The organism is Moritella sp. PE36, from assembly GCF_000170855.1.
Classification (GTDB): Bacteria; Pseudomonadota; Gammaproteobacteria; order Enterobacterales; family Moritellaceae; genus Moritella.
Window position 1 is genome coordinate 57672 of sequence record NZ_ABCQ01000012.1, and the last position, 55807, is coordinate 113478.

50 protein-coding genes and 8 tRNA genes are annotated in these 55807 nt (G+C 41.9%); 29 read left to right on the forward strand and 29 right to left on the reverse strand.

The window, feature by feature from the left end; genetic code table 11:
- Positions 1-32: 32 nt before the first annotated feature.
- From ftsE to PE36_RS09355, 3 genes are all read left to right on the forward strand, one after another.
- On the forward strand, positions 33-704 hold the full coding sequence (ftsE, locus tag PE36_RS09345) for a cell division ATP-binding protein FtsE (RefSeq protein WP_006031763.1): 672 nt from the start codon (positions 33-35) through the stop codon (positions 702-704).
- Between the two features lies 1 nt (position 705).
- The gene (ftsX, locus tag PE36_RS09350; protein ID WP_006031764.1) at positions 706-1665 is read left to right on the forward strand and encodes a permease-like cell division protein FtsX; all 960 of its coding nucleotides are present in this window, start codon (positions 706-708) and stop codon (positions 1663-1665) included.
- A gap of 174 nt (positions 1666-1839) precedes the next feature.
- A complete protein-coding gene (locus PE36_RS09355) occupies positions 1840-3036 on the forward strand; it encodes a GGDEF domain-containing protein (protein WP_232286557.1) in 1197 nt (398 codons plus the stop codon).
- A gap of 31 nt (positions 3037-3067) precedes the next feature.
- On the opposite strand, the gene PE36_RS09360 is transcribed toward PE36_RS09355, so the two are convergent.
- A complete protein-coding gene (locus PE36_RS09360; RefSeq protein ID WP_232286558.1) occupies positions 3068-3574 on the reverse strand; it encodes a LysM-like peptidoglycan-binding domain-containing protein in 507 nt (168 codons plus the stop codon).
- 334 nt (positions 3575-3908) lie between these two features.
- On the opposite strand from PE36_RS09360, the gene parC reads away from it, so the two are divergent.
- Together parC and PE36_RS09370 are read left to right on the forward strand one after the other, a co-directional pair.
- Positions 3909-6164, forward strand: coding sequence for a DNA topoisomerase IV subunit A (gene parC / locus PE36_RS09365; RefSeq protein ID WP_006031767.1), 2256 nt, complete (start codon positions 3909-3911; stop codon positions 6162-6164).
- Positions 6165-6231: 67 nt separating this feature from the next.
- On the forward strand, positions 6232-6951 hold the full coding sequence (locus PE36_RS09370; RefSeq protein WP_006031768.1) for a 1-acylglycerol-3-phosphate O-acyltransferase: 720 nt from the start codon (positions 6232-6234) through the stop codon (positions 6949-6951).
- A 173-nt stretch (positions 6952-7124) separates the two neighbouring features.
- Here the strand turns inward: PE36_RS09370 and rsmC are convergent, their stop codons facing one another.
- Positions 7125-8159, reverse strand: coding sequence for a 16S rRNA (guanine(1207)-N(2))-methyltransferase RsmC (rsmC, locus tag PE36_RS09375; RefSeq protein ID WP_006031769.1), 1035 nt, complete (start codon positions 8157-8159; stop codon positions 7125-7127).
- Positions 8160-8555: 396 nt separating this feature from the next.
- Here rsmC and dapA point away from each other — a divergent pair, with 396 nt between their 5' ends.
- The gene (gene dapA / locus PE36_RS09380; protein ID WP_006031771.1) at positions 8556-9473 is read left to right on the forward strand and encodes a 4-hydroxy-tetrahydrodipicolinate synthase; all 918 of its coding nucleotides are present in this window, start codon (positions 8556-8558) and stop codon (positions 9471-9473) included.
- An 82-nt stretch (positions 9474-9555) separates the two neighbouring features.
- On the opposite strand, the gene PE36_RS09385 is transcribed toward dapA, so the two are convergent.
- Both PE36_RS09385 and PE36_RS09390 read right to left on the reverse strand, forming a co-directional pair.
- Positions 9556-10140 carry a DUF1566 domain-containing protein gene (locus PE36_RS09385; protein WP_006031772.1) on the reverse strand — a complete coding sequence of 195 codons (585 nt, stop codon included), beginning with the start codon at positions 10138-10140 and terminating at the stop codon, positions 9556-9558.
- Positions 10141-10154: 14 nt separating this feature from the next.
- Positions 10155-11657 carry a DUF1566 domain-containing protein gene (locus tag PE36_RS09390; RefSeq protein ID WP_006031773.1) on the reverse strand — a complete coding sequence of 501 codons (1503 nt, stop codon included), beginning with the start codon at positions 11655-11657 and terminating at the stop codon, positions 10155-10157.
- Between the two features lie 303 nt (positions 11658-11960).
- Here PE36_RS09390 and oxyR point away from each other — a divergent pair, with 303 nt between their 5' ends.
- Complete coding sequence (oxyR, locus tag PE36_RS09395) at positions 11961-12857, forward strand: DNA-binding transcriptional regulator OxyR (protein ID WP_006031774.1); 897 nt, start codon at positions 11961-11963, stop codon at positions 12855-12857.
- A 133-nt stretch (positions 12858-12990) separates the two neighbouring features.
- Here oxyR and PE36_RS09400 read toward each other — a convergent pair whose 3' ends face one another.
- Entirely contained in the window at positions 12991-15564 is a 2574-nt protein-coding gene (locus tag PE36_RS09400; protein WP_006031775.1) for a penicillin-binding protein 1A, read from the reverse strand.
- A 203-nt stretch (positions 15565-15767) separates the two neighbouring features.
- Between PE36_RS09400 and pilM the strand changes: the two genes are divergently transcribed.
- The 12 genes from pilM (at position 15768) to trpS (ending at position 27540) form a co-directional block, all read left to right on the forward strand.
- Positions 15768-16799, forward strand: coding sequence for a type IV pilus assembly protein PilM (gene pilM / locus PE36_RS09405; RefSeq protein ID WP_232286560.1), 1032 nt, complete (start codon positions 15768-15770; stop codon positions 16797-16799).
- Positions 16799-17353 (forward strand): PilN domain-containing protein, encoded by a 555-nt coding sequence (locus PE36_RS09410; RefSeq protein ID WP_006031777.1) that lies wholly within the window; start codon positions 16799-16801, stop codon positions 17351-17353. The genes pilM and PE36_RS09410 overlap by 1 nt, the downstream gene beginning before the upstream one ends.
- A 1-nt stretch (position 17354) precedes the next feature.
- Complete coding sequence (locus PE36_RS09415) at positions 17355-17933, forward strand: type 4a pilus biogenesis protein PilO (protein ID WP_006031778.1); 579 nt, start codon at positions 17355-17357, stop codon at positions 17931-17933.
- Positions 17930-18457, forward strand: a complete 528-nt coding sequence (locus PE36_RS09420; protein WP_006031779.1) for a pilus assembly protein PilP — start codon at positions 17930-17932, stop codon at positions 18455-18457. The genes PE36_RS09415 and PE36_RS09420 overlap by 4 nt, the downstream gene beginning before the upstream one ends.
- 65 nt (positions 18458-18522) lie before the next feature.
- Positions 18523-20799, forward strand: coding sequence for a type IV pilus secretin PilQ (locus PE36_RS09425; protein ID WP_043994387.1), 2277 nt, complete (start codon positions 18523-18525; stop codon positions 20797-20799).
- Positions 20800-21012: 213 nt separating this feature from the next.
- A complete protein-coding gene (gene aroK, locus PE36_RS09430; RefSeq protein ID WP_006031781.1) occupies positions 21013-21528 on the forward strand; it encodes a shikimate kinase AroK in 516 nt (171 codons plus the stop codon).
- A 10-nt stretch (positions 21529-21538) separates the two neighbouring features.
- On the forward strand, positions 21539-22648 hold the full coding sequence (aroB, locus tag PE36_RS09435; protein WP_006031782.1) for a 3-dehydroquinate synthase: 1110 nt from the start codon (positions 21539-21541) through the stop codon (positions 22646-22648).
- Positions 22626-24062, forward strand: a complete 1437-nt coding sequence (locus PE36_RS09440; protein ID WP_043994388.1) for an SPOR domain-containing protein — start codon at positions 22626-22628, stop codon at positions 24060-24062. Before aroB ends, PE36_RS09440 begins: the two co-directional genes overlap by 23 nt.
- 70 nt (positions 24063-24132) lie before the next feature.
- Entirely contained in the window at positions 24133-24945 is an 813-nt protein-coding gene (locus PE36_RS09445) for a Dam family site-specific DNA-(adenine-N6)-methyltransferase (RefSeq protein ID WP_006031784.1), read from the forward strand.
- Positions 24946-25094: 149 nt separating this feature from the next.
- Positions 25095-25769 carry a ribulose-phosphate 3-epimerase gene (gene rpe, locus PE36_RS09450; protein ID WP_006031785.1) on the forward strand — a complete coding sequence of 225 codons (675 nt, stop codon included), beginning with the start codon at positions 25095-25097 and terminating at the stop codon, positions 25767-25769.
- The gene (locus tag PE36_RS09455) at positions 25762-26433 is read left to right on the forward strand and encodes a phosphoglycolate phosphatase (protein ID WP_006031786.1); all 672 of its coding nucleotides are present in this window, start codon (positions 25762-25764) and stop codon (positions 26431-26433) included. The genes rpe and PE36_RS09455 overlap by 8 nt, the downstream gene beginning before the upstream one ends.
- 105 nt (positions 26434-26538) lie before the next feature.
- The gene (gene trpS, locus PE36_RS09460) at positions 26539-27540 is read left to right on the forward strand and encodes a tryptophan--tRNA ligase (RefSeq protein ID WP_006031787.1); all 1002 of its coding nucleotides are present in this window, start codon (positions 26539-26541) and stop codon (positions 27538-27540) included.
- Positions 27541-27648: 108 nt separating this feature from the next.
- Here trpS and PE36_RS09465 read toward each other — a convergent pair whose 3' ends face one another.
- The 6 genes from PE36_RS09465 to cobA form a co-directional block, all read right to left on the reverse strand.
- Positions 27649-28284 (reverse strand): bifunctional 4-hydroxy-2-oxoglutarate aldolase/2-dehydro-3-deoxy-phosphogluconate aldolase, encoded by a 636-nt coding sequence (locus PE36_RS09465; RefSeq protein ID WP_006031788.1) that lies wholly within the window; start codon positions 28282-28284, stop codon positions 27649-27651.
- A gap of 88 nt (positions 28285-28372) precedes the next feature.
- A complete protein-coding gene (locus PE36_RS09470) occupies positions 28373-28981 on the reverse strand; it encodes a MarC family protein (protein WP_006031789.1) in 609 nt (202 codons plus the stop codon).
- 278 nt (positions 28982-29259) lie between these two features.
- Positions 29260-30999 (reverse strand): bifunctional protein-serine/threonine kinase/phosphatase, encoded by a 1740-nt coding sequence (locus tag PE36_RS09475; RefSeq protein WP_006031791.1) that lies wholly within the window; start codon positions 30997-30999, stop codon positions 29260-29262.
- Positions 31000-31042: 43 nt separating this feature from the next.
- Entirely contained in the window at positions 31043-31369 is a 327-nt protein-coding gene (nirD, locus tag PE36_RS09480; protein ID WP_006031792.1) for a nitrite reductase small subunit NirD, read from the reverse strand.
- A gap of 101 nt (positions 31370-31470) precedes the next feature.
- Positions 31471-34005 carry a nitrite reductase large subunit NirB gene (gene nirB / locus PE36_RS09485; RefSeq protein WP_006031793.1) on the reverse strand — a complete coding sequence of 845 codons (2535 nt, stop codon included), beginning with the start codon at positions 34003-34005 and terminating at the stop codon, positions 31471-31473.
- An 11-nt stretch (positions 34006-34016) separates the two neighbouring features.
- A complete protein-coding gene (cobA, locus tag PE36_RS09490) occupies positions 34017-34835 on the reverse strand; it encodes a uroporphyrinogen-III C-methyltransferase (protein ID WP_006031794.1) in 819 nt (272 codons plus the stop codon).
- A 407-nt stretch (positions 34836-35242) separates the two neighbouring features.
- Here cobA and PE36_RS09495 point away from each other — a divergent pair, with 407 nt between their 5' ends.
- From PE36_RS09495 to PE36_RS09510, 4 genes are all read left to right on the forward strand, one after another.
- Positions 35243-37432, forward strand: a complete 2190-nt coding sequence (locus PE36_RS09495; RefSeq protein ID WP_006031795.1) for a molybdopterin oxidoreductase family protein — start codon at positions 35243-35245, stop codon at positions 37430-37432.
- A 48-nt stretch (positions 37433-37480) separates the two neighbouring features.
- Complete coding sequence (locus PE36_RS09500) at positions 37481-39382, forward strand: DmsC/YnfH family molybdoenzyme membrane anchor subunit (RefSeq protein ID WP_006031796.1); 1902 nt, start codon at positions 37481-37483, stop codon at positions 39380-39382.
- 430 nt (positions 39383-39812) lie between these two features.
- Positions 39813-40676 (forward strand): RNA polymerase sigma factor RpoH, encoded by an 864-nt coding sequence (rpoH, locus tag PE36_RS09505; RefSeq protein ID WP_006031797.1) that lies wholly within the window; start codon positions 39813-39815, stop codon positions 40674-40676.
- Between the two features lie 106 nt (positions 40677-40782).
- Positions 40783-41121 (forward strand): hypothetical protein, encoded by a 339-nt coding sequence (locus tag PE36_RS09510; RefSeq protein ID WP_006031798.1) that lies wholly within the window; start codon positions 40783-40785, stop codon positions 41119-41121.
- A gap of 176 nt (positions 41122-41297) precedes the next feature.
- Here the strand turns inward: PE36_RS09510 and PE36_RS09515 are convergent, their stop codons facing one another.
- Positions 41298-42089, reverse strand: coding sequence for a RelA/SpoT domain-containing protein (locus PE36_RS09515; protein WP_043994389.1), 792 nt, complete (start codon positions 42087-42089; stop codon positions 41298-41300).
- A 266-nt stretch (positions 42090-42355) separates the two neighbouring features.
- On the opposite strand from PE36_RS09515, the gene PE36_RS09520 reads away from it, so the two are divergent.
- Positions 42356-43000 (forward strand): OmpA family protein, encoded by a 645-nt coding sequence (locus PE36_RS09520; protein WP_006031800.1) that lies wholly within the window; start codon positions 42356-42358, stop codon positions 42998-43000.
- Between the two features lie 231 nt (positions 43001-43231).
- On the opposite strand, the gene PE36_RS09525 is transcribed toward PE36_RS09520, so the two are convergent.
- The 11 genes from PE36_RS09525 to mutY all read right to left on the reverse strand — a co-directional run bounded on the left by PE36_RS09525 (position 43232) and on the right by mutY (position 46730).
- Positions 43232-43307: transfer RNA gene (locus tag PE36_RS09525), tRNA-Asn, on the reverse strand.
- Between the two features lie 6 nt (positions 43308-43313).
- Positions 43314-43389: transfer RNA gene (locus PE36_RS09530), tRNA-Phe, on the reverse strand.
- Between the two features lie 3 nt (positions 43390-43392).
- A tRNA-Thr gene (locus tag PE36_RS09535) sits at positions 43393-43468 on the reverse strand.
- Positions 43469-43518: 50 nt separating this feature from the next.
- A tRNA-Phe gene (locus PE36_RS09540) sits at positions 43519-43594 on the reverse strand.
- 3 nt (positions 43595-43597) lie between these two features.
- A tRNA-Thr gene (locus tag PE36_RS09545) sits at positions 43598-43673 on the reverse strand.
- A gap of 57 nt (positions 43674-43730) precedes the next feature.
- A tRNA-Phe gene (locus PE36_RS09550) sits at positions 43731-43806 on the reverse strand.
- A 3-nt stretch (positions 43807-43809) separates the two neighbouring features.
- Positions 43810-43885, reverse strand: a tRNA-Thr gene (locus PE36_RS09555).
- Positions 43886-43963: 78 nt separating this feature from the next.
- Positions 43964-44039: transfer RNA gene (locus tag PE36_RS09560), tRNA-Phe, on the reverse strand.
- A gap of 125 nt (positions 44040-44164) precedes the next feature.
- Positions 44165-45262 carry a murein transglycosylase domain-containing protein gene (locus PE36_RS09565; RefSeq protein WP_006031802.1) on the reverse strand — a complete coding sequence of 366 codons (1098 nt, stop codon included), beginning with the start codon at positions 45260-45262 and terminating at the stop codon, positions 44165-44167.
- A 123-nt stretch (positions 45263-45385) separates the two neighbouring features.
- A complete protein-coding gene (locus PE36_RS09570; RefSeq protein WP_043994391.1) occupies positions 45386-45655 on the reverse strand; it encodes an oxidative damage protection protein in 270 nt (89 codons plus the stop codon).
- A gap of 1 nt (position 45656) precedes the next feature.
- On the reverse strand, positions 45657-46730 hold the full coding sequence (mutY, locus tag PE36_RS09575; protein ID WP_006031804.1) for an A/G-specific adenine glycosylase: 1074 nt from the start codon (positions 46728-46730) through the stop codon (positions 45657-45659).
- A gap of 151 nt (positions 46731-46881) precedes the next feature.
- Between mutY and trmB the strand changes: the two genes are divergently transcribed.
- The 3 genes from trmB to glsB all read left to right on the forward strand — a co-directional run bounded on the left by trmB (position 46882) and on the right by glsB (position 49035).
- Positions 46882-47607, forward strand: coding sequence for a tRNA (guanosine(46)-N7)-methyltransferase TrmB (gene trmB / locus PE36_RS09580; RefSeq protein WP_006031805.1), 726 nt, complete (start codon positions 46882-46884; stop codon positions 47605-47607).
- A 12-nt stretch (positions 47608-47619) separates the two neighbouring features.
- The gene (locus tag PE36_RS09585; RefSeq protein ID WP_006031806.1) at positions 47620-47958 is read left to right on the forward strand and encodes a YggL family protein; all 339 of its coding nucleotides are present in this window, start codon (positions 47620-47622) and stop codon (positions 47956-47958) included.
- Between the two features lie 159 nt (positions 47959-48117).
- A complete protein-coding gene (glsB, locus tag PE36_RS09590; protein WP_006031807.1) occupies positions 48118-49035 on the forward strand; it encodes a glutaminase B in 918 nt (305 codons plus the stop codon).
- A 160-nt stretch (positions 49036-49195) separates the two neighbouring features.
- Here the strand turns inward: glsB and hemW are convergent, their stop codons facing one another.
- From hemW to PE36_RS09620, 6 genes are all read right to left on the reverse strand, one after another.
- Entirely contained in the window at positions 49196-50383 is a 1188-nt protein-coding gene (hemW, locus tag PE36_RS09595) for a radical SAM family heme chaperone HemW (RefSeq protein ID WP_006031808.1), read from the reverse strand.
- Positions 50383-50997 carry an XTP/dITP diphosphatase gene (locus tag PE36_RS09600; RefSeq protein ID WP_006031809.1) on the reverse strand — a complete coding sequence of 205 codons (615 nt, stop codon included), beginning with the start codon at positions 50995-50997 and terminating at the stop codon, positions 50383-50385. Before PE36_RS09600 ends, hemW begins: the two co-directional genes overlap by 1 nt.
- Positions 50998-51096: 99 nt before the next feature.
- Positions 51097-51525, reverse strand: coding sequence for a DUF4426 domain-containing protein (locus tag PE36_RS09605; RefSeq protein WP_006031810.1), 429 nt, complete (start codon positions 51523-51525; stop codon positions 51097-51099).
- Between the two features lie 267 nt (positions 51526-51792).
- Positions 51793-52338 carry a YggT family protein gene (locus PE36_RS09610; protein ID WP_006031811.1) on the reverse strand — a complete coding sequence of 182 codons (546 nt, stop codon included), beginning with the start codon at positions 52336-52338 and terminating at the stop codon, positions 51793-51795.
- A gap of 52 nt (positions 52339-52390) precedes the next feature.
- Complete coding sequence (gene proC / locus PE36_RS09615; RefSeq protein WP_006031812.1) at positions 52391-53218, reverse strand: pyrroline-5-carboxylate reductase; 828 nt, start codon at positions 53216-53218, stop codon at positions 52391-52393.
- A gap of 56 nt (positions 53219-53274) precedes the next feature.
- A complete protein-coding gene (locus PE36_RS09620) occupies positions 53275-53970 on the reverse strand; it encodes a YggS family pyridoxal phosphate-dependent enzyme (RefSeq protein WP_006031813.1) in 696 nt (231 codons plus the stop codon).
- A 31-nt stretch (positions 53971-54001) separates the two neighbouring features.
- Between PE36_RS09620 and PE36_RS09625 the strand changes: the two genes are divergently transcribed.
- Together PE36_RS09625 and PE36_RS09630 are read left to right on the forward strand one after the other, a co-directional pair.
- Positions 54002-55036, forward strand: a complete 1035-nt coding sequence (locus PE36_RS09625) for a type IV pilus twitching motility protein PilT (protein ID WP_006031814.1) — start codon at positions 54002-54004, stop codon at positions 55034-55036.
- A gap of 11 nt (positions 55037-55047) precedes the next feature.
- A partial coding sequence (locus tag PE36_RS09630) for a PilT/PilU family type 4a pilus ATPase (RefSeq protein WP_043994393.1) occupies positions 55048-55807 on the forward strand: 760 nt, incomplete at its 3' end.

Genomic DNA, 55807 nt, shown 5'->3' on the forward strand with positions numbered 1-55807 from the left:
CTATACGAGCACACACCAAGGACGCGGTCATCATGATTCGGTTTGATAATGTATCTAAAGTTTACCCTGGCAGTCTCTGCGCATTACAGAAAGTTAATTTTCATCTTGAGAAAGGTGAAATGGCCTTTTTAACAGGACCTTCTGGCGCCGGTAAAAGTACCTTATTAAAACTAATTAGCATGTTAGAACGACCAAGCGCAGGCGATGTTATCCTTAATGGTCGCAATGTCAGTAAGATCAATAAAGCTGACATTCCCTTTCTACGCCGTGATATTGGTATCATTTTTCAAGATCACCGACTACTCGTCGACCGTACCATTTTTGATAATGTTGCATTGCCTTTGATTATCAAGGGTTATACCGCGAAACAAGTTAAAAATAGGGTGTTGGCGGCATTAGATAAAGTGGGTTTATACAATAAAGCCAAGTGCTATCCACCGATGCTTTCTGGTGGTGAGCAACAACGGGTGGGTATTGCCAGGGCGATTATTTCTCGCCCCAAATTGTTGCTTGCGGATGAACCCACGGGTAATTTAGACCCGCAGTTATCAATGGAAATCATCAAGTTATTTGAAGAATTTAACCGTACTGGTACCTCAGTATTGATTGCTACTCATGATTTGGGCTTGATTGCTAAAATGCGTTATCGCACCTTACGTATTAAGGCTGGTGAGATGTGTAATGACGAGTTACAAGGGATTTAATATGAACAAGCAACCCAACAAACCTGATGCTACCTTAATTAAACGTATTCAAATTCGTTGCCAGCAGCATATTCATCAAGCTATATCGAGCTTGGCAGATGTGTGGCGTACGCCGATTGCATCATTGATGACCATGTTGGTACTCGGGGTTAGTTTAGCCTTACCCAGCACCTTGTACGTGGTATTAAAAAATAGCCAAGCAGTAAGCCAGGAATGGAGCAGTCCGACAGACATTAATTTATTCTTAAAAAAAGATTTACCTGAGTCTCGTTATAAAAATTTACTGCATCGCTTAAAGACCTACAAAGAGGTTGATAGCTTTGAGTACATTTCCAAAGAACAGGGCATGGAAGAATTTAAGCGTACTTCTGGGTTAGTATCGGCATTAACCCTGTTAGACCATAACCCATTACCGGCCGTCGTCGTGGTCACTCCTAAGCCTTATTACCGCAGTTCCATTGCCGCACAAGAGTTACTGGCTAAGCTAGAGCGTGAGCCTGAGGTGCAACAGGGTAAGCTGGATATTATGTGGTTAGCACGGTTAGAAGGGATTATTTCTATTTTTAGTGATGCCGTGTTAGTTGTTTCAGTTCTATTATTAAGTTCAGTATTATTAATTACTGGCAATACCATCCGCTTAAATATTTTATCTAACCGTGCTGAAATTGAAGTATTAAAATTAATTGGCGCGACCAATGCATTTGTGCAACGACCATTTTTATATACCGGATTTTGGTATGGCGCTATCGGTGGTATTTTAGCTTGGTTAGTGACTATATTTATGGTGTATTGGATGGAAGATACCGTGCTCAACCTTGCTCAGTTATATAATACCGAGTTTAGTATTGAGGGGTTAGTATTTAACGAGGTCATGTTGTTGTTTATTACCGCGATTGGTATGGGATTGAGCTCAGCCGCTATTTCTGTTAATTACTATATTGCTAAAATTGAACCTAGCTAATAGATCGCTAAACTTGAAGCAAGTTAGTAGATCACTAAAGTTGAATCGAGTGAATAGAAAATTGTACTGGTACCAGAGCAAATTGGATCTGGTTAATATAAATTACAGCGCTGATTTGCGCTATTGCAGTAAGTGACGTCAATGTATTTAAGGTTATTACTTACATTTGTAATTATGTTTGCAGGACTTTTACTCCCGCCGTTTTTTGCTGTGCTTTCAACTGCGCAGCAAGGCATGTTGGTTGAATTACCGAATATATTATTTATGCTTGTGATCATACTAAGTCACTTCTTTAAGCAAGGTCGTAGTGGTTTTGCTGCGCTGCTGATGCTGGTGGCTTACAACGTTATCCAACAACGTTTACAAACCCCGCTGGCGGTTGGCAGTACGTTATTTGAATATTATTTTCTGGTGTTGTTATTACCGGCAAATTTAGTGTTGTTATTATTCTTACCCGAACGCTCACTGTTCTCCTTTAAAGCACTTTCATATCACGCTATCTTTATCTTACAAGCTGCCGTTTTCTATTGGTTTATTCAGCCCGAACAATTACCTTTGGTGACCAGCTTGTTGACTGCAATAGAACCTTGGATCTTGGTATTCGGTGATGTGTCGGTATTACCCAACATATTACTGGGTTTATTGATCTGTGCGGTGCTGATTGCGGCGATACTCATGCTGTTTAGAGATGTGTCTTCCGATCAAGCATTTCTGAGTGCGCTACTGGCGTGTACATTGACTGTGGTTGAGTTTGAGCAGCAGTGGATATCGGCCAGCATGTTTACCATCAGTGCGATTGTACTGCTGTTAAGTATATTAAAACGTAGCCATGAACAAGCTTTTATTGATGATCTTACCCGTATTCCGGGTCGTCGTGCGCTCAATATTGAACTGGCTCAGTTGAGTGGTAAGTACAGTATTGCCATGTTGGATATTGATCGCTTTAAAAAATTCAATGATGCCTATGGCCATGATATTGGTGATTCGGTATTAAAAATGGTGGCGTCGCAATTGGCGACAGTGAAAGGACGAGGTAGAGTATTTCGTTACGGTGGAGAAGAATTTACTATCTTATTTAAAGGTAAATCGGCACTCGATTGTGTCGGTTACTTAAACGAAATTAGAGTATTAATTGCTGATTATCCTTTTCAAATTCGCCAACCCGTCGAGCGTAGAGAACCACAGGAAGAAGGCGCTAACAATACGGACAGTTGTCGAGAGGAGTTTATTGACAAAACTGTTAAGGTTACAATCAGTATCGGTGTTGCCCAGGAGCGAAGTTCAACAACAAGCCCTGACGAAGTGATTATAGCGGCAGACAAACTACTGTATAAAGCCAAAGAATCAGGGCGAAATCAAGTGTGTGCTTAACTTCTCCCGACTAGGTTAATTGAGAGCTATGTTAGTGATAAATGTAACTGCCATCTTCACGTAACGAAAATAGCACGGGTTCATTATCTACATCAGTAATTCTCAGTTGGATTAACTCACCTGTTGTCGCAATATAAAATGACATGATTTGTCCAGGTCTGACCTGGGTAATGTATTGTGGCCGTAATGCAATTAAATCATGCAGTATTGCTGACGGAATATCGTATTGACGGAAAATACGGTAAACAGAATCGCCCTTGCGGATCACATGGGCACGCCATTCTCCGTCGATATATTCAGGGTCGAGTAGTTTAATTTTAACTGGCGGCGAGGTATTGTTGGTTTGATTATGTTCTAGGCCCGCTTTATTTGCTACATTTTGAGTTGGTGCGACCGTCAGCGTAATGGATTTTCGTGCGCTGGTTCCGGCTTGGCTGTTGGCTGTATCATTGGTTGCTGGCAGCATAAGTAATACCACGACAGCGAGTAATACCGGAGGCAGTAATTTACGGTGAATACTTGGTAGTGATTTATACACGCTACGTAACACCTTGACGCGTATTGTTAATGATGGAAATAATAATTTAGTTTTTTCGATAAGAGAATATAATGCACTGCTCCTCATGATTAATTTCCTGTCATTTTTGTTTTGATCGGATTTTGAGCTAACCAAAATCACCTTAGATAATTACAATATTGGCGGGTTATAGTTGAAATAACTATCTATAACTTACTTAAATTACACAATTTGTTGTGATTATCTAAGATGATTTTATTGCGCGTTTCATCATAATATAAATGCTTAAAAATAGCATATGTTGTTTCGCTTTTGATTGTGAAATTTTTATTTATTCTAAATAACAGGAATCTTGATGACTGACGTTATTGATATGAGCTTAGAAGGTGTCGAAGAACAACCGCTAAGGGAATTTACCGAGCAAGCATATTTGAACTATTCCATGTATGTGATCATGGATCGTGCCTTGCCTCATATTGGTGATGGATTAAAGCCAGTTCAACGCCGCATTACCTATGCTATGTCTGAGCTTGGCTTGCATGCGGGGGCTAAATATAAGAAGTCAGCGCGTACTGTTGGTGACGTATTGGGTAAATATCATCCCCATGGTGATAGTGCTTGTTATGAAGCTATGGTACTCATGGCACAACCTTTCTCTTATCGTTATCCATTAGTCGATGGTCAGGGTAACTGGGGTGCGCCGGATGATCCGAAATCATTTGCGGCAATGCGTTATACCGAAGCTAAATTATCCAAGTTTGCGGAAGTATTATTAGGTGAAGTTGGTTTGGGTACGGTTGACTGGTCACCTAACTTCGATGGCACCATGAAGGAGCCACAATTATTACCTGCACGGTTACCACACATCCTGTTAAATGGTGTGACCGGTATTGCGGTTGGTATGGCGACGGATATTCCACCGCATAATGTACGCGAAGTGACGAATGCGTGCTTACATCTGATTGATAATCCAAAAGCAGAATTGTCAGAACTGATGGCTTATGTGAAAGGTCCTGATTACCCGACTGAAGCGGAAATTATCACCCCAGAAAAAGACATCGCCAAGATCTACGAAACCGGTAAAGGCAGCATTAAAATGCGCGCGGTATTTACCATTGAAAGTGGTGATATTGTGATCAGCGCGCTGCCACATCAGGTTTCTGGTGGTAAGATTTTAGAGCAAATTGCGGCGCAAATGCAGGCCAAGAAATTGCCGATGGTGGCAGACTTACGTGATGAATCGGATCACGAAAATCCAACCCGACTCGTCATTATCCCTCGTTCTAACCGTATTGATATCGAGCAGTTAATGGCGCATTTATTTGCCAGTACTGATCTTGAAAAAAACTTCCGCGTTAACTTGAATATGATCGGTTTGAATGAGAAACCACAAGTTAAAGGCTTAAAGAAAATATTATCTGAATGGTTGGTATTCCGCCACAGCACGGTGCGTCGCCGTCTGCAATTCCGCTTGGATAAAGTACTTTCACGTCTGCATATGCTTGATGGTTTATTGATCGCATTCTTAAATATTGATGAAGTGATTGATATTATTCGTAATTATGATGATCCAAAAGCGGAATTAATAAGTCGCTTTGATTTGTCGGTTAAACAAGCAGAAGCGGTATTAGAACTAAAATTACGTCATTTAGCGAAACTAGAAGAAATGCGTATTCGTGGCGAGCAAGGTGAGTTAAATACCGAGCGTCACAAACTTGAGCAACTGTTAAGTTCAGATCGCCGCCTAGCAACCTTGGTTAAAAAAGAATTAATTGCGGATGCCGAGAAATTTGGTGATGAACGTCGTTCACCGATCATCGAGCGTAAAGAAGCGAAAGCCTTAACCGAAAAAGAATTAATGCCAAATGAAGCCGTGACCGTGGTGTTATCGCAACAAGGCTGGGCACGTTGTGCTAAAGGCCATGATGTTGATGCCAAAGGACTCAGTTATAAAGCCAGCGATGGTTATAAAGATGCCGCAGAAGGACGCAGTAATTGTCCTGCGGTATTTATTGATTCGAGTGGTCGTTCGTTTGCACTTGATGCACACACATTGCCTTCTGCACGTAGCCAGGGTGAGCCATTAACGACCCGATTTACCTTAGCGGCTGGGAAAACCTTTGTGCATGCGCTGATGGCGGATGATAGTCAGCAATACTTACTCAGTTCTGATGCGGGTTATGGTTTCATTGGCAAGTTCAGTGACATGATCAGTCGTAATAAAAATGGTAAAGCATTATTAACCTTACCTGCTGCTGGTTTAGTGATTGAGCCACAAGCCGTGACAGATATAGCCACAGACCATTGTTTAATTATCTCTAACGAAGGCCGGATGTTGATTTTCCCGCTATCGTCATTACCATTATTATCGAAAGGTAAAGGTAATAAATTAATGAATATTCCATCCGCACGGGTTAAAAGCCGTGAAGAATTTGTGCAAATGCTGACAATTGTGCCGGAAGGACAGTCGGTGACACTTTATGCGGGTAAACGTAAATTAACCTTAAAACCTGCTGATTTAGAACATTATAAAGGTGAACGTGGACGTCGTGGCTTCAAATTACCACGCGGATTACAGCGAGTTGATACGTTAGAAGTCGTGGATGAATAACTCAGCTAACGCTTGTACACTGAGTATCGGCTAGGTATACTGCAGCCATGTTAAAAGAGGGTTACAAATGTTATTAATTAGTCGTTTAATCTTGGTTTTACTATTTATGATCTATTTACTGATCATGAGTATATTACGCTTTAGTTTACAGCCTCGTCATCCAAAACACGTGGCATGTGTGGCGCGAAACTTCTCTCGTTTGGCGCGTATTTTTGGGGTGAAGCTAATAGTCCGTAAACCCGCTGGTTTGAATGATGCTGGCCCGTATGTATTTGTTGGTAATCATCAAAACAACTATGATTTGGTCACGATGACAGCTGCGGTACAACCGGGTACTGTATCAGTTGGCAAAAAAAGCTTAGTTTGGGTACCTATTTTTGGTTTTGTTTATTGGCTGTCAGGTAATATCCTGATCGACCGTAATAACAAAAGCAAAGCGTTCGGTACTATTTCTGCAGTGGCAGATCGTATCCGTAAAGGTCACTTGAGTATTTGGATGTTTGCCGAAGGTACGCGTAGCCGTGGCCGTGGTTTATTACCGTTTAAAACTGGCGCATTCCATACTGCAATTCAAGCGGAAGTACCGATTGTGCCAGTGTGTTGTTCAAATACGCATAACAAGATTAAATTAAACCGCTGGGATAATGGCGAAGTGATTATTGAGATCATGGCACCGATTCCAACGGTGGGATTAGAGCGTAGTTCGGTAAGAAAGTTATCAACTGACGTACATGCCATCATGAAAAAACGTATTGACGAGCTATCTGCAGAAGCAAGAGACGCTTAATTAAATGTAACTATTAACCTTAATAATACCGAGCTGAATTTAAGGTGAATTATTTAAGGTAAATAATTTTTGATTAATAGTAAAACGCCCATCACAATTGAATTGTGATGGGCGTTTTTATTTATGCTATTTATTAACGCAATGCGTTATGTGCATAACTATTTATTGGCGACTTATTTATTCGCGTAATAGACAGCAAATTTAGATGATTTTATTTGTAATAAACAATGTCCAAAACTTGCTTCGATGATTTCTGGATATTTAAGGAAGCTATTTGCCACTAAAACTAAATGACCGCGTGGATTAATGTAACCATTGGCTTCTTTTAAGAATGTCTCAGTACTTGCATAGTGGGTTTTTAAACCAGCATGGAAAGGTGGGTTAGAAATAATATAATCAAATTTACCGCTAATATCAGAATACACATCAGAAAGGTAAGCTTGACCGGCTAATTCATTCGCCGCTAAGGTCAATTGACTCGATTTAACCGCAAGCGCGCTCACATCTGTCATTTCCACTTTACTTGCAGGGAAACGTTTAGCGATATAACTACCGATAATACCGGCACCACAACCCAGATCAAGCACACGACCGGATGGTTTCTTGTGTAAGTTATTAAGTAGAATTTTACTGCCCGTATCCAGCTTACCGTGGCTAAATACGCCAGGTAATGTACATACTGTTAACTCAATGCTATTCACTGTGATAGGGAATGTTGTAACCCAATCATCTTGAACAAATTTAGCAACTGGCTTATTTAGTTCCGTTACAAACAGCGAGCTACGACGTGCTGCATCTAGTTTGTTACAAATATCGCCATACGGGGCAAAGAATTTATTGGCACTGCGAATACCGGCATTGTTTTCACCCACCATGAAGATCATCGCGCCATCTTCAAGATGTTCGGTGATGTTGGCTAATAGATATGTTACTTCTGCTTTTGATTTTGACATGTAAATCAACGCAACTTGGTGTTTCTTAACGGCTTGATATTCAGTCGAGCAATGATTATCAATATTACTGACGTTATCATAATGTAGTTTAGCGGAATAATCGTAGCTGAATAACGTCACTTTTTTTGCTATTTTAGCTAATTCTGTCGGGTATGTATCTTCGATGTAACCCGCAATCAACAGGTCTTTGTCTTCAAAATATGCAGTATTACGTTCGAGTAATTGACTGGCTAGGGTATAACTATTGCTGATCATGGGTCTGGGCTCTTTACTTAATTTGGTCGAAGATTTGGTCGGAGAGTATATACCCAAACTACTTCAATATCTTCCCCTTTCGGTTTGTAAATTGCACATGCCATCAGTCGTTTGGCTATGGCTTTGCCTCGTGGGATTGGCGGTTTGATGTTGCTTATACATGATCCCGCTTGACATTTTGCGGTGAATAACGAATTATTAAACGATAAATAATAAACGCTTAAATGTTTTTTCATCAAAATGAGAACGTCACATGCTTACTTTAAAACGAAAACAAGATAAACAAGGCAAATTAAAGCCAACGTAGCATGTGATTCGAGAACATATAAATCCCTATAGAAACCTCGACCGCAATTTATGTATTCGAGGTTTTTTTATAACTGAAATGGAGCTTCTATGAGTGTTAACTCACCGGTCACCGATAAAGCAGCAATGAAAGCATTACTTAAAGGCTCAATTGTTGCTTTGGTTACCCCGTTTAAAAATAATAAAATTGATGAACCAGCATTACGTAATCTCGTTGACTGGCATGTAGAACAGGGTACGCATGGTATTGTTGCTGTGGGTACCACTGGTGAATGTCCAACATTATCATTAGAAGAGCATTGCCAAATTCTTGATATCGTTGTCAGCCAAGCTGCAGGCCGTTTACCGGTTATTGCAGGCGCGGGTTCAAATAATCCAACCGACGCGATCATGTTATCTAATCATGCTCAAGCTGCCGGTGCTATCGCGACGTTACATGTGGCTGGTTATTACAACCGTCCTTGTCAGGAAGGTTTATTCCAACATTTTAAAGCGATTAACGATAATAATGATCTGCCTATCATAGTTTACAATATCCCTGGTCGTGCGATTGTCGATATTCAACCTGAAACGTTAGCGCGTATGGCTGAATTGAAAAATGTGGTCGGTATTAAAGATGCAACAGGTGATCTGTCGCGTCCTTGGTTAGAACGTCAATTAATTAAAGGTGATTTCTCTTTCCTTTCTGGAGATGATTGCACCACGGTTGCTTATAATGTCTCGGGTGGTAACGGTTTGATCTCGGTGTCTGCAAACGTAGCGCCAAAACTGTATGCACAAGTACAAGAATTAACGTTTGCGGGTAAATATAATGAAGCGAGAGAATTACAAGATCGCTTGATCACGCTTCATAGCTTAATGTTTAAAGAAACAAGTCCAGCAGGTGTGAAGTACGCTGTGTCGTTGTTAGGCTTGTGTGAACCTGAGTGCCGTTTACCTGTTATTGAACTGACCCAAGGTACAAAAGATGAAATTCGCGCTGCTATGGTTGAATTAGAGTTGATTTAAGCTTGATGGTGTAAGGTTTTATAACTAATGAAAACGGCGAGCTTAGCTCGCCGTTTTTGATCTTAATCGATAAACATATCGATTAGCGATAGCCACCTTTTACTGCGCGCACCGCATAAGTCGTTAACGAACTATCATGTTGAGAAAAAGGCACTTCAGTACCGTTGGAAAAATCAATCACTCGAGAGACTAAATGTGTAATCGAATAGGGTAATGTAAGATCTGCAGACCCCTTGTAAGGTGTACTGCTATAATAAATACTCGATATAGCATTTGGGAATAAAGTAAGATTAATCGCGGGCTCTGCACAACTGCGATCAATGAGTGAACCAAGCTCTTTAATGTTTGGTAATCGCCAATCGCTAATATTATTGACACTATGTGCTTCAGCGCCAAGTAAGGCTTCCTCCCAGGTCGCAAAACTTATTGCTCCACTACCAGAGCAAGTATTTGAGGTTCGGTTATAACTTTGTCCTATTGTACACTTTGCCCATACTAGACTAGTACGCAGATCAACGACGGTACCATCATGATTATCAATAAAATCAGATGGTGTATAATCTTGTTGTAATGTTGCATCACAGTTTAAATTGACTGGATCTGATGCCGCAAAGACATGTGAGCTAAATAGTCCAGCGCAAATAAGTAACAAGGGTATTTTTTTCATTGTAATATCGCCTCTTATTCTGCGTCATCAGTTGTTGGATTTAAGAATTCACTAGGGATATTACTGCTGACCACTAGTACTTTATGGTATTCTTGTTTATTACATGTCTGAACATTACCTGTTTCTAAATTCACACACCAAGCAAGGCCAGCTGCCCCTTTCACTGATGAACTCGTCCAATAAATCGAACCATTTACGCCGTTATTATTAATCACACAATCTTCTGTTGCACAATCAAAGAAGGTTTTATCAAGAGCATGTTTGTCGGTAGCAATGGTGCTGTAATCATTCACTTGTTCATAGTTCATAATACTGCGCAGCTGTTCTACCGTTGGTACTACCCAGTTACTTTCTCCGCATATTTTTAAGAAATTAGTTTCGTTAGCATAACTACCAGAGGCACAATATAAGGCAAGTTCACGATCACCGTAACCACTATTGTAACCGCAGAGACTATTGGCAAATCCAGCTGGATCCGTACTCATGGTAAAGCTGTCGTTGTTATTGTTTGGTGAACCATGATGCCAGCCAGGTCCAACGCCAGATAACGCAGATGCTTCCCATGGATAGCTAAAGTTGGCAGCATTGTAACGAGGTTCTTCTGCCATTTGATATTTTGCTGGGAGAGCAGGGTCAACTTCGCTGTTCGTGAGTGTATTTGTCTGGGATTTTACTTGCCATGTTAATCCGGTGATCTCATCTTTTACACAGCTATAACTGCTATTGTTTGCAGTCACTGGCATGCCATTATTGGCTATTTTTACAAATCGAAATCCAGCCTTACCTTTATATTCTGGATCTAAGCTATCCACATCGCGACTGTTTTTGTAAAAAACACTGCTCGTATCTTGGCTATCGCCGCCATTATTTACTGTTGCGTCTGAATTGATAATGACATCGAGTCCATAAGCGGCATCTTGTAAGGCGTAATTTCCACTTGCTTGCGTGGTAAGAGTGAAATCACTGGTGTCAGAATAGGTTGTCATGCCTGTATCGTTTAAATTGACATTACCTGATATTAATAAAGATAAAGTCGCAGGATCACCTGTTGAGCCGGTAAAGGTAAGTAACAATGTACGAGCATCGTAGACATCACCTTTTTTATTGGTTTGAATGGTTAGGCTTGTAGTGGTTGAACCTACTGGAAATGTTAGCGTTGATACATTGCTTATCGTATAGTCTTCGCTGCTACCTTGTACTGCTGTTCCTGAAATCGAGATCGCGTAATCGACCGCAACATCCGGTATTTTGTCTAAAGTATATGTGAAAGTAAATGTCTGACCGCGTTGAATAATCTTTGGGGTGAAGTTACCTGATGCAGTGTAAGTGTTATCACCTGAACTATCATCGGAGTTATCGCCAGAACTATCACTAGTATTATCACTAGTATTATCGGAAGTATCCCCTGTGCTATCACTATTATTACTACTTACCGTGTCTAAGTTATCACTACCGCAGCCCGTTAAACCGAGAGACAGCAGTAAAATAGCTAAGAAACTTAATTTTTTTAAGTGCATACAAAATCCTTATCATTGCTACAACAGTAATCCGTTACTGAATAATTGTGCTTTATTGTTGTATAAAAAACATATCGATAAACATTGTTACCAATATGTTAATTTAAAAACAGTGCCACGATAGTACCTATAATTTAAACGACTGAGAAGTACAAATTGTCATAAATGATTAGAATTATTCTATTTATGGGTAATTAATCATGATTTTTCATTATTAACAGTGTGGTTATTGTTGGTTTATTGATAGAATACACGAATCAATAATTAGTATTTAATTGCTTTTACCGTTTGAGTTGAGTCGATATGAACTTAAGAGATTTAGAATATTTAGTCGCGTTACAAGAATTGAAACATTTCAGAAAAGCAGCGGAAAAATGCTTTGTTAGTCAACCGACACTCAGTGGCCAGATCCGTAAATTAGAAGATGAACTGGATGTTATCTTGATTGAACGTACCTCAAGAAAGGTATTGTTCACCCCAGCCGGCGATCAAATTGCTGATCAAGCGCGTACTGTATTATTAGAGTCGAAAGCGATTAAAGAAATCGCTAAGAGTTATGCAAGCCCAACGGCTGGCGCAATTCATATTGGCCTGATCCCAACTGTTGCGCCGTATCTACTGCCGCTCATTGTGCCCTCGATGAAGAAAAAGTTTCCTGATTTAGACATGTTTTTACATGAAAACCAAACCCATGAGCTATTAAAGCAGTTGGACGAAGGTGAGTTGGATTGTCTGTTATTAGCGTATTTACCAGGTATGGAAAAATACGGTCATATTGAGTTATATAAAGAACCATTAGAACTGATTATTCCTAGTTCACACCGTTTTAAAGGCCGAGATCGGGTTGATTTATCGGAGTTACGTGGCGAGAAGGTATTGATGTTAGAAGATGGCCATTGTCTACGTGATCAAGCGATGGATTACTGTTTTACGGCGGGTGCTGAAGAAGACCAGAGCTTTAAAGCGACGAGCTTAGAAACACTACGTCATATGATTGCTGCAGAAGCGGGGGTAACGTTATTACCACATCTGGCTATCCCGCGTAGTCGGTTCACAGAAGGTGTGGAATATATTAAATTTGTTGAGCCAGAACCGATCCGTAAAATTGTTTTATTGTATCGTAAAGGTTCAGTAAGACGCCCGTGTTTTAACGACATCGCAGAAGTGATCAGTAAACAAGTTGCTGCAACGATAGTTTAGCTAAACTGTTTAAATAAATAGTTTAAATAAATAATTTAAATAAAGATCCTAGCAAAGTTGTAGATATAAAAATGGCGCTACTTTTAACATAAAGCAGCGCCATTTTTCATTGACGTTATGTTAATAACAAAGCTTAAAACAAATCATCGAGTGATTCATCTGCTTCTTCACTCTGCTCATCGAGTTGATCGAATGACGAATCCGCATCTTGATTATTCACATACTCGGTTGGTTCAGAGCCTTTAATAAAGTACTCAAAACGTGAGGTATAATCGGACTTGTGTGTTAATAACCCCGATTCACGATCGATACGTACTTGAACAATATTTTCCGGCAGTACATTCGGACGCTGTGGTATCCCTTGTAGCGCTTGTTTCATGAACTCAATCCAAGCTGGTTGCGCTGTTTTAGCGCCCGCTTCACCACCACTAATCTGGTGTTTACCTAGGTTGATGTTACGGGTAACACGCCCTAGTTCACGGCGATGGTCATCAAAGCCTATCCAGCTAGTGGCAGACAGATCTGGGTTAAAGCCCGAGAACCAAGCATCTTTTGCCTCGTTTGTAGTCCCTGTTTTGCCACCGATATCGCGTCGTTTCAGCGCTGCCGCGGCACGCCAGCCCGTACCGTTCCAACCGGTTTTATGACGCCAACTGCCTCCACCCCAAATAACGCTAGCCATCACTTCACGCATTAAAAATGCATTTTGCTCAGTGATAATTCGGGGGGCTAATTGTTGCGAACTATAAGGTGCGATAGTACATTGTGCGAGTGCATCACCTTCGATTGATAACCAATGTTCAAGGGTATCCGTGCCGAGTGCGATTTGTTTTTCACATTCTAAACAGGCTTGTTTTGGCGTGGCCTGGTAAATTAGCTCACCCTTGGCATCTTCAATGCGGTCAATAAAGTAAGGTTCTACTTTAAAACCACCATTGGCAAACGTTGCAAAGGCAACCGCAACTTCTAACGGTGTCATTGACGCAGAGCCCAGAGCGAGTGACTCATCACGTGGTAACTTGGCTTTATCAAAACCAAATCGTGTCATGTAGTTAATGGCGTTATTTAAACCGACTTGACGGAATAAACGTACCGACATAACATTTTTCGACTGTGCTAGGCCTAAGCGCAAACGCGTTGGACCATTGTATGTTGGCGGTGAATTTTTTGGTCGCCACGCCGTACCAGCACGTTCATCCCACTGGTTAATTGGCGCATCATTGATTAGCGTTGCGAGTGTTGCCCCTTGCGCTAAACCAGCTGAATAAACAAACGGTTTGATGTTTGAACCAATTTGACGTTCGGCTTGGGTGACACGGTTAAACTTACTGTGTTGATAATTAAAACCACCGACTAATGCTTCAACCGCACCGTCATTGGCATCAATGGCGATAAAAGCAGAACTGGCGTCTGGTATCTGACCTAACATCCACTGCGCTGGTTCAGTTGTTGCTGGGATTGGACGTAGCATGACAATATCACCGGCATTCACAATTTCGGCTGCAGTTTGTGGTGCTGGGCCTTGCTTCTTATCAGAAATAAATGGACGCGCCCATTTTAAACCATCCCAAGTAACAGTGACCTGTTCGCCATTAGCAAGTAATGCGTCGGCAGTTTGCTCTGTTACTGCCGTAATAACTGCAGGTTGTAATGGTCTATAGCTCGCTTTATCTTTAAGTAATAATAACAGTTCTTCGTTACTCAGCACCTCATCATTAGTCCAAGCCTGGCCCAATGGACCGCGATAGCCGTGGCGTAGATCATAATTAAGTAAATTATTAATGAGTGCTGTGGTTGCTGCAGTTTGGCGCTCGCTGTGAACTGTGGTGTAGACATTTAAACCTTGTCCATAAGCTTTATCTTCACCGTAGCGTTTGATCACCTCAGTACGCACCATTTCGGCCAAATAAGGCGCGGATAAATCGATTTCAGCACCGTGATACTTTGCCGTAATCGGCGCATTATTGGCTTCTTCAAACTGTGCTTGAGTAATATATTTTTCGTCTAACATCCGTAATAATACGATATGACGACGGGCTTTCGCGCGTTTAGGTGAACGAATTGGGTTTAATGCTGACGGTGCTTTTGGTAAACCAGCAATGATTGCCATTTGCGCCAGTGTTAATTCGTCTAATGTTTTGCCGTAGTATACTTGCGCTGCAGCGCCAATACCAAATGAACGATAACCGAGTGGGATCTTATTCAGGTATAACGTCAAAATCTCATCTTTGGAAAGATTTTGTTCGATATGCCAAGCTAAAAAGATCTCTTTAATTTTACGAATAAAGGTTTTTTCTCGGGTTAAAAAGAAGTTTCGAGCAACCTGTTGGGTAATGGTACTCGCGCCTTGTTTGCGCTCACCAGTCATGATCATGACCGTGGCTGCACGGACAATACCTATTGGGTCTATGCCTGGATGGGTATAAAAACGATTATCTTCGGTGGCCAAAAATGCGTTGATCATTAATGGCGGCACATCATCAATAGCAATGGGGATCCGGCGTTTTTCACCAAATTGAGAGATCAGTTTGCCATCTTGGCTAAAGACTTTCATTGGTGTTTGCAGTTGTATCGTTTTTAATGACGTTACATCGGGTAATTCTGGCTTGATATAGAAATATAGTGCAATGATGCTCCCTACACCGAGCAGTCCGCTAACTAATAAAAATACGGATAATCGTTTAATCCATTTCACAATAGTGCCCACAATAATTTCTTAATAATCGATCATTATATCTCTGTTTTGTGAAATAGTACGAGTTCTTTATGATAGACCTCAGAGATTTAAGTCTGTATGCTTTGTTGTATAACAAATAATTAACAATCATTTAACAAGAAAGTCGTCATTGTTATTACATAGAGTTGAAGATCATTATGCTAAAGCTGTTTAAAAGGAATCAGACAGTGGCAATGATCGGAGTTGATTTTGGATCATCTTCCGTAAAAGCCCTAGCGCTGTCTAAGCGATCAGAACATTATGTGGTAGATATGGTATCAGAGGTTTCAACGCCAAAAGGATGTGTCGTTGATCACCAATTGCAAGATATAGAAGCATTAACGAATGTGTTGCAACAGGTGCGTCAAGATTTTCCTTTCCGTTATAAACAAGCTGCTACTGCCGTATCTGGCACCAATGTTATTACAAAAATTATTTATGTTGATACTGACCTTTCCGGCCCTGAGTTGGAAATGCACATCGAGTTGGAAGCGGAAAGTTTAATTCCTTTCCCGCTTGATGAAATTAGTCTCGATTTTGAAATATTAGGTATCAATGACAATAACCCAGGTAAGCACAATGTGTTATTGAGTGCGACGCGCACGGAAAGTGTCACATCATTAGCTGGCTGCCTCGAAGAGAATGACTTTATCCCCCAAATTGTGGATGTGGCTGCGCATGCATTAGCGCGCTCTCACGATTTGTATTTACGCTTGGCTGATCTGCAAGATGATAGCAAAGTGGTGGCCGCGATTGATATTGGTACCAACATGACCATTTTTTCAATGCTGCATAAGGGCGAATCTATTTATTCTCGGGTGCAAAACTTTGGTGGCGAAAACTATACGCGCATCATTAGCGAGCATTATACGTTGAAACGTGATGAAGCTGAAAAAATGAAACTCGCTCAACAGTTGCCACTGGATTACGATATTGATGTATTGGCGCCTTATATCACCGCATGCATACAGCAGATCCGTCGTAATGTGCAGCTGTTTACTAACTCTGGCACATTGCAGAAAATAGATATGATCACACTGAGTGGTGGTTCTGCATTAATCATGGAACTGGCACAGGAAGTGGAAAGCGAGCTGGGTATCACCACCCGTGTTGCCAATCCTTTTGCTCAGTTTGACTATGCGGAAGAGGTCGAAGATAAAGAACATTTAATCGCTAACGGACCCCGTTATATGGTCGCACTTGGTTTAGCAATGAGGGCGTTTTAATGTCAAATATTAATCTTTTACCGTGGCGCGACGCGGATAAAAAATACCGACAGCAACGCTTTTTCACGTTAAGTGGGATTAGTCTTGGTGCGACCTTGTTAGTCATGATCATGCTGAATATGGTGGTTGGCGGTTTTATCGATAATCAAAAACAACGCAATGCCTTGTTAATGCGAGAGATGCAAGTTATCGATGTTAAACTAGGTAAAATCAAAGAGTTACGTGGTCGTAAAGATAAGCTGCAAGAGCGCATTGATTTAATTCAAAGTTTACAGCGCAGTCGCAATACCCCCACACAGCTAATGAATACCCTGCCACAATTGGTACCAGCGGGTGTAAATCTGGCAAAATTAACCTTTAAAAATGACATTATTAAGATTAATGGCACCAGTGATTCGAATACCCGTCTGGCGGTATTACTGCGTAACATTGAGGAATCAACTTGGCTTAGAGATGGTAACTTAGACTCTATTATTGCCTTGTCGGCAGAAGAGGGCAATCGTTTTGAAATGCGATTCTCGGTAACACCGATGGCGACGGATGAGGGCAGCTAAGATGAATCTACAAGAACTCAACGAACTTGATCTCGAAGATCTGGGAAATTGGCCGAAACCAGCCAAAATTGCCATTAATATTATTTTTTCAATATTGATTGCGGCGTTATTTTATTGGATGTTTATCGCGTCGTCGTTACAAGCACTGGAAAATATTGAAAAGAAAGAAGCAAGTTTAAAATTACAGTTTGAAGCAAAAGCCAGACTTGCAGGGAATTTAGGCTTATATACTGAGCAAATGTCTGAGATGGAAAATTTATTTAATCACATGCTTAAGCAGTTGCCATCAAAAAGTGAGACCGCAGGATTACTCGATGATTTGAGTTATATTGGTCAGCATAATGGCTTGCAGTTGCGCAGGTTTAAATGGTTAAAAGAAGTCAAACGGGACTTTTCTTATGAAGTCCCGGTCAGCTTAGAGGTAATTGGTACCTTTCATCAACTTGGTCAGTTTACCAGTGATATTGCTGCGTTACCACGGATTGTAACGCTAGAAGATTTCACTATTACCAAACTGCAAGGGGAATTACTGAAAGTGAATATGATTGCCCGTACTTATCGTTATAAGGGGGATAAATGAAGCGAATAACTAGCCTCGTTTTTCTAACGCTGACGATAACCGGTTGTACTGCGGATAATCAGGACCTGGTGGATTACATCAATGACGTTAAAGGGCGTAAAACAGCCCTAGTTGAAAGTGTGCCGGATATGGAAAGTTTTGTGGCATTGCATTATTCGGAAACGGGGGCACGTAACCCATTTTCGAATCCTCGTCCTGAATCGGTAAAAGCAGAAACACCGTTCCCACAGAATTGTCCGCAGCCTAATTTTGCCCGGATTAAAGGGCCGTTAGAAACCTATTCGTTAGATAATTTAAATATGCATGGCACCCTCGGCAGTGAAAAGCACCTTTGGGGGTTAATAAGAGCAAGTACGGGGGAGATATTCCGAGTTTCACCGGGTGATTATATTGGACTTAATCACGGTGAGATACTCGACATAACCAAGAATTATATCGAACTGTCGGAGTTGATATTAACGGGTAAGGGATGCTGGCAAGTTCGCACAACTCAAATTCCTCTTAGCAGTCAAGGTAATAGTTAATAGTATCAAAACAACAGTTAAATAGTAGCCAAGACCACAGTTAAGCCATTTTCAGGGATGATGAAATGACTAAATCATATGTAAGATGTACCAATATCGTGAAGGTATTGGTTTTATGTACCACACTTTTATGCTCTGCGTTCAGTGTTGCTGAGCCACAATTAAAACAAATTCACTTAAACTCGTTAGCCGAAGGGCAGTTAGAGTTGGAGTTAGAATTCAGTGGAAATGTGGTTGAATATGCAGATAAACTCCAATATTCGCCGCATCAACTCGTCATCTTAGTACCAGATGCCAGTTCTACCTTGCTGCTCAACCCTGTCGTTATCGAACAAGGTAACGTGTTAAATGTAGCGGCCGAACGCGTCGATTTAGGCCTTAAAATTACCATCGCTTTAGATGAGCTAGTGCCATATCAAATTGTGCAAAATAACAACAGTTTAATTGCCACTTTTGGGGTGTTAAGCAGTGATGTTATTGTGTCAGAAGTTGCGGGTAGTACCACGAATAACGATACATTGGTGCTCGCCGTTGAACCTACTTTGGCAACCGCGGGGAATAGTTCAGTGTTGCCAGCAGCGTCTGTTATTGATAGTAATATTGATAACTTCGGTGTGCCTGCGGCCACTGTTAGCGCATCATTACTGGCCACCAAAGATGGTCGTCAAGTGACCGTGCAGTCACCTAGAATTGAAGATATCGTACCGATTGAGGACGATGAGGAAGAAGATTTTAGTGGTTTTGTAAACCAAGTGCGTGGCATTGATTTTCGTACTGGTAATGACGGCAGTGGTAAATTAATTTTAACTATGAAAAACAGTTCGATGGCCGTTGATATTCAGCGTAAAGGCAACAAGTTAATCGCCGAATTTCATAGTACGGCTATTTTGAAAAAATTGCTCTATATTTTAGATGTAGCTGATTTTGGTACCCCGGTAACCACAATTGAAACTTTCCATGATGAAGGGGTAACGGCTTTTGAACTAGACATCAGTGATGACTTTAACTACCGTTACGATCAAGCGGATAATATTTTTGTTATTGAAATTACCAAAAAAGATCCGGATGAAAAAACCAGTAAATATCAAGGACAGGCAATTTCACTTAACTTCCAAGATATTCCAGTGCGTACCGTACTACAGTTAATTGCTGATTTTAATGAATTTAACTTAGTTACTACCGATTCCGTGAATGGTAATATCACCCTGCGTTTAGATAGTGTACCATGGGAACAAGCACTTGATATTGTAATGAAAGTGAAAGGTCTGAGTAAGCAACTCGAGGGTAATGTGCTGATGGTTGCGCCTGCTGCTGAACTCGCGGCATTAGAGCGTCGCGATCTTGTCAGTAAGAAAGAAGTGGAAGATTTAGCGGAATTACATTCGGAGTTCATTCAGATTAGCTTTGCTAAAGCGGGTGATATAACAAAGCTTTTGTCACAAAAAGATTCCAGTCTGTTATCATCACGCGGTACGGTGAGTTTTGATGAACGTACTAACACGCTATTAATTAAAGATACTGCGACTGTAATTGCCAGTGTAAAACGAATTATTGAGGTGCTTGATGTACCAGTACGTCAGGTGATTATTGAAGCGAGAATGGTTTCTGTCGTGGATAATATTTCTGATGAACTGGGGATCCGTTGGGGCTTAAGCGGTAGTACTGACATTGGTAGCGGCTTTGGCTTATCATCGGGCTCTATTGAAGGTAATGACTCTTTGGCTGGAGGCAGTGTCCCTGCTATTGGAGACCGACTTAATGTCAATCTACCGGTCGCATCGCCAGCGGGTTCTATTGCGTTTCAGATCGCAGGGTTAGCCAATGGTCAAATACTTGATTTAGAACTCTCTGCGTTAGAAGCAGAACAAAAAGCAGAAGTGATCGCAAGTCCAAGAATTACCACTACCGACAAAAAGTCAGCGTACATTGAACAAGGTACGGAAATTCCGTATGTTGAATCAAGTTCGAGTGGTGCTACCACTATCGCCTTTAAAAAAGCGGTATTGGGTTTATGGGTGACGCCACATATTACCCCGGATAATAAAATAATCTTAGATTTGAAAATAAATCAAGATACCCGAGGTGAGGATGTGAAAACAGTGGGTGGTGAAGCTGTTTCCATCGATACCCAAGTTATTAGCACCCAAGTATTGGTTGAAAATGGCGAAACTATCGTGTTAGGTGGTATATTCAAACATGAAATTAAGCAAATAGTAACGAAAGTTCCAATTCTCGGTGATATCCCTTGGTTAGGTGTATTGTTCCGTAGTACCAAGAATATCAGTCAAAAACGAGAGTTACTAATCTTCGTTACTCCAAAAGTGGTAGTGGATACGATGTAACCTACCTTTGACAAAAGGCCGTAAAAACTATATAAATAGCGGTCTTTTTCTGCCTGAAATGTCATCACCTGGTTTTTTACCGGGTGTTGCTGATTTTGGCTGTTGCCAAAATGTCTCATCACTGGTTATTTTAATCAAGAGGACATTTTATAGGTAGGTCTGGTGCCCCTAAGAAAAAGGGTGTTATTACTTTAGATTTATTGAAGAGTTAAAATGGCTGAAAAACGTAATATATTCCTAATAGGCCCAATGGGCGCAGGTAAAAGTACAATTGGTCGTCAACTAGCTAGCCAGTTGCATTTAGACTTTATCGATTCGGATCATGAAATTGAACGCCGCACTGGTGCTGACATTTCATGGGTATTCGATGTTGAAGGTGAAGCTGGTTTTAGAGTTCGTGAGGCGGAAGTAATTGACGATCTAACACAAGAGCAAGGTATTGTGTTAGCAACGGGCGGTGGCTCAATTTTAAGTAAAGAAAGTCGTAACTATCTTTCTGCTCGTGGTGTAGTTGTTTATTTAGAAACAACTATTGATAAGCAGTTAGTAAGAACGTCACGCGATAAACGTCGTCCTTTACTGCAAACTGAAGAACCACGTGATGTTCTGGAAACATTAGCTGATGCACGTAATCCTTTATACGAAGAGATTGCTGACTTTACAGTTAAAACAGATGAACAAAGCGCTAAAATTGTTGCGAATCAAATTATAAAGTTATTGGATTTTTAATTGAGGTCACATGGAAAGGTTAACTGTTGAACTAGGTGAGCGGAGCTACCCTATTTATATTGGTGAAGGCGTATTAACGCAAGTAGAGCAATTTAAGTCTGCAATAACAACCAATAAAGTCGTCGTGATATCAAACGATACGGTTGCACCCTTGTATTTACAACGCGTTACAGCATTGTTACAAGACTATGAATTTGACAGTATTATTCTTTCTGATGGTGAGCAATTTAAAACCTTAGATACTTTAAATGAAATATTTACCGCGCTACTGCGTGAGAATTGTGGACGTGATACTACGTTGATAGCTCTTGGTGGTGGTGTTATTGGTGACATGGTTGGCTTCGCGGCTGCCTGTTACCAACGCGGTATCCCCTTTATCCAAATCCCGACGACTGTGTTGAGTCAAGTTGATTCCTCGGTTGGCGGTAAAACGGCAGTTAACCATCCATTAGGTAAAAATATGATTGGTGCTTTTTATCAGCCCAATGCTGTTTTTATCGATACGGTTTGTTTAGCTACCTTACCTCGACGCGAACTGGCGGCTGGTATGGCTGAAGTGATTAAGTACGGAATCATTTATGATGCTAACTTTTTTACTTGGCTAGAAGACAACATAACAGCACTGATGGCGCTTGATACTGCGGCATTAGAATATGCAATTTATCGCTGTTGTGAAATTAAAGCTGAAATTGTTGCTATCGATGAGAAAGAGCAAGGCTTACGGGCACTGCTGAATCTTGGTCATACCTATGGCCATGCCATTGAAGCTGAAATGGGTTATGGCGTTTGGCTACATGGTGAGGCGGTTGCTGCAGGTATGATCATGGCTGCACAGACATCGGCTGCCATGGGGTTATTAACGGCAGCGCAAGTCACCCGTATCGCCACGTTAATTAAAGCGGCAGAATTGCCATTAATGGCGCCTGCAGAGATGGGCTTTGATGCATTTATGCGACACATGAAGCGTGATAAAAAAGTACTTAATGGTCAACTTCGTTTCATTCTGCCAACTTCGATTGGTAGTGCTGAATTGTTATCGACAGTAACTGAAAACACATTACGTGATGTGGTTAACTTCCATAATCAGGCGGATCCTAGTGCACTATTCAGTTCAAACTGAAATTTATTCTCAAATGCAGCTGTGTGAACGGCTGCGTCATCTCACTCAATTCTCTTCACATTTATTACTCGTAAGCGGTGAATCAGGTTCAGGTAAATCAACGGTATTACGTCATTATGTAGAATCGGATTTTAATCAGAAAACAATTACAATTGATGCACAGCAATGTCATGATGATGTCGCACTGAGAACACTATTATTACAACAGATCAGTTATGATGGCCGTTTTAATGCACATGCGTCACTGCTTGATAGCTTATCGCTGTTTGCTCAGCAGCTCGAGCATGAACTGACGGTCTGTATTGATAATGCCATGGCATTGTCTGCAGCCAGCATTACTGAATTTGCGCAATTGATAGAACTAGGTCTTAATAATAGAATTAGTATAAAAATAAATATCATTTTATTTGCAGAAAGTAAGTGGGTTGATTTAACCATGCTGGAATTTGCAAAATCAGCAACCAATGTATTGGAGTTGGAAATGACAGCACTCGATCCACAAGCCGCTGTGACGTTTGTAGAACAACAGTTTAATCAAGCTGGTTATAAGCCTACATTCGTTAATCAGGACGCCATTAATCGTCAAATTGAAGCCTGTAAAGGCAATCCCGCTGAGTTAGCAAAATGTGCGCAAGCGATTATGCTAGGGCAGGTATATAAGCCTGAATCAGTAATGACTAATACGGCAACTCAATCGACGAAGAATAAGTCATTCTACTTAGCCGGCATTATTGCAGGGCTATTATTGCTCGGTAGTGCGGGGTCATTTTTATATGACGCTTATCAAGCCGAACAACAAACGGCTGATATCATAGCGGAAGAATCATTACCAAATCCTTCAGCGATTATACATGACGACACTGTGTCTACGGATACTGCGTCAGATGTCAGCTCAGCGCAAATGTTTGCCAGTGATTGGGATGAAGAATTGCCCACTGAAATAGGTCAAACTATTACCCTGACAGCGCCTACTTTGGCTGAATCTGGTTTACAGACGCAGAAGCAGCGTGTCGTGATTGATGATGACGCGGTCAACAAAATGCTTGCCAAGCAAAGTTCAGCAGATGTAAAACAGGTGATTGATAGTAAAACGGACTTTCAAGCTGTTGAAAGTACGTCCAACACAGCCACGGGCAAAGCTTGGGTGATGGCGCAACCGGCGAAAAATTATACGTTTCAGATTGCCGGTTTAAGCCGTGAAACACAGCTAAAACAGTATTTAAACGAAAATGAATTACCTGATAATATCTGGACATATCAGACTCAACGTAACAACAAACCTTGGTATGTCGTTCTTTATGGTAGTTTTAGCAGTGTCGAGCAAGCGAATGCCGCGAAACAAAAATTACCAGCAACGGTACAAAAAGATAAACCTTGGTTGAAACGATTCATTCAGATCCAAAGAGATTTATAAATAAACAGCGCAATTTAGCTGTAATGGATGTACAATCGGCCCCCTTTTATTTAGCGGTATAAGTCACAAAATGCAGAAAACGCGAGCCTTCTTAAAATGGGCTGGAGGTAAGTATTCTCTGGTTGATCATCTACGTGAAAAATTACCAGCAGGTAAGCGTTTAGTTGAACCGTTTGTTGGCGCTGGATCAGTATTTTTAAATACCGATTATGACGAATACCTGTTAAATGATATTAATCCTGATTTGATTAATATGTATAAGATCCTGCAGCACAAACCGGAACAGTTTATTGCCGATGCGCAGCGTTTTTTTACTCCTGAATTTAATGATAAAGAACGTTATTATAAAATTCGTGAAAAATTTAACAAAACCAGTAACCCTTATCAGCGTTCGCTGATGTTCTTGTATATGAATCGTCATGGTTTTAATGGTTTATGCCGTTATAATAAATCAGGTGGATTTAATGTACCTTTTGGCTCTTACAAAAAACCGTATTTCCCTTTGAAAGAGTTGCGTTTCTTTGCTGAGAAATCCAAAAAAGCCACGTTTATTTGTGAATCATATTCAGATGTTTATAAGCGTTTAGGCAGTGATGATGTGGTTTATTGTGATCCACCGTATGCCCCATTAAGTCGCACGGCAAGTTTTACCTCGTATTCGGCTAGCGGCTTTAGCCTCGATGATCAGGCCTTACTTGCCAAAGTGTCTCGTGAAACGTCACAAGAGCGCAACATTCCGATATTAATTTCGAATCATGATATTCCGTTAACACGTGAACTTTATCATGGCTCAACATTCGAAGTCGTACAGGTAAAACGCACGATTAGCCGGAATGCCGGTAAACGTAATAAAGTGGACGAGTTACTCGCGCTGTATCGTTAAACTCGCGCTGAACAGCGTGAATAGTCTTAAATCCCTCGGTTAAATCTCCGTTGTCAGTATTATTCTGGTTTTATTATTTTACCCTAGGGGCTAACTTAGGGTAAGATTTGCACAGCGTAATGGAATAACAACAACTGAGAGCATGCCCAATGAAAAACTTTCTGATTGCCCCTTCAATTCTTTCGGCTAACTTTGCTAGCTTAGGCCAAGAAGTCGATGCTGTACTGGCCGCAGGTGCGGATGTCATTCATTTTGACGTAATGGATAACCACTATGTGCCGAACCTAACGATTGGGCCAATGATCTGTAAAGCATTACGTGATCACGGTGTAACGGCACCAATTGACGTGCATTTAATGGTGCGACCGGTTGATCACATGATTAATGAGTTTGCTAAAGCCGGTGCGTCTATGATCACTTTTCATGCCGAAGCATCTGATCATGTTGACCGCTCTCTGCAACTTATCAAGGAACACGGTTTAAAAGCGGGGTTAGTATTTAACCCAGCAACGCCGTTACATCATTTAGATTATGTGATGGATAAGTTAGATATGATCTTATTAATGTCAGTAAATCCTGGCTTTGGTGGTCAAAGTTTTATTCCTTCAACATTACAAAAATTACGCGATGTACGACAATTAATTGATGCCAGTGGTCGCGATATTATACTCGAGATTGATGGTGGCGTTAAAGTAGATAACATCCGCGAAATTGCAGAAGCGGGCGCCGATATGTTTGTTGCTGGCTCTGCGATTTACGGCCAAGAAGATTATAAAAAAGTCATTGATGAAATGCGTTCGGAGTTAGAAAAAGCCAATGTTTAAGCTTATTTGTTTTGATTTAGACGGTACCCTTGTTGATAGTGTACCTGACCTAGCCGCTGCAGTTAATTGCATGCTGAGTGATTTTGATCGTGCCCATTTCTCGGAAGATGAAGTCCGCGGTTGGGTTGGTAATGGTGCGCAAGTACTCGTACAACGCGCGTTATCAGGCAGTGTTAACATTGCTGATGATATTGACCCTGCATTATTTAATGATGCACTGGCGTCATTCTTAAAGCACTATTCTGCCAATGTATATACACACAGCGTGTTATACCCAAATGTAAAAGAAACCCTAACAGCACTGCGCGATGCCGGGTTTAAGCTGGCCATTGTGACCAATAAACCTATGGTGCAAACCACGCCGGTACTTGAATTAGCCGGTATCAGTGAGTTTTTTGACGTGGTACTGGGTGGTGATTCTCTGGCTGAGAAAAAACCCAATCCATTACCGCTATTACATTGTTTAAATCATTACCAACTTAAGGCTGGAGATGCCTTGATGGTGGGTGATTCTAAAAACGATATCATTGCAGCACAAGCGGCAAACTTTACCAGTTTTGGTTTAACCTATGGTTACAACTACGGTATTCCAATTAGCGACAGTAACCCTGACTTCGTCGCTGATGATATCAGTGAGCTACTATCTGCAGTTAAATTGAAGTAGCTGTAGTGAAATTGAAGTTGCACAGTAAAGTTAACATAAACATGATTGGGTAAGTCTATGTACTTGCCCACAATTGAATGAATTAAAAGATTGGGAAATATATATATGACAAAACCTGTGGTATTAAGTGGTATTCAGCCTTCAGGCAGTATGACGATTGGTAACTATATTGGTGCAATCAATCAATGGCTGGACATGCAGGAACACAGCGACTGTCATTTCATGCTTGCGGACTTACATACCATCACGGTACGTCAAGACCCTAAAGAGTTTAAATCACAGGTGCTTGAAGGCCTAGCAATGTATATTGCATGTGGTTTAGACCCTGAAAAATCGACTATCTTCTTACAATCTCAAGTACCAGAACATGCACAATTGAGTTGGTTACTTAACTGTTATACGCAGATGGGTGAATTAAACCGCATGACGCAGTTTAAAGATAAATCGAATAACTCTAGCAGCAGTAATTCAGGTTTATATACTTACCCTGTGCTAATGGCGGCAGACATTTTGCTTTATCAAGCAGATGCAGTACCGGTAGGCGATGATCAAAAGCAGCATCTAGAATTAGCACGTACTATCGCGACTCGTTTTAATAATATCTACGGTGATGTGTTTAAAGTGCCTGAACCGATGATCCCAACGTTGGGCGCACGTATTATGAGCCTGCAAGATCCGCTGAAGAAAATGTCTAAGTCAGATGCCAATCCAAAAGCTTTCATCAAGTTATTAGATGATCCGAAACAGATTGTGAAAAAACTGAAAAGTGCAGTAACAGACAGTGATGAACAAGCGCGTATTTACTTTGATAATAAAGAAAAGCCGGGTGTATCTAACTTACTGACATTACTTTCTGTGGCGACTAAACGTCCAGTTGCTGATCTTGTGCCTGAATACGAAGATAAAATGTATGGTCACTTGAAGAAAGATACCGCTGACGCTGTTGTCGCTATGATTGAGCCGATTCAAGCGCGTTACTACAAGTTACGTGCAGATGAGACTGAACTGCAGCGCATTATGCGTATCGGTGCTGACAAAGCCTCTGAGCGTGCTGCTCCTACGTTAGCGAAAGCGTATGAAGCTGTCGGTTTTATTGCTAATAAATAACAGTATTACTGAATGATAGAATTGTTAAAGCCCTATATCACGTTGTGGTATAGGGCTTTTTTATGATTAACTGAATACTTGTAACGGGTGGTAATGACAGCGAATTATTTACTGTTCCGCTACATGGGCAACCGCTTCACGCACCAGACGGCCTATCTTTTCCCAGTTTCCTTCCGCAATCAGCTTAGGGGCAACCATCCAAGTACCACCACAGCAGATCACACGATCTAAACCGAGGTAATCAGTCACATTATTTTTGCTGATGCCACCGGTTGGCATCAGTGATACGTCGACATAAGGTGCGAGCAATGATTTTACCATCGCGATGCCGCCTGACGCTTCAGCAGGAAAGAACTTCATAAACGTTAAATTAAGCGCTAAACCTTGCTCAATTTGACTCGGACTATTGACGCCTGGAACGATCGGCATACCAACTTCTTGGCAGTATTTTACGGTGGTGGGATTTAACCCCGGGGCCACGACGAACTCTGCGCCTGCCGATTTTGCTTGGTCCACTTGCTCGGCACTTAATACGGTGCCTGCGCCAATACACATGTCTGGGTAAGCTTCACGCATTAGTCGGATAGCTTCCGCTGCCGCTGCTGTTCTGAATGTGACTTCTGCAACAGGTAAACCATTTTCGACCAAGGCTTTAGCCAGTGGCACGGCTTGTGACGCGTTATCAATTTGAATCACTGGGATGATTTTGAATTGCTTTAACTTGGCAATTAGATCTTTAGACATGGTTAGCTCCTGCTATTTTACATTTTACATTTTACATTTTACATTTTGCTGTCTGTTGTCGGGGAATAATAGCCTAGATGTCATGAGATTAAAGTAAGAAATAAACCTTAATACCTGACAGTACGCTGTTGGTCGCAACGGCTGCTAAGATCATGCCCATTACTTTACTGATAATGCTGGCACCACTGTTGCCAATGAAGCGATGGATCCAACTCGCTGCGAGCATGAACAAAAGCGCGATAAACAATACCGACAGCATCACGCCCGCGGTTTGCACTTGTTGAAAAATACTAAAACTCGAGTTTTCAGTGAGTAGTACAGCGGCTAACATTGCTCCTGGGCTTGCAAGAGACGGCACAGCCAGTGGGAAAATGGCTGTCTCGCTGCCATCTTTGAGCAGCTGCATTTCGGTATCGGGCTTGCTATCACCAAATATCATGGTTAACGCAAATAAAAATAAGATGATGCCGCCAGCAATTTCAAATGCCGGTAACGGTATATCAATCGCCGTTAAAATTAATTCCCCAGCGACAATAAAAAACAACAGTATAAGCGCCGCGGCGCAGGCTGCTTGTAAGGCAATTTTACGTTTGGCTTTTTCATCAAACTGACTGGTTGCGGCAATAAATACTGGCACTGTGCCCACAGGATCGATCACAGCAAAGAAAAATATAAATACCGATATATAATCAATCATAGCGGTTACCTATTAGCTGCAATGTGTGGTACTGCGGTAGCTTAGAAGAACGATGGCGTAATGTTGGCGTGGTGGTTTTTATAATGAGTGTTAACACATTATTCATCGGTAATGGGCTCCTGTCATACCGCTAGGTTTTAATGATCTGCGGTTAAATAAGTTCAAATATTATAGAACAATATTATACCTTGTATAGTATACGCATTTATTTAATACCCAGTGATATTCGGGTGTTTTACGTATATTTACATACAGAGCCAAATTTAACCTCGAATACCCTAACTAAATAGCGAAATACATAACGCAAACAGCAGTAATAACGAGATCACTTGCCAGAAGCGCTCTGGATTCTTTTCAACCAAGGTTTGTTTGCGATTATTCTTATATTTAGGATTCGGGTGCTGTAACTCATGCAAGAGTTCGGATACATCAGCATGACGCTTGTTGGGGTCGAACCGCAATCCTTTTTTAATGGCGCCATCTAACCAGAATGGTACTAACGGGTTATATTCATAGGCCGCGATATATTTGGTCTTTAGATAAGCTTTTTGGGTTCGGCAGGTTTCGAGTTTGCCATTAAAAGGCTGCTTACCGGTGAGCATTTCAAAAATAATAACAGAAATGGCAAAGATATCTGATTGCGCAGTACTGTCACCATTGATCACGGTTTCAGGGGCTGAGTAGGCGGCTGTGCCGAGGATCTTATCCCGTTGCAATGGGGTGGCTATTTCAGCGATGCCTTTGACGAAACAAGAACCAAAATCAATGATCTTAACTTGGCCGTTATTATCGATCATAATATTGCCCGGCTTTAAATCTTGATGTAGGGTTTCTTTACGGTGAAAAGCCCGTAAGCCTTTAATTACCTGCTCAACAATATTAAGTACTTCTTGGATCGGCGGATTCGGATGCTCATTTATCCATTGCTCCAGGGTGATACCTTCAATCACTTCCATTAAATAATAGAGATGGCTTTTTTTCCTGTTAGTTTCGACAATTTTTAAAATATGCGGGTTATGCAATCGAGAGCCAATCCAGGTCTCCATGGTAAAACGCTCGATATAAGCAGGATCATCGATATAGTTGACTGAGGGGGCTTTCATGCAGTATTGCTGTTTGGTTTCTTTGTCTTCGACTAAATATAAATGACTACTGCTACTGGCATGCAACTCTTTAATGACTTTTAGGCCATCAATCGATAACCCAGTGCGTAATGCGGGCGGGAAAGGCATAGAGGCAAGATGTACATGTACATCTTCGGCACTGAGCTTAGGTAAACTGTCGATACGTAACAATTGGCAGCTGATATTATCATTACTGTTACTGGCCAGTGCATGCTGAATTAGCTGCTCGCAACATGCTTCAAAATCACTCTCTGCAGATTGATGCGTCTGTTGCACCATTTCTCGTAATAGTTTATCGCTAACAAAATCATGTAAGCCATCGGTTGATAATAAAAACACGTCACCGACTTGTAACTCGACTTCTTTATAATCCACATCGAGGGTAGTATCTAAGCCCATCGCGCGGGCGAGGTAAGATTGTTTACTATTGACGACCGTGGTGTGGTCTCGGGTTAATTGCTCAAGGGTGTTGTTACGTAAACGGTATATTCGCGAATCACCGACATGCAATAAATGCGCAGCATGGGATTTAAACACAATGGCACTTAAGGTGGTGAGGTAGCCTTTTTGGGCATCGGCAAACTGTCGACCTTGACTGTATAACCAGCGGTTCAGGGCGGTTAATACCTGACCGGTTGATTTGCCAACCGACCAGGTTTCTGGGGTCGAATAATAATCGGATAAGAAGTTATGTACGCAGGTTTCGCTGGCTTCTTTACCGGCTTCTGCCGCGCTGACACCATCGGCGATAATCGCGACAGCACCTTTAGTGGTCAGCAGTAAATCATCAGGGATACGAATACCAATGGCATCTTCATTATGGGCTTTTATCCCTGTAACTGAGCGCTGACCTATGGTAAAGGTCGCGCCGCCTTGTAAGTGCCGTGGTGACATACTACTCCCTGTTATGGCGCTAAATAATTGCGCCACGATATCCTTATACGGTTACTTCCACCATACCATCGGTGACGCGTACCGCATACACGGGTACTGATAAAGTTGCATCTTCAAGACATTCACCTGTGGTCAGGCTGAAATGTTCTTTATAAAGCGGTGATGAAACGGTTAATACATCTTTAACTGAAGATATTAATCCGCGTGATAATACGTTGGCTTTACTGGCTGGGCAGTAGTTATCAATCGCAAACAGTTGGTCTGTTTTACGATCAAAGAAGATCGCAACTTGCTTACCGTTAACTAATGCACATACACCGGTATCTGGAGTGAGCTTATCTTTGGCAATAATGGGGGTCCAAATCGTCATAATTAATCCTTAAATCTTGTGTTAGCAGGTGTTACCACCTGCTATTATTGTTATGTACTTTCTCGTTGAATCGATACATTGTCGTTTGAGTTAGTTGATCGTTAGCTCACTTCAATAATCTCAATCAGACCCTCACGTTCTGCGGGTGTAGCAGGGCGAATTTGGTCACGAACTTCAACAAACTGAACCGCACTGTCTTTTTCTTCAGAGTTAATAAAGTGTTTAAAGCGCAGTAGTTTTTCAGGGCTTTCAATCGTTGTTTTCCACTCACACTGGTAGTTAGCAATGTTTGCGGCCATTTCAGATTCAAGCTCTGCTGTAAGACTGAGTTTGTCGTTAATAACAACGTCTTTAAGGTAATCTAAGCCACCTTCCAGATTTTCTAACCAAACCGATGTACGTTGTAGGCGGTCTGCGGTACGGATATAGAACATCAATACACGGTCAATATATTTGTATAGCGTGTCAGTATCTAGGTCGGTCGCGAATAAATCGGCATGACGAGGGCGCATACCACCGTTACCACATACATAGAGACTCCAGCCACCTTCTGTCGCAATAATACCGATGTCTTTGCCCTGAGCTTCAGCACATTCTCGAGTACAACCAGAAACGCCAAACTTAATTTTATGTGGCGAGCGTAAACCTTTGTAGCGGTTCTCAAGATCAATGGCCAGTGACATGCTGTCTTGCACACCATAACGACACCAGGTACTACCCACACACGATTTTACGGTACGCAGTGATTTACCGTAAGCGTGACCTGTTTCGAAGCCTTCTTTGATCAGCCATGCCCATATGTCGGGTAGTTGATGTAATTGCGCACCAAATAAATCGATACGTAGTCCACCGGTTATCTTGGTATATAGGCCATACTTTTTAGCCACTTCACCGAGTACAATTAATTTTTCTGGGGTTATCTCACCCGCTGGGATCCGTGGTACAACAGAGTAGGTACCGTCTTTTTGCATGTTGCCTAAATAAACGTCATTGACGTCTTGCAGACCAAGATGATCATCTTCGAGGATGTAGTCATTCCAGAATGACGCAAGAATGTTGGCTACAGTCGGACGACAAATTTCACAACCATGACCAGCGCCAAACTCGGTGATTAATGCTTCGAATGTTTTAATACGTTTAACACGGATTATGTCCGCCAGTTCTGCACGTGAGTAAGCAAAGTGCTCACACAGATCGGTGTTCACTTCAACACCCATGCTTGCAAGTTCGGCATTAAGTACTTGCGTTACCAGTGCGCTACAGCCACCACAACCAGTACCAGCTTTGGTGATTGATTTAATGTCACCAATGCTCGTTGCACCATCTTGTACCGCGGCACAGATTTGACCTTTTGTGACATCAAGGCATGAACAAAGAACCGCTGAGTCAGGTAGGGCATCAACCCCCATGGTGACCGATCCACCTTCTGCTGGTGGAACTAACATATTCTCTGGCGCACCGGGAATATCCATGTCGTTTAAGTAAATTTGTAACCAAGTACCATAATCTTCCGCTTCACCCACCATTACCGCGCCCAGTAATTTCTTACCACATGCGCTAATGACCAGTTTTTTGTAAATTTGATCAGCTTCGTTAGTGAAAACATAATTTTGCGCGCCTTCTGCATTACCGTGTGCATCACCGATACTGGCTACGTCAACACCAAGCAATTTCAGCTTGGTACTCATGTCTGCACCTGTGAACGCTAAGTTACCGGCACCAACAATTTGGTCTACCGCTACTTTCGCCATTTGGTAACCGGGTGCCACTAGACCGAAAATACGGCCTTGCCATAATGCACACTCACCAATCGCAAAAATGTTTTCGTCAGAGGTTAAACAATGATCGTTGATTTTAATACCACCACGTTCGCCTAATTCTAGGTCGAAAGAGCGGGCCAATTCATCTTGCGGACGAATACCAGCAGAGAAGATGATCATATCGGTTTCAACGTGAGAACCGTCTGCAAAGTTCATGCGGTAACGGCAAGTTTCACCTTTCACAATTTCTTTGGTATTTTTTTCGGTGTGGACGTTTACGCCTAATGCTGAAATTTTATCTCGCAGGATCTTGCCACCGCCGTCGTCAACTTGCACTGCCATTAGGCGAGGTGCGAATTCAACCACGTGGGTTTCTAGTCCTAATTGTTTGATTGCATTTGCCGCTTCAAGGCCCAGTAGACCACCACCGATAACCACGCCGACTTTGCTTTCTTTTGCCGATGCCGTGATGTCTTCTAAATCATTAATAGTACGGTAAACCAAACAATGGTCTTGGTCTTTACCTGGAATAGGCGGTACGAATGGGTATGAGCCTGTCGCCAGTACTAATTTATCGTAACTCTCGACACGACCCTGTGCTGTGGTTACTGTTTTAGCTGCTTTATCAATGCTAACGACTTTATCGTTGACAAAATATTGCACGCCGTTGTCATCATAGTATTCTGGCGAGGTCATCATTAAGTCATCAGCTGTTTTACCACTGAAGTAAGCACTTAACTGAACACGATCATAAGCGAGACGTGATTCTTCACTGAATGTGGTGATTTGCACTTCACCCATTTTTTCTTGTTGAATAAATTGGTCAATAAAATGGTGACCTACCATGCCGTTACCGACAACTATAATTCTTTTCATGACATGCTCCGTTATGCGCTTAATTCTTGATTTTTTGCCGCTTGCTCTAGATCTCGCCAGCTAAGTTGTTCTGCAAGAGAGACAACTTTGCCGATCACGATCAGGCTAGGGCTTTGTAATTGGTGTTCAATCGCCAGTGTTGGCAAGGTAGCTACAGTGCCAACGAATTCTCTTTGTTGTGGTGTCGAGCCGTTTTCTATCAAGGCAGCAGGTGTATCACTGGCTAAACCATGACTGATAAGTTGCGCTGAAATTTCCGCTAATTTACCCAGACCCATGTAGAACACTAAGGTATGTTCAAGGTGGGCAAGCTGCGACCAATTTAGGTCTAATTGGCCATTTTTTAGGTGCCCAGTAATAAAGGTACAGCCCGTTGATAGACCTCTGTGGGTTAACGGGATCCCAGCATAGGCGGTACAGCCCGATGCTGCGGTGATGCCAGGTACGACGATTGTTTTGATATCGTGGGCATGGAGCACCAGTTGTTCTTCACTACCGCGGCCAAATACAAATGGGTCACCGCCTTTAAGGCGACAAATATTCAGACCTTGTTTGGCTTTATCGACCATGAATAAATTTAATTGGTCTTGTGGAATACAATGGTCTGCTTTTTTCTTACCGACATAAATCGCTTTGGTATGGGGTGGAAATAACGCTCTAATGTCGTGGCTAACCAAGTTATCAAACAAGATCAGATCGGCGCTCTCAATCGCTTTTAATGCTTTTAGTGTGAGTAACTCTGGATCCCCCGGACCTGCTCCTACTAATGCGACTTGACCTAACGTGCTGTTATTTTTTGATTGCGCTTTGGTAATTAATTCGATTGTCATGACTCACATCCCTGTAGTACTGCTCTGTACTCACTAACGCAAAGACAATGCCAACTCTGTAATTAAAGTATTAGTTGTTGATATTTAAGGGTTTGTTTCTATACCTTATTTTGTATAAGGTTTTTTAGATGATTAAGTAGTGTGATGTTGCACCAGTTTTTTCATTCTCGCACAGCCATGGTGCAGCTAAGGCGGAGTGGTTGAGAATAGATGTTGTTAAAATGAGGGGGCGTGTGGGCAATAGACAGGAAGATCTCTGTGTTTATGCAGGTTAAGAAGAACATCATCCTTTTTATAGGTGTTTAAAGTAAGCTGGCTTGGTTATTGCTGACTTGTCTTTTATAGATAATGTATTTATAAAAATAAAACAATAAACAATGTGCTGAGCAATTCAATGGAGACGTCTTATGATTTTCGGACGCAAGGATCAAAAGCCTATTCGCATTGCGGATAAACAGGTTAAAGAATGGAAATATACAACGTGTGGATATTGTTCTACAGGTTGTTCTATCGAGATCGGTATGAATGAGCAAGGGAATGCAGTTGCGAGTCGAGGCGTTGCTGACGCGGATGTAAACAGAGGTAAGTTGTGCATTAAAGGTATCTTTGAGCATGAGTTATTTGACGCGGCAGGACGTGGTAACAATCCACTGGTGCGCGATCAAATTCATGAGCAGTATAAAGAAATCAGTTGGGATGTAGCCCTCGATACCATGGGCGAAAAAATTAAAGCGATTCAAGACCAATATGGTAAAGATGCATTTGCCATTGTCTCTACAGGTCAGTTACTAACGGAAGAGTTTTATACCTTAGGTAAGTTAACGCGTGGTTGTATTGGTACCAATAATTACGATGGTAATACCACCTTATGTATGGCCTCTGCCGTATCGGGTTATAAACGCTCATTTGGTTCGGATGGCCCTCCTGGCTGTTACGATGATTTTTCGCATACCGATTGCCTGATTGCCTGGGGTTCTAACCTGCCAGAGCAACATCCGGTTATTTACTGGCGCTTGAAAGAAGCCAAAGAGAAACGTAATTTTCCGCTTATTGTGGTCGACCCACGTGTCACTATGCTGGCGCAATTTGCCGATATCCATTTGCCCATTAGTCCTGGTACCGATATCGTCTTACAAAATGCATTAATGCATGTGATCTTAAAAGAAGGTCTCGAAGATAAAGAGTATATCGAAAAATACACTAATGGCATTGAAGAGCTAAGAGCGTGTGTCGCCGATTTTGACCCAACATCAGCCGCTAAGATCTGCGGTATCGATGAAGATACCATCCGTCATGTGGCCCGTTTATTTGCTAAAGCAGGTCGTGCCATGAGTATCTGGACCATGGGCCTGAATCAAAGTACCCATGGCAGTGACGCAATCACCGGTTGTAATTCATTATCGCTGATCACGGGTAATATTGGTGTTCCGGGTGGCACCAGCTTATCTATTACTGGTCAATGTAATGCGATGGGCACACGTGAGTGGTCTTCTTGTTCTGGCTTACCGGGTTATCGCGCATTAGAGAAAGAAAAGGATCGTAACGATATTGCTGAATTTTGGGGCATCGACCCAGAATTCTTCCCGAAAAAACGGGGTTTAGCCCAAACCGATATTTTCCCTGCGATAGAAACGGGTCAAATTAAAGGTTTATGGCTGGTGGCTACCAACCCAATGACATCGATGCCGAATACTTCGCGTATTCGTAAAACATTAGAGAAATTAGATTTCTTAGTGGTGCAAGATGCTTATCAAGACGTAGAAACCACTCAATACGCGCACATGTTTTTACCTGCAGCGGTATGGGCCGAGAAAGAAGGGGTCTTCACCAATACCGAGCGCCGGGTTAACCGTGTGACTAATGTGCAGCCGCCAAAAGGTAACTCTAAGTCGGACTTCTGGATCTTCTCTGAATTATCGAAACGTTTTGAAAATGGTCAAAAAATCACTTTTCCGGTGACGACTAAAGAAGCCTTTGAAGAAATGAAAACGCTGTCAAAAGGCGCTGACCGTAATCTTGATATTTCAGGCATGACTTACGAGAAAATTGAACAAGCCCGAGGTCTACAGTGGCCATACCGTGAAGGCGCAACGGATAACGACGAAGGTGCGCGTTTATATACCGATGGCAAGTTTGCCACGCCAACAGGTAAAGCTAATTTGATCCCATTACCTTGGGTTGATAATAACGAACATCCTTGTGAAGAATACCCATTCTGGCTCAATACTGGCCGTGTCGTTGAGCATTTTCATACCCGTACCCGAACCGGTAAAATGGGTAACTTAAACAAATATAGTCCCACTCCGTATATGGAAATGAACCCAGATGCTGCAGCCAAATTGGGCATTAAACATCAAAGTTATGTGCGTATAGCTTCTCGTCGTGGCGATGCGGTGGTGATGGTGCAATTAACTCAGCGCGTCGCGCCAAACTCCGTGTTTATTCCATTCCATTTCCATGATTGTGTCAATCGTTTGTGCCTTGGTCTGCTTGATCCGCATTCTCGTCAACCTGCATTCAAGCAGAGCTCGCTACGTATTGAGCATGTCGATCAAAAACTGGCGGCGAAAATGAACCGCGAACGACGTACCTACTAGTTACGTTTAGTAATAGCGACTAGCGCGAGAACATAACAGGGATAAATTATGTTAGACAAATTAGAACAGTTTAGAGACCGCCTTGATCAAATCGGCGCGGCAGAAAAACCGGTTGTTGAAGACGGTACGCCGATTTTTGAACACCGTGTTGGTGAGCAAAATTACGCCAAATTAGCAGATGTAGAAATATTTGATGTTAATACCTACGGCAATAAAATTGATTTAATCGAACGTACCGAAGGTAAACTGCCTGTTGGCCGTTCAATGAATATTAATGAAAATAAAGCGGTAGGTGATAATCCTAACCGTAATAAACAGCATGCCTTCCACTTTACCGCGGATAACTGTATTGGTTGTCACGCGTGTGAAGCTGCGTGTAGTGAAAAGAATGACAACCCTGCACATATTGCCTTTCGCAGCGTGGGCTATGTCGAGAGTGGCAGTTACCCTGATTACAAACGTATCAATATTTCCATGGCGTGTAACCATTGTGATGATCCGGTTTGTCTAAAAGGTTGTCCAACCAAAGCTTATACCAAACATGTTGAATACGGTGCGGTATTGCAAGATCCGGATACTTGTTTTGGTTGTGGTTATTGTACTTGGGTTTGCCCGTACAATGCGCCACAACTTGATCCAATTAAAGGTCAGGTAACCAAATGTAATATGTGTGTAGACCGTTTGGAAGTCGGGTTAAAACCAGCGTGTGTCGCTGCTTGTCTGGGTAATGCGCTTAACTTTGGGGTGGTGGAAAATACCCCTGAAAACCGTATTCAGGCGAAAACATCGATGCCGGGCTTTCCTGATCCTAGTATCACCAAACCGAATATCCGTTTTCAGCAGACCACCAGTACTCAACGTGAAATGACGCGTACTGATAACATGCCGCTTAAATACCATAAACAAGATGATGGCTCGTTCCGCTCGGTTGTGGATGAAAAAGACGGTAAAGAACAATCGTGGAACTTGGGTCGTTTGAGTTCACGTGAAAATCCGCTGGTGATATTTACCCTGTTTTCACAAGCGGCGATGGGCGCATTTGCGCTTATCTTCCTAGGTCCATTACTGGGCATTGAAAGCTTAACTGGATTTACAGGATCTGGCGCGGGTTTAGCATTGCTGGTTATATTAATGGCGATGCAAGCGATTGGTTTATTAATGTCGACACTGCATCTTGGTAAACCTAAGCGTTTCTACCGTGGCTTTAACAACCTAGCACATTCTCCTGTCAGTCGAGAGGGCTTAGGTGTGGCCTTATTCTTTGGCTTCATGGGCGCATTTATGTTCTTTCAAGGGCTTGCCTGGTACTTTGACGTGAGCATCTTTAGTTATGTGGCGAATGCCTTTGGTGTGCTGGCCTTAATCGGTAGTGCTGGTGGTATATTTTACATGTACCGCAGTTACCGTATCAAAGCGCGTCCGTTCTGGGATCATTGGCAAACCGCTTGTTCGTTTGTTGGTTCTGCAATCGCACTTGGTACGTTATTAACGGCCTTAGTCGCTGTGATTGGTGGCGTTGAGCTTTATCCACTACTTACCGAGTTAGCGCCTGTTGTCATCACCGGTTTAGTGATTGAAGCGTTTGGTCTTTATTCACATGCTAAACACCTCAATGTAGAGCAGGGGGAAGGTGCGGCTTCGCATTACGTACAATGCACAACATTTGGTAAAACGTACAAATTACGTAATCTTACCGTGGCCATTAATATTTTTGCGGTAACCTTGCTGGCTGTATTAGCGCCATCTGGTATCTTAAGTCTGTTATGGTTATTGCCAATTGCATCCATTGCGTTAGCGTCAACGGTAAGTCGTGCGCTGTTTTATGTACTTGTTATTCCTACTACTATGCCAGGTGCATTCTTTTGGAAAAATAAAGGCTTTGAACAACATGCGCGTGATGTTGGTTTAGCTGATATGCCACAAGTGGGGGTGATACCGGACTTGCACTAAAATGGTGATACGGTGTTAATCTGACTGGTAATAACGTGTAAATCAGGTGTGATAAGGGTGGCGCTTGCTGCCCTTTTTACTTTTAAATAGAATACGTTGATGACAATAATGAATCTTATTGATTACCGAAAGTCATACTAAAAGATTAGCATTAGCCGATTGATTGATTTTCAATTGTCATGTTAATGTAATTTTCTGTAATTAGACTAGAGCTTTTCCAATCTAGCGTTAAACTAGATTGTACATAAATAATACAGCTGTCGTTAGATATGGTGATTTTTATCTGTTTATCAACAAGCTGAATTATCTATTTCAAATACTTAATACAATATACTTTATTTGTGCGGTCACGCTGATGGTCGAATTTGTCGATAAGCATCAGTCGTGGTAAGATCGCGCAGATTATTGTGTAATAACGGGAGAATTGTTGATGAGCAAAGATATGCAAAGTATGGCATTAGTTCCTCAGGGTAGCATTGAAGCCTATATCCAAGGCGTGAATAACATTCCAATGTTGACTGCTGAACAAGAAAAGGAACTAGGCGAACGCTTGCAGAATGAAGGTGATGTTGATGCTGCTCGTCAGTTGATCATGTCACATCTACGCTTTGTTGTTCACGTTGCTCGTGGTTACGCCGGTTATGGACTTGCTCAAGCTGACTTGATCCAAGAAGGCAACATCGGCTTAATGAAAGCGGTGAAACGATTTAATCCCGAGGTAGGTGTAAGACTGGTGTCTTTTGCCGTGCATTGGGTTAAAGCTGAAATTCATGAATTTGTACTGCGTAATTGGCGTGTAGTAAAAGTTGCGACGACTAAAGCACAACGTAAACTATTCTTTAATTTACGTAAATCAAAAAAACGCTTAGGCTGGTTTACCAGTGCAGAAGTGAAAACTGTTGCTGAGACCCTTGGCGTTTCTACTAAAGATGTAGTGGAAATGGAATCAAGAATGTCTTACTCAGATCAAGCATTTGATTTATATGCAGATGATGATAGCGATAAGGACTCTGGTTCAACGAGCTTTTCGCCAGCACAGTATTTGGAAGACAACGCTTCGGATGTAGCGCTACAAGTAGAACGTGAAAACTGGGATAAAAGCGCATCTCTAAGTTTAACTAACGCAATTTCTGAATTAGATGAACGTAGCCAAGATATCGTTAAATCTCGTTGGTTAGCGGAAGACAAAGCCACACTGCAATACTTAGCTGATCGTTATGGTGTTTCTGCTGAACGTGTTCGTCAGTTAGAAAAAAATGCCATGAAAAAACTCCGCGAGTTTATTTCCGGATAATAACCACACAGAATTGTTAAAAATGAGGTCTCCAATGGAGGCCTCATTTTTTTTGGCAAGAAAATAAATAAACGTTTAATGGTATTTAATATAGATGGAAAGAAACATGAATAGAGATCCCTTATTTGGCTTTCAGGGCAGTGCTCTTAAAAGTTACTTAGAACGTAATAAGTTAACTGAGGATCAGATTATTTTGATTTATAACGGGTCTGGGATGACACATGAATATAGCCTGGCACAAGTGATAATACCTGAAGAGGGTAAGCAAAAAAGGATTGTGGTGCGACTCTTAAAGAGCGGTGAAGACGTTACCTTCTTCCGCACCGGTAAAAGTGTACTAAAGAAAACAGCGCATTATAAAGTAATGCCTATGGTACCTTGGTTAATGGCGCGTTTTGGGTTGCAAGAGCAGATTCGATTTAACTGGAAGTGGGGTTATGCTTAAACCACCGCGTTACGCTTAGGCTATGTCTAAGGTATATAGGTTTAAGGTATGCAGGTTTAGACGTATTTCGGTTTAGAAGATAAAAGGCTCAATCATGAGTGTCATGATTGGGCCTTTTTGTAGCTAAACTATTTGTTACTAAGTTGTGTGTTAACTCAGATAGGCGAAATAAGCGGTTATGCCATTTGTTTAAAACTGGTTTTGAGTTCAACCATCAACTGCTGCTGCCAAGCCACTTGGTACAGATTTGTTGATTCTACTTTTAACTGTGCCACTTTAAATGCTTCAATTTCAGAAATTTCACGTTGTTGCTGCTGGGCATTATGACTGATTTGTTGAATCTTGACGTAATTGTCATGTTCAGGACCATTCTTAATGGCTTCAATGCGATCTAAATGTAACTGCACTTCAACCACCATCTGGGTTTTAGGTAGTCGTACTAATAAATTGATATCACGGTAACCATTTTGTTTTGGGTTATTAAAACGATTCTTTATTTGCACTATATCGGTTTCTTGTTCGAGTAATTCAAACGCGCTGATTAACTGTTGGCTGTTTTTAGCAATCAGTGAACTACGGGCTAAATCGGTGATTTTTTCTACCGCACCATCATGTTTATTGGCTATTTTAGCTTGGGCACGTTCAATACTTTTAATGGCAGGGATCACAGCATTGGTTTTTGACATTAATGCTATCTGTTGGGTGAGTGTTGCGAGTTCATCTTGTGCTGCTTCAGCTAATGAATAAAGAGAATCAAAATCGGAATAAGGTTGAATGATATTAGTGTTGTTCATATCAGACAGTTGATAAAGGCCGGCTAAGTCTTTGCTTATTTGTGTGCGCACTCGGTTAGTGGCACTGCCGTTATTAGAGGCTTGACTAAGGCTAAGCATGGTAGCGGCTTCGAGCGGCGCTTTACCGGCTAGCATTAGTACTAGAATTAATGATGTTCTGAGAAAGCTATACATAGGTATCCTTTTTAAGAAAACGCATTCGCATCATTGTATGCTGATACTTAGTAATAGATGAGTGCGCACTGTCACAATTCAAGATGAGGCATTGTAAAGCTGTGTAAGAAGTGACTAAGCTTGTAAAATAGTGAGAGTGACATCACTTATTTGTGCTGATTCGGTTAATTAACTAGTAAATATACTGATGCGCTTGTAGTTTATTTAAGTTACAGTGTTCGCGATCACTAACTTCCAATATCGTTTCTATATTTAAGGCTTATTCAATGATGAAAAAAACACTAACAGCAATAATGATTATTGCTGCTCTTACTGGTTGTGCTCGTCAAAATGCGACAACAGGTGAACAAGAAACGAATACTGCAACCAAGTCTGCGATTGGCGGTGCTATTGCGGGTGCATTGATTGGCGCTTCGACAGGTAAGAAAAACGCTGCTTTGTTTGGTGCGTTAGGTGGTGCGGCGATTGGCGGTGGTATTGGTCATTACTTCGATCGTCAAGAAGAAGAATTACGTCAAGAGCTGATCGGCTCTGGTGTGCAAGTTAAGCGTGTTGGTGAGAATGAATTACAGCTGATTATGGCAAAAGGTATTGGTTTCCAAACCGCGGGTTATAACTTAAGTGGTGATATTTACTCAAGCTTAAACAGCGTGGCTAAAATCCTTAATGAGTACCCTAAGTCATCACTGCGTATTGTTGGCCACACGGATAGCGTAGGTAGCGCACAATCGAATTTAACATTGTCTGAAGAACGCGCTGAATCTGTCAGTGAGTACCTTAATAAACGTGGTATTAAATCAGGTCGTTTATCAACGCGTGGTTATGGTGAGCGTCGTCCTATTGCGTCTAATGAGACAAAAAGTGGTCGTGCTGCTAACCGTCGTGTAGAAATTAGTATTACTGCTAACTAATTAGCTTTAAGCATATAGGCATGACCAGTTGACGTTATATTTATCGTTGCTAGTTGTACCGAGAGCCGAACCCTGTGTTCGGTTTTTTTATAGCTATAAATTAAAGCGTTCAGCTAATGCAGAAATAGGGGAATAGTATTCAGATATAGGATTATTTAATTAACCTATTGCGCAGGACTAAATTTTGGATAAAAAAAGACCCAGTTATATAAATAACTGGGTCTTTTTAATTGGCTCCCCTTGCTAGACTTGAACTAGCGACATATGGATTAACAGTCCACCGTTCTACCAACTGAACTAAAGGGGAATTATTTGGTGCCCGAACCCGGAATTGAACCAGGGACACGAGGATTTTCAATCCTCTGCTCTACCGACTGAGCTATTCGGGCAAATGGTGCCGACTGCCGGAGTCGAACTGGCGACCTACTGATTACAAGTCAGTTGCTCTACCTACTGAGCTAAGTCGGCACTAAATGCTTTTTCATAAAGATAGTGGTATATATCTTTATTTATTAATATGGTGCCCGAACCCGGAATTGAACCAGGGACACGAGGATTTTCAATCCTCTGCTCTACCGACTGAGCTATTCGGGCAAATGGTGCCGACTGCCGGAGTCGAACTGGCGACCTACTGATTACAAGTCAGTTGCTCTACCTACTGAGCTAAGTCGGCACTAAATGCGTTTTAAATAAAGATACCTATTAACGAAATATCTTTACCGTTTTAATATGGTGCCCGAACCCGGAATTGAACCAGGGACACGAGGATTTTCAATCCTCTGCTCTACCGACTGAGCTATTCGGGCAAATGGTGCCGACTGCCGGAGTCGAACTGGCGACCTACTGATTACAAGTCAGTTGCTCTACCTACTGAGCTAAGTCGGCACTAAATGCGTGTCGCATAATATCATCTTCATTTTAAAAAACAAGTCAATATTACACTTTTTTATTCTTTCCAAATTTTGGTGCCCGAACCCGGAATTGAACCAGGGACACGAGGATTTTCAATCCTCTGCTCTACCGACTGAGCTATTCGGGCAATGGAGCGCTATTAAATATAATTTAGGCCGATCCGTCAACTGTTTCGCCAAGTTTAGTGAAAATAATATGGGTTAACCCTATGCGCTGGCTGATTAATCATCAATACGTGTGTTTTGTTGACGTTTAACGGCTAAGTTGACGAAAATGACGGTTTACCGCAGATACATAGTTTTTTATATCGTCGCGAGATTGAGTGTTAGTGAAACTTTGGTAAACCTCGTAAGAAGATAAGCTATTGATGATGGTGAGTGCTTCTTTTTTGTTCTTCGAGAAGGTTTGCTGCATGTTTTGTGGTCCCGCAATATAACTTGCCAGCATGGCATAATAGCGAGATTTAGGGTTGTTGATCTCTTTCAGATACTGTTTATCTAATAAAGATAAATAACTGCTGCCAATATCTAGGTTGTTATTGTTATTAAATAGCCAGTTTGGTTGCGGCTTAAAGGGATATTTTTTTTGTTGATGAAATACATCCTGGCCAATGGAGCTGGAAATTTGCATTAAGCCAATACGACCCGTGCTGCTGAGTGCATACGGATTAAATAAGCTATCAACTTGGATCATAGCGGTGACTATGTGGCTATCAATGCCATAGTGTTGTGCGGATTGTTTAATCTGGGCTTGATAACGCTGCATGCGCACTTTGGTATGGTTAGCAGTTAACGTAAATGTCACCGCGTCTACCGAACGACCACTTATCGTTATTTGCTTACGCTTGTGCTTAATAAGATAGTTAGCATAACGCGAGGCGCGCCAATGCCATTTGATGGCTTTGCCATCATTATCTTTAACTTGTAGATAAAGAAATGGCTTCCCTTTAACTTCAGAGCTGTAACTGGTGTAGAAATCTGTGTATGCAGGGTGCTCAGGGGCAAGTAGAGTGTACTCAATCGCCTGTTTAAGGTATTGCTGGCTATTTGGTTGTGCGAGTGTCTCGACACGGACGTTACCTTGTTGAAAATCGATAATTGAGCGACTGCGGTAATCGTTGGTATATTTGATATAGCGATAATTGGTTGAAAACGACAGTTCAGTATCACCCCAAAGGTTGGTTACTTGGCTGCGGTAATTATTTTGTAAGGTGTTAAGAGCAGTATTGTCTTTGTCGTTGGATTTTTCGGTTTTGGCGCGGTAATTTGGCTGCTGATAAGAAAGTCGTTCTAGCGCTTGAGTGGTATTATTGAGACTCGCGAGTTCGACTGAATGCTGATAGTCACTCATCGAGCAGGCGCTTAAGAGACTGCAACTGACAGCGATTAGTAGTGTGCGGAATATTGCCATGGGACTGATTGGTTCTCGGGGTTAAACTTGCCTAGCGCTAGAGTATCACGCTAGGCAATCGGATTAAGCTTTTGGGGTAAAACCGTCAATGATCACGTCTTGACCTTCAAACAGATATTTGACCATTTCTTGTTCAAGAAATATGCGGTCATTTTCATCCATCATGTTTAATTTTTTTTCGTTAAGCAGCATAGTTTGTTTTTGCTGCCATTCAGACCATGCCTCTTGGCAAATATGATCAAAAATACGTTTACCTACTTCACCAGGATAAAGTTGAAAACGTAAACCTTCCGCTTCTTTTTGTAAGCGTGTGCAGAAAACCATTCTAGCCATGTTATGCCTCTCTCAATGCTTGAGATGTTAATAATTTTTTAGTTGCAGCTGCTAATCCCACAGTTGCCGGTTGCTCTATGTTATACCAAAGAGTCCCTTGAGATTCCATTATTTGCGTACTTGTTGTGGCAATTATTTCCACTAACAAGGGACTAATATCAAGATGGAAGTGGCTAAATGTATGCCTAAATCCAGGTAACTCTAGGGTGCTAAACTCACTAATGCCGAATTGTGCGAGTTGTTCTGCCAGCGATACCGTGTCATCGCGCTCGGGAAAGCACCAGAGTCCGCCCCAAATACCGGTTGGTGGGCGTTGCTGTAAACATAGTGTCGATCCTTGTTTTAGTAATAGCATTTGCACCGTTCTCACCGGAATTGTTTTTTTCGGTTTCGGGGTTGGGAATGCAGTCGGGGTGCCCATCGCTCGGGCTTTGCAATCATCATTAACCGGGCAAATATCACAGTCAGGTCGACTACGGGTGCACACTGTTGCGCCTAGATCCATCATCACCTGATTATAATTAGCCGTTTGTTGTTGCGGTGTGAGTTCTTCAGATAACGCCCACAGAGTATTTTCCACCGCTTTTACGCCATACCAACCTTCGATGGCGCCCCAACGGGTTAATACGCGTTTGACGTTGCCGTCTAAAATGGCGTGGGGCTGATTTAGCGATAATGACAATACCGCGCCTGCGGTTGAACGACCGACACCAGGTAATGCTAATACTTGCTCGAATTCGGTTGGGAATATGCCTTGGTACTCATCACGGATTAATTGCGCGGCTTTATGTAAATTACGGCCGCGTGCGTAATAACCGAGTCCGGTCCACAAGTGTAAAACCTCATCGATGTGCGCATTAGCCAAATCGGTGACGGTTGGAAATTTCTGCATAAAAGTAGTGAAATAGGGGATCACAGTGCTGACTTGGGTTTGTTGTAACATCACTTCACTTAGCCAAGTTGGATAAGGTTCGTGGTATTGTTGCCAAGGTAAATCTTTACGACCAAAGTCTTTAAACCAAGCAAGTACCCGCGGGGCAAATGTGTCTTTATTATTTTCTAATAGCAATGTCATCGGGTATTTTTAACAACTGTGGGAAATTTAGGCTGAAATTATGCCACACAAAACTTGCCAAATTCAGCTATCTTTGGATAATGCCCAAATTAACAGATAAATTTATAATGTTTATGGCGATTAAACTGTCATAACGGCGACTGGATAAAAAATGACTGAACATAAAAGAATAGCAGAACCTGAATTAACAGAAGACGGTAAACGTATCCGTAAAGTGAGAAGTTTTGTGTTACGTGAAGGACGTTTAACCAAAGGCCAGGAAGCCGCTATGAAAGATTTTTGGCCGACTATGGGTCTAGATCATGACATGGGCATGCTCGATTTTTCTGAAGTTTTTGGTAACGATAACCCAGTAACATTAGAAATTGGCTTTGGTATGGGCGCATCGTTAGTTGAGATGGCGGCTATTTCACCAGAGAAAAACTTTATTGGTATCGAAGTACATTCACCCGGTGTTGGTGCATGTCTGATGGCTGCGGGCGAACGCGGCATTACCAACTTGCGCGTATTTTGCCATGATGCCGTTGAAGTATTAGTGGATTGTATCCCTGATACTAGTTTAGGTGGCATGCAGTTGTTCTTCCCTGATCCTTGGCATAAGAAGCGTCATCACAAACGTCGCATCGTACAAGCAGAATTTGCAGAAAGTATTCGCCAAAAACTTAGCTTAGGTGGTATCTTCCATATGGCGACAGACTGGGAACACTATGCCGAGCATATGATTGAAATAATGGCTGCTGCACCCGGTTATGAAAATACCGCAACAGAAGGGCATTTTGTGCCACGTCCAGACTGGCGTCCATTAACTAAATTCGAACAACGTGGTCACCGTTTAGGGCACGGCGTTTGGGATATTATTTATAAACGTACTAAATAATTCGAGGTAATAATGGCTAAAAATCGTAATCGTCGTCTACGTAAAAAACTCCGTGTTGATGAATTTAAAGAATTGGGTTTTGATCTTTCTTGGGACTTCGCTGAAGGGACAACTGAAGCGCAAATTGACGCTATCTTAGATGGTTTCATTGCTGAAGTTATCGATCCTAACAAACTGGCTTTTGCTGCTGACGGTAACTTACAATGGGATGGTATGATTTGTACTGAAACCCACGGTAAATGTACTGAAGAGCAACGTGAACAAGTGAAAACTTGGTTAGAAGCAAAAGGTATTCAAAACCTAATTGTTAGCCCATTATTTGATTTGTGGTACGGTGAAGAAGGCGAATAAGCCCATTTACTCGTCCCTAAAACCGGCTTTTTTCAGGTATATCTCCTTAAAATGGTCGGTTATTTGTTGTCTTATGTCTACGCTCGACAGCTGCTATTTTTCCATTTTTGTTCCCGCTTTCTACAGCACACCGAACACCGTATTTTAAATAGGTTATTTATGCTTTCTAACGCATCTCTAGAAGAACTGCTCGCCGAAGTACGCCCACTAATTGGCAAAGGTAATGTTGCCAATTATATTCCTGCATTGGCAAATGTAGATCCGAATCAGCTGGGCATTGCTGTATGTATGGCAAACGGTGATATATTTACGGCAGGTGATGCAGATACACGTTTTTCAATCCAAAGTATTTCCAAAGTATTTGCATTGACTGCGGCGTTAACCCGTTTTTCTGAAGATGAATTATGGACAAGGGTGGGGCGAGAACCTTCTGGACAAGCCTACAATTCACTTATTCAATTAGAGTTTGAAAAAGGCAAACCGCGTAATCCGTTTATTAATGCGGGCGCATTGGTGGTGGCTGATATGCTGCAAAGTCGCCTTTCTGCACCGAAACAACGGATGTTGGAATTACTGCGAAAACTGGCTAACTCGACCGATATCTATATTGATCACAACGTAGCAGATTCAGAATTTGAACACATGGCGCGTAATGCCGCTATCGCTTATTTGATGAAATCACACGGTAACTTTAATAATAGCGTCGAAACGGTATTACAGAGCTATTTTAGCTATTGTGCGATAAATATGAATTGTGTGGAATTGGCCACTGCATTCTCATTTTTAGCGAAAAAAGGGATACCTTGTCATCGTAACAAGAGCCTGGTTAGTGAACGTTGTACGCGCCGCTTAAATGCGTTGTTGGCAACGTGTGGTTTATATGATGAATCAGGTGATTTTGCTTTCCGTGTTGGCATGCCAGCGAAAAGTGGCGTTGGCGGTGGTATTGCTGCTGTGATCCCTGGCGAATTAACGGTTTGTGTGTGGTCGCCAGAACTGAATGATTCAGGTAATTCGTTGGCGGGCACGGCATTGTTAGAGCTGTTTAGTGAGCGTTTTGGCCATTCAATTTTCTAACGATAACGGCTGCTGGTGACTGGTCGTTATTTATTGCAGTCAGTGATGGAATAAAAATAGTAAAGGGGCACAATAATTAATTATTGCGCCCCTTTTTATTTTCTATGTTCTACATGTGATTGCTACTGCCGCTATGATTACCGCAAAGGCTAATAGCCAATTAGATAAACAGATCGAATAAGCTATTCAGATAACGATGACCCAGTTTGGTCACTTGCCAATGGGTTTCGGTTTCAGTGAGTAAGCCTTTTTTTATCGCGGCGTCAATCTGCTTACTAACCGTGGTCAATGGCAATCCGGTAAAGTCACAAAAATCTTGTTTTGGTGTTGCTTCGGTTAACCGAAAACGATTCATGAAGAATTCAAATGGCAGTTCATCTTGGACTACAACATGTTCATTGTCTAAAAAGGCTTTGTCAGCGTCCATATAACCGCGTGGATGCTTTACCTTGCTACGGCGATATATCTTGCCCGTTTCTGGGTCGGTGAGCTTACCGTGCGCGCCACAGCCAATACCGATATAGTCACCAAAACGCCAATAGTTTAAATTGTGCTGACATTGGTTACCGGCTTTAGCGTAACCTGATATCTCATATTGCTCATAACCGGCTTCACTCAATAGTGCATGGCCTTGTTCAAAAATATCCCAAAGGATATCTTCATCCGGCAAGGTGGGTGGTTTAGAGTGGAACTGGGTGTTCTGCTCAATGGTTAATTGATACCAAGACAGATGTTGAGGCGCTAATTCGACCGCCTTATTCAAATCATATAAGGCATCATTCAGATCTTGATGTGGCAGGCCATGCATCAGATCTAAATTGAACGAGTTTAACGCTGACTCGCTGGCAATATTGGCCGCGCGGATCGCTTCATCAGGATCGTGGATACGGCCTAATAAATTAAGCTTTTCGGCTTGTAAACTTTGCACACCAATCGAGATGCGGTTAACACCGGCGGCGACATAACCGTGAAAACGATTGGCTTCGACGGTCCCTGGGTTGGCTTCCATGGTGATCTCGATATTGTCACTAAATGGGATCATGGCTTCAATACCATCAAGTATTTTGCCGATACCTTCAGCGCTGATCAAACTTGGTGTACCGCCGCCAATAAAGATCGAATGCAATGATCGTTGGAATACGCGCGGTAATTCACTGCGTAAGTCAGCCAGTAGATCGGCAATGTATTCGTCTTCCGGGATCTTACCTTTTTGGGTATGTGAGTTGAAATCACAGTACGGACATTTTTGCACGCACCATGGAATATGCACATATAAACTCAATGGCGGTAGTCGCATTGGCAGTGTTGTTACTGTATCAGTTGTAGTCGTCATCATGGTATCTGTCATTATTTTGTAGCTAATCGTGTTTGCTGTTCATGCATTGCCGCTAACAATTTGGTTAACGCTTGGCCGCGGTGACTGAGTTCACTTTTACGTTGTTTAGTCAGTTCTGCGGATGTACAGCCTTCCGACTCCACAAAGAAAATAGGATCGTAACCAAAACCATCTTCACCACTTGGCTGCTGGGTGATAATCCCATCCCAACTGCCGTGACAGACTAACGGTGTCGGATCTTCAGCATGGGTCATGTAGACCAATACACAATGAAAACGTGCAGTACGTTGCGCTGCAGGAACATCTTTAAGTGCGTCTAATAACTTAAGTAAGTTATCGCGATCACTGGCATCTACACCGGCGTAACGTGCAGAGTAGATACCGGGTACACCTTGTAGCGCATCAACGGCTAAGCCTGAATCATCAGCAATAGCAGGCAGACCCGTTAATGCTGCTGCATGTTTCGCTTTGATGATGGCATTTTCAATAAAGGTGGTGCCAGTCTCATCCGCTTCGACAATATTGAAGTTACTTTGTGGCAGTACTTCCAGACCAAATTCAGCAAGCAGTGCTGACATTTCACGAACTTTACCTGGATTACCAGTAGCGAGAACAACTTTAGACATGGTGCGCCTTTATTATTTATTAAAAAAAAGTTAAATGAGATGAGTTATACCACTCATCTACGGGTCAGGTTATACAGGATCAGCGATCACTGATAAAGCCTAATCAACATAAAACTTCTGTTGGAATTTTAGCTCTTGGGTTTGATTACCACTGCTTATCGTTACCTTGATACGGTAAGTTTCTTCGTTACGGTGTGGCACTTCTGCAATGTAGTAAATAGCATTTTGTTCGCGAATTTCACGCACGTCTAATTCGCGGATATTACCGAGTAAATTACGTGCCGTCACTGTCATTGTTACCGCTTGCGCTTTTAGGGTATCGCTATCAAGCACTGAAATATTGATAATACCAAGGTATTTACTACGGTCGATATCATAATCCGAGGCGATGTCAGAGGTTAAGAATGTGCTTGGAAAAGCAATGTAATGCACATCCCAATCACCCAGCTTTTGCATTTGTTCTGCATTGGCTGCTGCTGAGACGAGTAAGGCAATAGAGAGTAATAAAGATTTGAATAATGCTGGCATGTTGGCTCCGCAATTAAATTTGAGCAAAGAGGATATAAATAGTATAGCTAACTTGAATTAGTAACATATCAATGCAAGGTTTCCCCTGCATTGATACTGGCTTTATTATACCAATCACAATAAATAGATGATCATTCTTTCTGGTTAAAACTGTCACTAACTGCGTTGTTAATTTTGTAATTAGAATAACTAGTTACGGCAATTAACGTCTTGTTATTGTCAATTTTCCCGGCGAAATAATTGATCACTTATTTAATGCAATGGGTATTAGAACGGTAGACCGGTCAGATCGCCAATTAACATTTGTAAAAATTGCAGACCTAAAATCGCCACTAACATTGATAGATCAAGACCACCAATAGCAGGAATGATACGACGGATAGGCGTTAAAATTGGCTCACTTAGTTGTGATAGTACGTTTTCAACTGGGCTGTTGCCCTGGCTAACCCAGCTTAAAATTGCACGTAAGATCAATACGTAGAATACTAAGCTAAAGCATTGCTTAACCAGTTTTATCGCAGCTAAGATTAATACATCTTGGATAGGTGCTACTGCACCCGTTTGCAGACCGAATAAGGTATAAATCATCACACAGGCTACTGCATAAGCAAATATGACTGAAGCGAGATCGAGGCCGCCTAGGCTTGGGATCACGCGACGTAATGGTCTGACAACGGGTTGGGTTGCTTTGACAATAAATTGGCTCATTGGATTATAAAAATCGGCACGGGCCAGTTGTAACCATACGCGTAGTAGTATGATGAGGATGTATGTTTCAAATAAGATACTGACCAAAAAGTTAGCCGCGTTCATAAATTACCCTTCAAGTTAATTGGTTATGAGTTAATTGTTCGTTGGTTAATCGTTAAAATAGTTTTTGCATTTCTTCAGCGCGGGACACCGCTGCTTGCATTGCTGTATTGACAGTACCGCGTAGATCTTGTTCTTCAAAAGTACGGATTGCTTCTGCTGTCGTGCCACCTTTTGAGGTTACATTTTGGCGTAATGTGGCTAAATCAATGTGTGGATTTTGGATCACTAATTCGGCTGAACCAGCCGCCGCTTGCTGGACTAGCTCTCTTGCTTGCTGTTTACTGAATCCCATGCCGATAATGCTTTCTTGCATTGCTTCCATGAAGAGGAAGAAATAAGCCGGTGAACTGCCCGTGGCGGCAATAATGGTATTTAAATCAGCTTCGTTATCGACCCAGCATGTTTTACCAACCGCCATCATGATCTGGTCAATGGTTTTGATATCGTTATCAGACACTTCTGGTGATGGGAATAAACCTGTCATGCCTTTTTGTACTAACGCTGGGGTATTTGGCATGGTCCGTACAATAGGTTGATTGTCCGCTAATAAACTCTGTAAACGTTCAACGGTTACGCCAGCGGCAACAGACACAAATAACTTACCACGGTAATTGCTACTTTGTTCTGCAAGATGAGAGCAAACCTCTGCCATCAACTGTGGTTTTACTGCCAGAATAATAATATCTGCCGCCGCCACAGCAGCGTGATTGTCTTGGGTGGTATTAATGGCAAATTTTTCTGCTAATACATCTAAGCGCGACCGTGTCGGACTGGCTGCATAAATTAACTCGGCAGGATAACCATCTGCGATCATGCCTGTGATAAGGCTGCTAGCCATATTTCCTGCACCGATAAAGGCGATTTTTTTATTCGTGATCATTACTGTTTAATTCCTTATACTTGCTCGTTACTGTTTAATTCCATAAAACGGAGTGATCAGTCGCGTGCGCCAAAAATGGCTGTGCCAACACGTACCATGTTGCTACCTTGCGCAATCGCAAGTTCCATATCGTTGGTCATACCCATCGATAAAGTGTCTATTTGGTTATATTGGTGCTGAAGTGATAAATACAACGATTCAAGCTGGCTAAATTGTGATTTAAGCTTGTCGATATCAGCTGTTTTTTCTGGGATCGCCATGATCCCACGTAACACCAAGTTAGGTAAATTAGCCACTTGTTCAGCTAACAGGTGTGCTTGTTGCACATCAGCGCCAGACTTGCTGTCTTCGGCACTGATATTAATTTGAATACAAACGTTTAATTTAGGCATATCTGCTGGACGTTGATCATTGAGTCGTTGCGCCACTTTTAAACGGTCGATACTCTGCACCCAATCAAAATGCTCGGCGATTGGACGGGTTTTATTCGACTGGATAGGACCAATAAAGTGCCACTCTATATCGTCGTAGTTGCCGTCTTGCTGCAGGTGAGTAATTTTTTCTACCGCCTCTTGCAGGTAGTTTTCACCAAATTTACGCTGTCCGAGTGCGTAAACTGCCATCACTTGTTCGACGGGCTTGGTTTTACTTACTGCAAGCAGGTTAATTTCAGACCTTTTTTTGCAAGATGCGCTTGTCGCGTTTTCAATTTGAGTCAGAACCTGTTGTAATCGTGTTGATATACTATTCATGATGTTACTTGCAAATGAGGTTAAAAAGAATATGGATGTTACAGAGTTACTTACATTTAGTGTAAAGCATAACGCATCAGATCTACACCTTTCTTCGGGTGTGTCTCCGATGATCCGCGTGGATGGTGATGTACGTAAAATAAACTTACCGGCTTTTGACGCTAAACAAGTACATGCGCTGATTTATGACATTATGGATGATAAACAACGCAAAGACTATGAAGAACATTTGGAAGTCGATTTTTCTTTTGAAATTAATAACGTTGCCCGTTTTCGTGTGAATGCATTCAATCAACACCGTGGTCCAGCAGCAACGTTTCGTACTATTCCCAGTGACATAAAAACTATGGCCGAATTAAGTGTGCCAGATATTTTGCATGATCTGGTCAACTTGCCACGTGGTTTAGTATTGGTGACCGGGCCGACTGGTTCAGGTAAATCAACCACATTGGCTGCGATGATCGACCACATTAATGAGCACCAGCATAAGCACATATTGACCATTGAAGATCCAATTGAATTTGTTCACCAAAATAAAAAAAGCTTAATTAATCAGCGTGAAGTATATCGCGATACTAAAAGTTTTAATGCGGCATTACGTTCGGCGTTACGTGAAGATCCCGACATCATTTTAGTGGGTGAAATGCGCGATTTAGAAACTATTCGTCTGGCATTAACCGCCGCTGAAACGGGACACTTGGTATTTGGTACCTTGCATACAACCTCTGCAGCGAAAACCATTGACCGTATTGTTGATGTATTCCCAGGACAAGAGAAAGCCATGGTGCGTTCTATGCTGTCTGAATCATTACGAGCGGTAATTTCACAAACCCTATTAAAACGTACCGGTGGTGGTCGTGTCGCAGCACATGAGATCATGTTGGGTACACCCGCTATCCGTAACTTGATCCGTGAAGATAAGGTCGCACAGATGTATTCGGTGATCCAAACGGGTATGATGCACGGTATGCAAACATTAGATCAATCGTTACGAGAATTGGTTAATATGGGTATTGTTACCAGCGAAGAAGCGCGCATTCGAGCCGTTGATCAACAAAATTTTTAAGGATGAATAACATGGGGATGTTACCGCAACTCTTTAGTGCAATGAAAAAGCTGGCCGGTTCCGATATGTATATCTCTGCGGGTATTGCGCCGACAGTGAAAGTACACGGTTCATTACGTGCGCTCTCGGAACATAAATTAACCGCAGAGCAATCGTTAGCCTTAGTCAAAGAAGCCATGTCTGAGGATGAGTATGCTTCTTTTTACCGCACCAAAGAATCTAATTTTGGTATTTTCATGCCAGATATTGGTCGTTTCCGTGTCAGTGCATTTTGGCAATTAGAAAAAGCTGGCATGGTTATTCGGCGTATTGAAACCGAAATTCCAGCCATGGATGACTTACACTTACCACCAATATTAAAACACACGGCACTCGAAAAGCGTGGTTTAATATTGGTGGTTGGTGCGACTGGTTCGGGTAAGTCGACCACCCAAGCAGCGATGGTGGGTTATCGAAATCAAAACTCATCGGGGCATATCTTAACCATTGAAGACCCCATTGAGTTTGTCCATGAACATGGTAGTTGTATTATCACCCAGCGTGAAGTGGGTATCGATACCGAGTCGTTTGAAGAGGCGTTAAAGAGTTCCTTGCGCCAAGCGCCTGATGTTATTCTTATTGGTGAGATCCGCTCGCAAGAAACCATGGAATTTGCCTTGGCGTTTGCGGAAACGGGTCATTTATGTATGGCGACGTTACATGCAACCAATGCTAACCAAGCCATCGATCGTATTTTGCACTTAGTACCAAAAGAAAAACATGCGCAATTGT

Excerpts from the sequence above, each read along its gene's own strand:
- PE36_RS09610 (WP_006031811.1), bottom strand. The coding sequence starts at position 52,338 with ATGAACGCGGCTAACTTTTTGGTCAGTATCTTATTTGAAACATACATC.
- ftsX (WP_006031764.1), top strand. The coding sequence starts at position 706 with ATGAACAAGCAACCCAACAAACCTGATGCTACCTTAATTAAACGTATT.
- PE36_RS09415 (WP_006031778.1), top strand. The coding sequence starts at position 17,355 with ATGAATCTACAAGAACTCAACGAACTTGATCTCGAAGATCTGGGAAAT.
- trmB (WP_006031805.1), top strand. The coding sequence starts at position 46,882 with ATGACTGAACATAAAAGAATAGCAGAACCTGAATTAACAGAAGACGGT.
- PE36_RS09565 (WP_006031802.1), bottom strand. The coding sequence starts at position 45,262 with ATGAGTGACTATCAGCATTCAGTCGAACTCGCGAGTCTCAATAATACC.
- PE36_RS09470 (WP_006031789.1), bottom strand. The coding sequence starts at position 28,981 with ATGATTGATTATATATCGGTATTTATATTTTTCTTTGCTGTGATCGAT.
- PE36_RS09385 (WP_006031772.1), bottom strand. The coding sequence starts at position 10,140 with ATGAAAAAAATACCCTTGTTACTTATTTGCGCTGGACTATTTAGCTCA.
- PE36_RS09600 (WP_006031809.1), bottom strand. The coding sequence starts at position 50,997 with ATGTCTAAAGTTGTTCTCGCTACTGGTAATCCAGGTAAAGTTCGTGAA.
- pilM (WP_232286560.1), top strand. The coding sequence starts at position 15,768 with ATGATCGGAGTTGATTTTGGATCATCTTCCGTAAAAGCCCTAGCGCTG.
- PE36_RS09495 (WP_006031795.1), top strand. The coding sequence starts at position 35,243 with ATGATTTTCGGACGCAAGGATCAAAAGCCTATTCGCATTGCGGATAAA.
- PE36_RS09625 (WP_006031814.1), top strand. The coding sequence starts at position 54,002 with ATGGATGTTACAGAGTTACTTACATTTAGTGTAAAGCATAACGCATCA.
- PE36_RS09620 (WP_006031813.1), bottom strand. The coding sequence starts at position 53,970 with ATGAATAGTATATCAACACGATTACAACAGGTTCTGACTCAAATTGAA.
- hemW (WP_006031808.1), bottom strand. The coding sequence starts at position 50,383 with ATGACAGATACCATGATGACGACTACAACTGATACAGTAACAACACTG.
- rpoH (WP_006031797.1), top strand. The coding sequence starts at position 39,813 with ATGAGCAAAGATATGCAAAGTATGGCATTAGTTCCTCAGGGTAGCATT.
- oxyR (WP_006031774.1), top strand. The coding sequence starts at position 11,961 with ATGAACTTAAGAGATTTAGAATATTTAGTCGCGTTACAAGAATTGAAA.
- PE36_RS09465 (WP_006031788.1), bottom strand. The coding sequence starts at position 28,284 with ATGTCTAAAGATCTAATTGCCAAGTTAAAGCAATTCAAAATCATCCCA.
- trpS (WP_006031787.1), top strand. The coding sequence starts at position 26,539 with ATGACAAAACCTGTGGTATTAAGTGGTATTCAGCCTTCAGGCAGTATG.
- cobA (WP_006031794.1), bottom strand. The coding sequence starts at position 34,835 with ATGACAATCGAATTAATTACCAAAGCGCAATCAAAAAATAACAGCACG.
- parC (WP_006031767.1), top strand. The coding sequence starts at position 3,909 with ATGACTGACGTTATTGATATGAGCTTAGAAGGTGTCGAAGAACAACCG.
- nirD (WP_006031792.1), bottom strand. The coding sequence starts at position 31,369 with ATGACGATTTGGACCCCCATTATTGCCAAAGATAAGCTCACTCCAGAT.
- nirB (WP_006031793.1), bottom strand. The coding sequence starts at position 34,005 with ATGAAAAGAATTATAGTTGTCGGTAACGGCATGGTAGGTCACCATTTT.
- PE36_RS09425 (WP_043994387.1), top strand. The coding sequence starts at position 18,523 with ATGACTAAATCATATGTAAGATGTACCAATATCGTGAAGGTATTGGTT.
- PE36_RS09515 (WP_043994389.1), bottom strand. The coding sequence starts at position 42,089 with ATGTATAGCTTTCTCAGAACATCATTAATTCTAGTACTAATGCTAGCC.
- rpe (WP_006031785.1), top strand. The coding sequence starts at position 25,095 with ATGAAAAACTTTCTGATTGCCCCTTCAATTCTTTCGGCTAACTTTGCT.
- PE36_RS09570 (WP_043994391.1), bottom strand. The coding sequence starts at position 45,655 with ATGGCTAGAATGGTTTTCTGCACACGCTTACAAAAAGAAGCGGAAGGT.
- PE36_RS09510 (WP_006031798.1), top strand. The coding sequence starts at position 40,783 with ATGAATAGAGATCCCTTATTTGGCTTTCAGGGCAGTGCTCTTAAAAGT.
- PE36_RS09355 (WP_232286557.1), top strand. The coding sequence starts at position 1,840 with ATGTTTGCAGGACTTTTACTCCCGCCGTTTTTTGCTGTGCTTTCAACT.
- PE36_RS09390 (WP_006031773.1), bottom strand. The coding sequence starts at position 11,657 with ATGCACTTAAAAAAATTAAGTTTCTTAGCTATTTTACTGCTGTCTCTC.
- proC (WP_006031812.1), bottom strand. The coding sequence starts at position 53,218 with ATGATCACGAATAAAAAAATCGCCTTTATCGGTGCAGGAAATATGGCT.
- dapA (WP_006031771.1), top strand. The coding sequence starts at position 8,556 with ATGAGTGTTAACTCACCGGTCACCGATAAAGCAGCAATGAAAGCATTA.
- rsmC (WP_006031769.1), bottom strand. The coding sequence starts at position 8,159 with ATGATCAGCAATAGTTATACCCTAGCCAGTCAATTACTCGAACGTAAT.
- PE36_RS09445 (WP_006031784.1), top strand. The coding sequence starts at position 24,133 with ATGCAGAAAACGCGAGCCTTCTTAAAATGGGCTGGAGGTAAGTATTCT.
- PE36_RS09520 (WP_006031800.1), top strand. The coding sequence starts at position 42,356 with ATGATGAAAAAAACACTAACAGCAATAATGATTATTGCTGCTCTTACT.
- aroB (WP_006031782.1), top strand. The coding sequence starts at position 21,539 with ATGGAAAGGTTAACTGTTGAACTAGGTGAGCGGAGCTACCCTATTTAT.
- PE36_RS09455 (WP_006031786.1), top strand. The coding sequence starts at position 25,762 with ATGTTTAAGCTTATTTGTTTTGATTTAGACGGTACCCTTGTTGATAGT.
- PE36_RS09475 (WP_006031791.1), bottom strand. The coding sequence starts at position 30,999 with ATGTCACCACGGCACTTACAAGGCGGCGCGACCTTTACCATAGGTCAG.
- PE36_RS09370 (WP_006031768.1), top strand. The coding sequence starts at position 6,232 with ATGTTATTAATTAGTCGTTTAATCTTGGTTTTACTATTTATGATCTAT.
- PE36_RS09585 (WP_006031806.1), top strand. The coding sequence starts at position 47,620 with ATGGCTAAAAATCGTAATCGTCGTCTACGTAAAAAACTCCGTGTTGAT.
- glsB (WP_006031807.1), top strand. The coding sequence starts at position 48,118 with ATGCTTTCTAACGCATCTCTAGAAGAACTGCTCGCCGAAGTACGCCCA.
- PE36_RS09420 (WP_006031779.1), top strand. The coding sequence starts at position 17,930 with ATGAAGCGAATAACTAGCCTCGTTTTTCTAACGCTGACGATAACCGGT.
- aroK (WP_006031781.1), top strand. The coding sequence starts at position 21,013 with ATGGCTGAAAAACGTAATATATTCCTAATAGGCCCAATGGGCGCAGGT.
- PE36_RS09410 (WP_006031777.1), top strand. The coding sequence starts at position 16,799 with ATGTCAAATATTAATCTTTTACCGTGGCGCGACGCGGATAAAAAATAC.
- mutY (WP_006031804.1), bottom strand. The coding sequence starts at position 46,730 with ATGACATTGCTATTAGAAAATAATAAAGACACATTTGCCCCGCGGGTA.
- PE36_RS09500 (WP_006031796.1), top strand. The coding sequence starts at position 37,481 with ATGTTAGACAAATTAGAACAGTTTAGAGACCGCCTTGATCAAATCGGC.
- PE36_RS09605 (WP_006031810.1), bottom strand. The coding sequence starts at position 51,525 with ATGCCAGCATTATTCAAATCTTTATTACTCTCTATTGCCTTACTCGTC.
- ftsE (WP_006031763.1), top strand. The coding sequence starts at position 33 with ATGATTCGGTTTGATAATGTATCTAAAGTTTACCCTGGCAGTCTCTGC.